Origin of the sequence: Vagococcus acidifermentans, from assembly GCF_003987655.1 — a bacterium.
In the GTDB taxonomy this organism is placed as follows: Bacteria; Bacillota; Bacilli; order Lactobacillales; family Vagococcaceae; genus Vagococcus_B; species Vagococcus_B acidifermentans.
Genome location: NZ_NGKC01000016.1, coordinates 1 through 57,671, shown reverse-complemented (window position 1 = coordinate 57,671; position 57,671 = coordinate 1). Strand labels below are relative to the sequence as shown.

The following is a 57,671-nucleotide window of genomic DNA, read 5'->3' as shown; positions in this document are numbered from 1 at the left end:
CAAGAAGTTGTGGAGAAACAGAACAAAACTGAACAAGCAGAGATAGCTAAAGAAGCTTCAGGATGGGTAGAAGATCATGGAACCGGATCGGTTAGTTTTTTCTTAGAAGATAATGATAATTTTGGCTGGCAGCTTGAAGTAGTAAATGCAGCTTTAGGGACGAGATATTATCAATTAAATAGTACCAATGACGGGGGAGCCACTTGGGCACTGAAAAATGAAGATCCTTTTTCTGGTGAGGGAGGAGTTGCTCATGGTGTTGAATTTTTCGATGAGACCTATGGTTATATCGGTATTTCTGGTGCTTCTGGAAGCCGCTCTAAAATATTTGTGACAAAAGATGGAGGAGCTACTTTTTCAGAAGTCTTACTGCCCATGGAGACAGTCGAGACTCTGCCCAAAGAGGCTGAAGAATACGGGCTCTCGCTAGAGGACTATCAATATCTTTCCATGCCTTATTATCAAGATCAGATTCTAACTATAAAAGTTACACCTAGTTCAGAGGATGATAAAGGTATTTTATTTGAAACTCATGACAAAGGAGAAAGTTGGCAGTTAAAAAAATAAGGGGATGATTTTAATCAGTAAAAATGGCAAACGAATCAGACCAAGTGACAAACACCTTATCTATCAATCAGCCTTTGTATCACTGAGCATTTTATTTTTAATCACTTTTTCTCTCTTACATTCTCCCGCTATCGTTTCTACTGATTGGCAGCAACTTAATTTATCAAATTTAACCGAATATTTTAAAACAAACTATTTTAAGAGCAGTGTTATCATTGCTCTTTTTGTGTGTCTTTTTTTGGTATTGATTTATCTTCGCTACGGGAAGAGTCATTTTAGATCACTTAATCATCGACAAAAATTAGCCAGGATGATGCTGGAAAACCGTTGGTATGAGGCAGAGAATATCCAGTCAGACAGTTTTTTTAAAGATTGGTCATCTGGAAAATCAAAAGAAAAAATTACTTATTTTCCTAGAATATATTATCAACGCAAGCAAGGGTTGATTGTTATTACAGTAGAAATCACTTTAGGAAAATATCAGGAGTCGCTGCTCCATCTGGAAAAAAAGCTGGAATCTGGTTTGTTTTGCGAATTGGTTGATAAGGAGTTGAGAGATTCCTATGTGGTATATACGTTATTGTATGACACAATTGGCAACCGCATTTCAGTTGATGAGGTGAAAGCTGAAAACGGCAAGTTAAAATTAATGAAAAATGTCTATTGGGAGTATGACAAACTTCCTCATATGTTGTTGGTAGGTGGGACTGGCGGAGGCAAAAGCTACTTTTTATTAACACTAATCGAAGCATTGTTAAAGACCAATGCAGAGTTGTCTATCCTTGATCCTAAAAATTCTGACTTGGCTGACTTAGGAATAGTTTTACCAAGAGTTTACTACAAAAAGGAAGAAATGCTGGCATGTCTGAACGATTTTTATGATCAGATGATAAGGCGGACAGAGGAAATGAAATTAATGCCAGATTATCAAACAGGAGAAAACTATGCTTATCTAGGATTAACAGCCCATTTTTTAATTTTTGATGAGTATGTTGCCTTTATGGACATGATTGGTCGAGAGTCTGCTGAGGTGATGAGTAAGCTGAAACAAATCGTCATGTTGGGAAGACAAATGGGCTTTTTCTTAATCTTGGCGTGTCAAAGGCCTGATGCGAAGTATTTAGGTGATGACATTCGTGATCAATTCAACTTCCGAGTCGCTCTTGGCAGAATGAGTGAGCTAGGCTATGGTATGATGTTTGGTGAGACGAATAAAGATTTTTTCTTGAAGCCAATCAAAGGACGGGGTTATGTAGATGTCGGCACAAGCGTGATTAGTGAGTTTTATACGCCACTTGTGCCAAAGGAATATGATTTTCTAGATCGAATAAGTCAATTAATAAAGAGTGAATAGCTCTCTATTACAAAATTTCCAATATTATTATCACGTGAATTTAGAAAAATGGTATGATAAAAATATCATGATACAAAAATTATTTTAAAGTATTAATGGAAGGAGATATTTGTGAAGACAAAGATTGTTACAATTTGTGGGAGTATGAAGTTTGCTAAAGAGATGATAAAAATATCTTTTGATTTAGAATTAAAAAAAAGATATGCAGTCCTTCAATGCGTTTATAGTATAGATAGGGATGATACTGAATTCGAACAAATTGACTTGGATATTCTAGATAAAATTCATAAAAAGAAAATCGACATAAGTGATGCTATTTATGTTGTCAATATTGATGGTTATATTGGAAATAGCACAAGAAGTGAAATTGAATATGCATTGAAAGCAGGGAAAGAAGTAATTTATCACGAGCCAGTAAATGAATGATTTAATAACATTATAAGGGAGATAGATATGCTAACATTTACAATTCGTCAATTGCAATCTTATACAAGAACGAAATACAATAAAAAAGAATTTACTAATTCATTATTCATGAAATTGGTTGAAGAAGTTGGTGAAGTTGCAGAAGCAATCAATAAAAATGATGGAAGAAAAAAAGATGATGGCTTAAGTTCTTTAGCTGATGAACTTGCAGATGTTATTCATTATGCTGTAGCAATAGCCACTATAAATGATATTGACCTGGAACAAATAATATTAGCAAAAGATCAAGTCGCAAGTAAAAAATATAATCAATCTCCTAATTTATTTGAATACTTAGCCAATAGCAATGATTAACATTACTCATCGTGTCATTTAATCGATACAACCAACTATTTTTAGAGATTAATCTTTAAGTCATTTTTAGTCTGAAATAGAGAAATTCTGGACAGGCTACACTGGACTAGACAATAAAAATAAGGTGTGTAAATTATAATAAAACACACTGGAGGAATCATCATGTCAGAACGTAGACCTAGACGGACATTTACCAAGGAATTTAAACAGCAAATGGTGGACCTGTATCGGTCAGGAAAGCCACGATCGGAAATCATTCGAGAGTATGATTTGACCGGCTCTTCGTTTGATCGTTGGGTCAGACAAGCCGATACTAGCGGGTCATTCAGCGAAAAAGACAACCGCTCACCCAAAGAGGAAGAACTAATCAAACTAAGAAAAGAAAATCTGAAACTGCAAATGGAAAATGATATTTTAAAGCAAGCGGCGCTGATATTCGGACGAAAAGACAAGTAATCTCTCAAAACAAGCACAAGTACGCCATATCAGCCATGTGTCGAGCGCTGGGCATTTCCCGGCAAACCTATTACTACAAAGCTAAGCCAGTGCATCCTGAAAGTGACTTGGAGGAAGCCGTTGAAACAAGTTTTCAGCAAAGTCGTTATAATTACGGTGCACGAAAAATCAAAGCAGACCTGGCCCAACAAGGCATCTGCGTGAGTCGCCGGAAAGTCCGCCGTATCATGAGTCAACGACAACTAGTTTCCAATTATACGAAAGCACAGTTTAAGCCGCATAAATCGCCTGTCAATGACACAACTTTGCCAAATCTGTTGAAACGAGAGTTTAAATCCGATCTTCCTTTGGAAAAAATCGTGACGGATCTGACGTATGTCCGAGTGGGACAAGCATGGTATTATGTCTGTTTTGTGACGGATTTGTTCAACCGTGAAATCATTGGCAGCAGCTATGGTCCGCGTAAAGATGCCGAACTTGTCAAATGTGCACTGCAGTCTATTCAAGGCTCTTTGGCAAGGGTGTCCATCTTTCATACAGACCGTGGCAAGGAATTCGATAACGCACTAATCTCGGAGGTGCTGGAAACGTTTGGTATTGCCCACTCTCTTAGTCAAAAAGGCTGTCCGTATGATAATGCGGTAGCAGAATCAACATACAAATCATTCAAGATGGCATTTGTGTATCCCAATCAGTTTGAAACGCCTGAAAGTTTAAAGTTAGGGTTATTTGATTATGTCAATTGGTGGAATCACTGGCGGCTGCATGGGGCACTTGGCTATCAAACACCTGTCAGTATACGAACGCAGAGATTGGCGAAGCTGTCCCTTGATAGTGAGCCCGTCTGTGATACCGTTACGGAAACGATCCTGACTTTTTAAAGCTGGGAAGCTGATCGTGAAAGCTCACAGACGGGGAGGCTCGCTGTCAAGGGCAATCGGATAACATGATAAAAGGAATGACACCTTATAAATTTTGTCAAAAAAGGGGTTGCCATACCAAGTAAGCAAACAAAAAAGACAGTGAGAACACTACCTAAAAAGTATGGTGTATGAAATTGTGAGAGAATTTCCTCAACTGTAATGGTCTTCCAATCTGTCCTCATAAGGAAGTGAAGGTGGAAGAGAGCCATCACCAGAAGTACAGCAACCCCAAAAACTCCTAAACTAATGTGGTAGAGCAGGTTGGTGTCACTTGGCTTGATTCGTTTTCCTTTGTGTTTGAAAATAGCAATTTCTCCTTTCTTGGTAAAAAAACTAAGCAGTAGCTTGTTTGCTTGCTTAGTTTTGGAAAGTACATTGATTAGACATAAATTATTCTCATCTTTCATTTAACACTTTATAATGAAGACGGATATAGGAGTTTTCTAATTCACTTACTGAATTAAGAGCTAATGGCTTTATATCATTGAGTTGTTGCTGGGATGTAATTGATTCTCCATCAATTAATGAAGAAGTGTCTTTTCCACCAACAAGAATAGGTGCAACTACAATATCAACGTAGTCAATTAAATCTTCACGTAATAGTAGTGCATTTAAAGTTCCTCCAGTTTGAATTGTTAGTCTTTCACATTTGAATTCTTCTTTTAATATGGAAAGTGCCTCAGTAAGATTTAATTTTTCTTGTAAAATAATGTTTAGATTATTTTCTTCCACAGTAAAAGCAGGGTGGTTTTTATTTTTTGTGATTAAAACAAAATTTTTAGATAGCTTTGAAAAGTATTGAATACCATGTTTTGTTAAATGATAATTGTCAATCAAAACAAAACTAACAACTCCTTTCTCAGGAAATGGTGCCGAATTAACTCCAAGCTTTGCTTGAACTCTCCCCGAACATAACGACCATAAATCTGTCGTTTTTTCTATGTCATAATACTGCTGTAATCCTTCTTTTACTCCCTCAATAGTAGGGAAGTCTTTATCGAAATCAAGTTCATCACTTGACCCCGAAGTGATTTTTCCATCAACAGAAGTCAATAGAAAAAGAGTAGTAATCGGTTTAGACATGCTAGAGTGCCTCCTGTTCAATCTATCTATGAACTTCATTTTACTTGTATAATTTCAAATTACAATAAAAAATCAAATTAATTTTTTGACTGAAACTTATCCATGTTCTGTAACTTCTTCAAAACAATATCATCTGCCTTGATATACCAATCCACATCAGCACCTCGGAAAGTTGCTGTTGCGACTGTATCAGCTACTGGATTTACCAGCTCCACTTCTGCATTGTAGTCAAACTGCTTGTCTCCAGCTTTTGCAGGAATACTGACCTGAATCATCCGTCCCTGTCCTTTGGATTTAAGTTCAAAGGGAGTGAAGGTGGAAGAGAGCTATCACCAGAAGTCCAGTGAAACCAAAGATTGCAAAAACAGAATGGTAGAGTAGGTTAGCTTCCCATGGCTTGATTTGTATTCTTTTGCGTTTAGCAATAGCATTTTTTCTTTCCTTGACAAATAAAAACAAGCAGTTTTAGGCTACTTGTTTTGGTAAATGTAAAGTTTTATTTTCTGTTTGGTTTTCTTTTAATTTCCAATAGTTTCATAAAATCATCGAACATGGAAGAGTCCCTAGGTTCAAACATCAGCCATTTTCCATCATGATAAGTTTTGGTTTCATCATATATTTTTTGTATAATTTGAGAATAGCTATCTTTATCAGACTCAAACTTCGTTCGTTCATTTTTACCTAAAATGACCATAAAGCCGATGCAGTTTTCTTTTGCGTATAATGCACAAAGCGTTTTACCACCTCTACGATATTTATACTCATAAGTCCATGCCTTACCTCCGCTATTCCAAGTGCAGTTCATGTCATACTTTTGACTAATTCTAGCATTTAATTCTTGCCATACATCATAGAGTGACTGTCCAATCAAATCCGTCATGTCTTTTGAATCAGGATTTTTTTCCAACATAGCTAGACCTCCTTTATCGGATAGTTTACTATATTATAGCATGATGGTCATATATCACAAATTGTGACATTATTTCTTATCTTGATTTATTTTTTGGTTTTGCTGGGTGTTTCCTTGCAATCTCTTCAAAACAATATCATCTGCCTTAATATACCAGTCTACATCTGCACCACGGAAAGTTGCTGTTGCAACTGTATCGGCTACTGGATTGACCAGCTCAACTTCTGTATTGTAGTCAAACTGCTTGTCGCCAGCTTTTGCAGGAATACTAACTTGAATCATCCGACCTTGTCCTTTGGATTTAAGATCATAGGTACGCTCCTTAATTTCTTCGGTCACGACACCTTCTTCATTAACGACTTTTACCTCACGTCGCAAGGCGGAAAATTTTAATACACCAAATGTTTTTTCGTTCTCTAGAACGATGCCTTCTGCTAATCTCATGTGTTCACCTTATCCTTTCTATGCCCTCACCATGTCATCTGCGTGCATGATGTAATTTGTAAATCCTCGATTGCCTATTTTATAGCCTTCTGCTGTGATATGTGGATTGATAAGTTTGATTTTATCTTCCACCTCAAAGTGTTTTTCTCCAGCTTCTGCAGGTAAAATGACGACAATATCATCTGCTCGTTGAATGGTTGAGTAGAGATTGTAACTACGAGAAGTAATCGTCATCGTTCCGTTGATACGTCGCTGTTCGATAGTTCCTTCTCCAGCAAACTCTAGTTGTCCAAAAGTTTGTTTCATGTTTGGAATTACGTGTTTTAGTTCCATAAATTTTCCTCTTTTCTTTCTATTTTCGATAAAATATTTAGTTATTCATATCAGGAAGTAGGGGAGCGGATGGGAAACATTTTTCTTACCTCACTTTTTTATTCTTGGTCTAATTTTTTGCTGTTTTGCGTCGCTTTAATACTGATAGAATTGCGCCAAGTGAGACGATTGTTCCAGCGACATATAAATGTAAATAATTTTTCTCACCAGTCTGTGGCAACTTGCCATCAGTTGTGACTTTGCGATTGGTCATGTCTACTTTCACCGCTTCTCCATCCTCCTTGATTTCAAATTTTAAAGGTGTTTCATCAATCTGATAGTTTGCAGGGGCTTCAAACTCTTGGAAGTAGTAGACGCCTTTTGGTAATTGACGGAATTTAAACACGCCTTTTTCGTCAGTTTTTCCTTCGATAATGACGTTTTGTTCCTCATCAAGAATACGTACACCAGTATTCGGCAATGGCTCACCAGTGATGATATCCGTCTTGGTCAGCTCCACATTTCCTTTAATCAGATCATTTCTCAGTTCAAATAGAATGGTGTTTTCATCTGGCTGTTGTTCACCAAGCAAGGTATCATTTTGGTCAAATACTTGAACGCCATCTTTGGTTGATGCCACTCGGAACGTTTCATCTATCAGTACAAAATCCTCAGACGAAGTTTTCTTTTCTTTCAAGTAAAATGTGCCGACAGGGATAGAGTGGAAGACCGCCAGCGAGTTGTCATTGACAGTTACGGTCTGAATCACAGTGCCATCACTATCTTCTAAGGTAAAAATAGCGCCTTTGGATTCTATGTACTTGAAGGTATAGCCTTGTTTTTTATCCAAATGAGCTTGTTCATTAAGTTTTTTCAGTGACAATTGATTGAAATGGAGTTTGTTTAGTAGAGGAGTTTCTTCATTTTCAGAAATAATAATTTCTTTAGTCTTTAGATTGTCCTCAGCAGTGAATTCAAATTCATAATGCTTTTCAAGTAATTGGTGATCTGTGCCAGCATCCAATTCCTTGAAATAATAATGTCCTTCGGGATATTGCAATTGTTCTAGTAAAAGTGCGCCATCATTGACTGTGCCGATGTGCAATAACGAATCCTCTGGAAGCACGACATCATCTTCAAGTTGAAACTCTTCATTCGTAAATAGCCCAAACACTTTGTCATTAGCTGGTATTGTGTCGATAATGGGTTTGTCGCCACTCCATTCCTTGATAGTTTCTTCATCTTTCAAGAGAGATAATTTTAGTGACTGAAATTCATTGGTTGCTTGAATTGTTTCAGTGACAAGTTCGATTTCTTGTCCTGCATACGTAAATTCAAATGGAAGGGGCGTAGGGTCAATCAAAAAACCGTTGGGAGCAGAGGTTTCAATAGCTTGATATTTGCCTAAATAGAGATAGGGCATGTTGGTTAATTCACCAGCTTCATTGGTTGTGACAGTTGCAACGACGTCACCAGCTTTCGCATGGGTGGTTCCACCAACGACAATGTCTTCCACAGCTTCAATCTCATAAGTCACGTCAGCCAGTGGTCGATAGTCAAAAATGAAAGAGTGGAGGGCACCATACTCTGATTCCGCTTGTTCCACACCGACGACTTTGTTGCCAGTCTTCGTTAATTTCAACAAGCCTTGCTGGGCTTTATTGTCTAAACGGACGTCAATCGTATTATTTGGTTCAATTGTGACTGTTTTGATTTCTCCTTTATTGACAAAACCATTGGGAGCCGTCACTTCGGTAATCGTCACTTTTGTTCCTTGTGGAATATCCTTGATTTCCGCAATACCGTTTTTGTCAGTCGTGATATCTTTAGTCATTCCTGAATATTCAAAACGCAATGTCGTATCGGGCAATGGTTGACCAGTATCTTCATCGATCTTTTGGACTTTGACGCTTCCTAGTTTGATGATGTTGACTTTTAGGTTGGTTTGTTTAGAATTCTCTAAATGAAATTCCACCATGGCTTGTTCTTTTGGTTTCTTGTAGACAATGGATGTGCCGACTTCATTTTGAGGGACTTTCCGATAAGTGATACTGCCGTTTTTGGAATCAGCACTTGGCGTGATAATCAGTGTGTTGCCATCTTGTTTGATCGCACTGTTTGTAGAGTTGGATTCCAGTGTCATGTCGCTTAGTATGTTGTTAGTATCTTTTAACGTTAAAGAGTCCCCGACGTTGATAGTGACTACTTGATTGTGCCAAGAGGGGAGGGTGTCATGTTTTTTGACTAATGCCATGATTTCAGCTTTACGTTGTTGATAGTTTGGAATCGTGGAAGAACGATAGATGTCGCCGAGTTCTTCCCAGATCATGAGTTGAGTTACGGCATAGTCATAGTGGGTTTGTTTTGTCTTGGTATAGCCGTAGTAAGCAATTTTCGAGAGCAAGTCTTTTTTAGCATGGATAAAAGCTTCTGGTACATAGCCTTCACCATCATAGGCGGGAACACCAGATTCAACACAAAATACTTTCTTTCCATCTATTTTCAATACGTAAATATTCTGAGTTATTTCATAACCAAGGTGGACAGGGACGCCAGTGTAGTAATAACTCGTCGGTTCGTCCAAAACGAGCGTGCTGGCTTGCACAGGTGTGGTGGATGTAAAAAGGGTACTGATGAGTGTTGTCAAGACCATCAGTACCCCAAGAAATTTGTTGAAATATTTAGTTTTTGGTTTCATAATAGTTTCCTTTCGATTGTTTTTGGGTATAAAAAAAGACGCTTCTTTTCATAGAAACGTCTGGGGATAGAAGATATTTAATCGTTTGTCTTTTGTAAAAAATATAGAGTAGCCTTTAAAGAGAGAACTAGTATTCTTAGGCTATTTCTCCCAGTCACTTAGTTGTTCATTCCAACAAAAAATTTCGTAAGTCACATCCATCTTTTTCGAATATTCGACAACTTTTTTCTCTTCATTTTCTTGTGCTTTTTCAATAATGTCAATAGTGAGCCAAGTAGTACCATCTCTTTTTAATATTCGTTCATAGATGACAGTTGGCGGTGCTTTTAACATGATGAAATGTTCTATATTAAGACTTTTAAAAACAGAGGGATCAATGGTTTCAATTGATCTGTTTTTGTTGAACAAAGTGATATGTCCATCATACAACACATGTTTTTCTTTAACGAAATATTGAACTGCTTTTAAAAGTATATTTTGATTTCCATCAACATTTGTTGTTTTTTTATCTTTGAACTCTAAACCACTATAGTTTTTAATTAGTTGGCTGCAAGAATATTTAGCGTAAGAATTGAACTGTGCGTTATTTTTTATAAAGCTGGATTTTCCAACTCCGTGTATCCCGCAAATTAGTATGGCTTTCATTTAAGCATTCCCCTTTACATTTAAATATAGACAAAAGATTGTGGTGCGGACTTTATTCCTAAGCTCTGTAAGTCAATTGGCTCAGGATATTCAATGACATTCTTAAGTTTATATGCAACAGCGATATCTTTATTGTTAAAATATTCTATATATAAATCTTTATTGATTCCAGAAAACTTCTTGGTCTCACTCCAAATATTTTCTGGTTTATCTACTAATATATCTTCTACCTCAGCTTCTCCGATGACTTTGCATACAGGAGAAGTTGAATAAATAATAATTTTATCAGGTTTTCTTTTTGTTTTAACTTTTCTAAATTCGAATTTCTTTTCTCCATTCATTATTTTATCCACAAATTCTGGATGAATGGATAGTAAAATAGTACACATTTTTAACACACTCCTTTGCAAGTATGTTCTATTTTATAACAATTCCTTCTGAATATCTAGATTCTTTTAATATTGAATAGCCGATTTGATTTGGTATGATGGCCAAGCCTCTAGGAGCTTCAATATCGTGTTCTCTCAAGTAAGCCAGATTAATTGCTCTATAGTCTAATTTTCCGAAATAAGTAAATTCTAGGAATCTATATTTATTATTTGGATTTTTAATCTGAGAAATTTCGCTAGTTTCAAGCACACATTTTGTGAGTAACTTGTCAAGATCAGATAAAGATAATCCGCTCGCCATGCCGTAATTGGAAACTACACCTATTGAAGTGAGCACGGACTGATAATGTGCTGGGCTTGCATTGGAATGATCTTTTGTTCTATAGAAAAAAACGATGTCTCCATTGTTGGGTTTATGTTTCCATAGATTTTTGCCAAAATATACTTTTTTTAGAGTATTACCAGCTTTATTATTATCAATATAGTTTTTATTATCTTCTGTTTTTAAAATGGCATCAGGTAATAGTTTAGTGTGATATTCTGGTCTAATCGGTAACAAGAAAAAATTTTTTTCAATAGTATTAAGAATAGGATAGCCTTGATAAAAGTTATCTTCGAAATTTTGCAAATTTCTTACAAATACCAACTCTCCAGTACTTAAAAGTTTAGTAGTTTGTTTGAAGCCAAATCGTTCAAGATAAAGAATTAATTGATCATGATGAGAGAAAATAGTAACATATATTTCATTAAAATTATTTCTTATAGCATTCTCAAATATAACTTTAAAAAATCTTTCTCCCATATAATAACCATTTTCACTAATTTTGAATGTGCCTATTTTCAATCGTCTCATAGGTGGGAGGGGATGTTCCATATCATTGTAACACTCTGTTTCGTCCTCCTCCTTTAAGTACAAAAATCCTTGGATGTTTCCTTCGCTGTCATAATGAGTATATACTTCATTTTCCGCTTTTTTAAGAAACCACTGTTTAAATTTTGGATAATCATCTTTCAAACTATTAAAAAACTCATTTTCAATATTACAATCTTTAAATTTTTTCTTTCTAATCGATAGAATTTCATAATTTATAAGCTTCATAATCCCGCCTCCCTTTTATATAAGAGTATAACATTGTTTTAAGCCTTTTAAAGGATAACTTCTATTTATTATGGACAACCAAAAAAGCATTCATTACTGAATGCTTAGTACGAGTATTCTATCTCCCGATAACAAGCCCCATTTTAATAAAACTCACTTGCGTAGTATTAATTTTGTTTGCTAATCGAGTTAACAATTCCGCTTCCTATAGAGTGTATTTGATGGTATTCGTTATTTTTGAAACTCTATCCAAATGTTAGTAAAGTGTCGTTAGATACAAATTAAGAGCACCGGGGACTACCAGAAAGAATCAACGACCATTTAATGGGAAGAATCGAGAGAGGGAAGCACTTCCCCACATTTATCTCTATACTCTTATCTTTGTACTAAAAAAGACTTTATATTTTTTGTTTTGGCGACATTATTTATTCTGACATAAAAAATGGAATCAAAAAAGAGCCTTGCTTTCTTGCTACAAGGCTCTTTGAGCAATTCGAAATAGGAAAATCCAATAACCATTTTGGCGGAGAACCTATTCAAATTGACTTGTTTCCATCCATTTCATATGTGCCTAAATGCTGTTAAATCAACGTTTACCCACCAAGTTATCATGCTCTTTTATTCCCACTCCACAGTCGCAGGCGGCTTGCTCGTCACATCATACACGATACGATTGACATGTTCGACTTCGTTGACAATCCGTACACTGATTTTTTGTAGGATGTCCCAGTCGATTCGTGCAAAGTCAGCGGTCATGCCGTCAACGGACGTGATAGCTCGGATGCCGATAGTATAATCATATGTTCGGCCGTCGCCCATGACACCGACGCTGCGGATGCCTGGCAGTACAGTAAAGTATTGCCAGATATCTCTATCCAGTCCGGCTTTGGCGATTTCTTCCCGCAGGATAGCGTCGCTTTCTCGGACAATATGGAGTTTTTCCTCAGTGACTTCGCCCAAGACACGGATGCCAAGTCCCGGTCCCGGGAATGGCTGACGCCAGACGATTGAGTCTGGCATGCCCAGCTCAGTACCTAGCGCACGTACTTCATCTTTAAACAATGTATTCAGCGGTTCAATCAATTTGAATGTCATGTCCTCAGGCAGTCCGCCGACATTGTGATGGGACTTGATGACTTCTGCTGTGTCTGTTCCGCTTTCGATGACGTCGGTGTACAGTGTACCTTGTGCCAGAAATTCGATGCCGTCCAGTTTGGCAGCTTCGTCGTCAAATAGATAAATGAACTCATTGCCGATGATTTTGCGTTTTTGTTCCGGGTCAGAGATGCCTTTTAGTTTTTCCAAGAAGCGTTTCTGGGCGTCGACTTTGATGATGTTCAGTCCGAATTTGCCGCCTAGGCTTTCCATGACTTGTTCGGCTTCCCCTTTTCTGAGCAGCCCGTGGTCGACAAAAATACAAGTCAGCTGGTCACCGATGGCTTTTTGCAGCAGTACGCCGACGACACTGGAATCGACACCGCCGGAAAGAGCGAGCAGGACTTTTTTATCGCCGACTGTCTCGCGGATTTTTTGGATTTCAATGTCAATAAAGTTTTCCATCGACCAGTCGCCTTTGCATTGGCAAATGTCAAAGGTGAATTTCTTCAGCATGTCGGTGCCGTATTCAGAGTGCTGTACTTCCGGATGAAACTGTACAGCATAGAAGTTTTTGTTTATGTTTTGCATAATGGAGATAGGGCAAGCCTTGCTTGTTGCAACAATGTCAAAACCTTCCGGCACTTTTGTGACCAAGTCGCCGTGGCTCATCCAGACTTGCTGGTGTTTCGGCAAATCTTGAATCAGCAGGGAGTCCGGCTTGGTAATGTCGATAATTGCTTTGCCGTATTCGCTGTTGTCGGCTTTTTCAACTTTTCCACCTAATGAATGCGCCATCAGCTGCATGCCGTAACAAATACCCAGTATCGGGATACCCAATTCAAAAATTTCCGGATCAATTGAGAAGGCTCCTTCACCGTACACACTTAAAGGACCTCCGGAAAAGATGATGCCCTTCGGTGCGATTTTTTTGATTTCTTCGATAGAAATTTTATGGCTGTATAATTCTGAAAAGACGCCCAGCTCTCTAATGCGGCGCGTAATCAGCTGATTATACTGGCTGCCAAAATCTAACACAATGATTTTTTCCATGTCTTTTAATTCGGTCGTATTGAACAACTGTTTTCACCCTTATCTCTCTTTTTTTAAAATTTTCTTAGCAAAACCTCGTCGATTTTATGATTTTCCTTTTTATGCAGCACGATGTCAGCACGGCTGCGGGTAGGCAGGATAAATTCGTTGAGGTTTTTTAAATTGACTTTCTCCCAAACGTTTTCCGCCATGGCCATGGCTTCTTCTTTTGGTCCGTTCGCATATCCATAATAGTAGTTGTTTTTATCATTTTTTGCAAGCTTCAGCAATGCCTCAAAGCGTTCTAAATACCATTTTCTGACCAGTTCAGAATCAGCATCGACATAGATGGAAAAATCAAAAAAGTCGCTGACGTAAATTTGCTGGTTTTGAGGCAGCTGCAGGACATTGATTCCTTCGACGATTAAAATGTCCGGCTGTGTGATTGTTTCATACATATCCGGAATGATGTCATAACTCTCGTGGGAGTACATCGGAATATGGATAAACTCCTCGCCGTTTTTGACGGCATTTAAAAATGCCAGCAGTTTTTCCATGTCGTAACTTTCAGGGAATCCTTTACGGTCTAGGATGCCCTTTTCTTTCAGAACTCGTGTTGGATAAAGAAATCCGTCAGTTGTGATCAGCTGAACGTGTTTTTTCTTTAATAATCGCGACAAAATCATCTGCAGCAGTCGCGCAGTGGTACTTTTTCCGACCGCCACACTGCCGGCAACACCGATGATGAACGGTGTGGAACCGACGAACTGCTGCATGAACAGCCCTTTGGCAAGCTGGAGGGATTCATATTCTTTCATATAAATATTAACAAGATGGGTTAAAGGAATATAAATATCCTGCACGTCTTGCAAGGAAATCCGGTCATTAAAACTTTTGATTTGCATTAATTCGCTCTCTGTGAGAGGCGGGACACCATTTGGGTAAAAGCTTTGCCACTCCTCTCGTGTAAAACGATGAAAATTCATTTTTTCTTCCAATTTATTACTCCTATTTTTCACGCGTTGTTTTCTTTATGCTACCATATTTTAACGGAAAAATTAAGTGAAATTAGTCATCAATCCAAGGGATAGCTAAGGATATATGCTCTGCGAATGCCTCATTGTCCGAAAGTTGTTCCAGTCTGCGCTGGCGGCGCTTCTGATAGTTAGCGCAAATCTGTTTTTCTTCTTCTGTTTCAGGTGTAATCTCAGGTACTTTCGTGAAGGAGTCAGGCGTGTTGACAGCAACAAATGTCATAAAGCTGGTAGCTGCCAAATAGCGTTCGCCGGTTGTTAGCACTTCGCCGATGACTTTGATAAAGACTTCCATTGATTTTCTGCCCGTCCCGGTGACGTATGATTCTACACAAACAGAGTGGTGATCCATGATGGGATGCAGGAAATTCAATTCATCTGTGGAAGCAGTCATGACATCCGAACGGGAATGGCGGGCTGCCGAAATGGATGCTGTGTCGTCAATGAATGCCATCAGCTTTCCGCCAAAGAGTGCGCCGAAGGAGTTCAGGTCGCCGGGGAAAATCCGGTGTGTCTGAATCACGCGTGTTTCCCGACATTTTTTCACTGTACATTCAGGTGTTTTCATGTAAAAAGGCCTTCTTTCATGCTATGATATGCTAAGACGTGGTTGATTATAACATATTTTATAGAGACAAAACATACTGAGGTGTTGAGGATGACGAAAATTATTCTGTTTGGCGACAGTATCACGGCGGGTTATTCGAAGGGGAAGGTGACTGATCAGCTGACGCGCCGCATTAAAGTGTCGTTTCCGGCAGCTGATGTGGTGAATGCCGGAATACCAGGTGAAACAACTAGGGAGGCACTTTTGCGTGTGTCCCGTGATGTTTTGGAGTACACCCCTGATGTCGTCACCCTCTTTTTTGGTGCTAACGATGTGGCAGAAAACAGGCACTTGAGCTTGGCTGACTATGAAGCGAATTTGAAACAATTGATTTCACTCATTGGTCCTAAGCGGACGGTGCTGGTAACAGGACCTTATACTAATCAGCAAGAACAAGGCAAACAGCGTCCTCTGTCGCGGATTGAAGCTTACGTTGAAAGTGCACTCAGGATAGGCAAGGACAGTTTGTGTACGACAGTGCCATTATACGAGATGATGCAAAGAAGCGGTCGTCCGGACGAGTGGCTTCAGTCGGATGGGCTTCATTTTTTTGAGGCTGGTTATACACAGCTGGCGGCGCTGATGACAGAGGCGATTCGCAAAACGATGAAAGGCAGGGAGCGTTAAATGACAGATCACTACTTTACCAATCAGCCGGATGCGCCGCATGCCCGGAAGGAGTGGCAGTTTGAACTGCTCGGCAAGCAGTTTCGTTTTACGACTGACCGCAACGTTTTTTCAAAACAAACAGTGGACTTCGGTTCGCGAGTGCTGATTGATACCTTTGATGATACGGCTCTGCCGGCAGGTGCAATCTTAGATGTGGGATGCGGGTATGGTCCAATCGGGTTAGCTTTGGCATATTCTACAAAGCGGCAGGTAGAGATGGTAGACATCAATCAGCGGGCAGTTGCGCTGGCTCAGGAAAATGCAGAAAAAAATGGTATCAGCCATGTATTGATACATACATCTGATATTTACAAAGAGGTCCACGGCACGGCGTTTGCGGCAATTGTCAGCAATCCGCCGATCCGGGCAGGCAAGCAAGTGGTCCACGACATCATCGCGGGAGCCTATCCTTTGCTGCAGACCGCCGGCACGTTGACTTTGGTTGTACAAAAAAAGCAAGGCGCACCCAGTGCCAAAAAGAAAATGGCTGAAGTGTTCGGCAACGCCGAAGTGGTTAGAAAAGAAAAAGGGTATTATATTCTGGTCAGCAGAAAAGATTGAAACCCTGCTGATAAAAACACTTGACAATGTCATTGCGATAAGATAAAATGATTAGTTGCAAAAAGCTTTATTTTACAGTGGGAAAGGCTATGAAATATTGTCCATATCCTTTTCATTGATAAGAAAAACAAAAATAGAGAGCTCTTTTTTAAGTCCTTGTCTATTTTTGGTTTTTTTTTTCAAAAAAACCGGTATCGTTACAATAATTTAAGGTTATTGTAACATCTGTAAAATAATTGATATTTTGATAAAACACAGAGGGGTGACGACTTTGGTTGGACACGTAGTCAAATACGGAAAACACCGAGAAAGAAGAAGCTTTTCCAGAATCAGCGAAGTGCTGGAACTGCCAAACCTAATTGAAATTCAGACAGATTCTTACCAGTGGTTTTTGGATGAAGGTATCAGGGAAATGTTTGAGGACATCATGCCGATTACCGACTTTAGCGAAAAGTTATCATTGGAATTTGTCAACTATGAGATGAAAGAACCTAAGTATACTGTTGAGGAAGCACGTGCGCACGATGCCAACTACTCTGCTCCGATTCATGTCACATTGCGTCTGGATAATCAGGTGACAGGCGAAATCAAGTCTCAGGAAGTCTTTTTCGGCGATTTCCCGCTGATGACCGAGATGGGCACGTTTATCATCAACGGTGCAGAACGCGTCATCGTTTCGCAGCTGGTTCGTTCGCCGGGTGTTTATTTCAATCCTAAAATTGAAAAGAACGGTCAGGAAGGTTTTGGAGCGACAGTTATCCCGAACCGCGGTGCTTGGCTGGAGCTGGAAACAGATGCTAAAAACTTGTCTTATGCACGTATTGACCGGACACGTAAAATCCCGCTGACGGTGTTAGTCAGAGCGTTGGGCTTTGGTTCGGACAGCACGATTGCTGAAATCTTCGGTGAAAGCGAAAGTCTGCAGCTGACGCTTGAGAAGGATATCCATAAAAATGCTAATGATTCACGAACAGAAGAAGGCTTGAAAGATATTTACGAGCGCCTTCGTCCTGGTGAGCCGAAAACGGCTGAAAGTTCCCGTAACTTGTTGAATGCCCGTTTCTTTGATCCGAAGCGCTATGATTTGGCGGCTGTCGGTCGTTACAAAGTCAACAAAAAATTAAATTTGAAAACCCGTCTGCTGAATCAGACGTTAGCAGAAACACTGGTTGATGCTGACACAGGCGAAATTTTGTTTGAAAAAGGCACAGTCATCTCGCGTTCAGTCATGGATGATTTGCAGCACCATTTGGACAATGGTCTCAACAGTGTCACTTACTATCCGTCAGAAGACGGTGTTGTGACTGAGCCGATGACCGTTCAAGTGATTAAAGTCTTGTCGCCTAAAGACCCTGAACGTGTGGTTCATGTTATCGGCAACGGCAACATTGATGCCAAAACCAAGACAATCCGTCCGGCGGATATCGTGGCTTCTATCAGCTATTTTCTGAACTTGATGGAAGGTATCGGCGTTGTGGATGATATCGACCACCTTGGCAACCGCCGCATCCGTTCCGTCGGCGAACTGCTGCAAAACCAATTCCGTATCGGTTTGTCCCGGATGGAGCGTGTGGTGCGCGAGCGGATGTCGATTCAAGATTCTGAAACGTTGACACCGCAGCAGCTGATTAACATTCGTCCAGTCGTGGCAGCTATTAAGGAATTCTTTGGTTCTTCCCAGCTGTCCCAGTTCATGGATCAGACCAATCCGTTGGGCGAATTGACGCACAAACGCCGGCTGTCTGCGCTTGGACCTGGCGGATTAACGCGTGATCGTGCCGGCTACGAAGTGCGGGACGTGCATTACTCCCACTATGGGCGGATGTGTCCGATTGAAACGCCTGAGGGACCAAACATTGGCTTGATTAACAGTCTATCCACTTACGCAAAAGTCAACCGTTTCGGTTTTATCGAAACGCCGTACCGCCGTGTGGATCGTAAGACAGGCCGGGTAACCGACCAGATTGATTACCTGACAGCTGATGAAGAAGACCACTACATGGTGGCGCAGGCCAACTCGCCGCTGAATGAGGACGGCTCATTTAAGGAAGATTTGGTCATGGCGCGTATTCAGAGTGAAAACTTGGAAGTTTCCATTGATAAAGTCGACTACATGGACGTATCACCTAAGCAGGTGGTGGCAGTTGCGACAGCCTGTATCCCGTTCTTGGAAAACGACGACTCCAACCGTGCTCTGATGGGTGCGAACATGCAGCGTCAGGCAGTTCCGCTGATTCAGCCGCGTTCTCCGATTGTCGGGACCGGGATGGAATACAAGGCTGCCCATGACTCGGGGGCTGCACTGTTATGTAAACATGACGGGGAAGTCGAATACGTGGATGCCCGTGAAGTGCGTATCCGCAGAAAAGACGGTGCGCTTGACAAATACAATATCATTAAGTTCCATCGTTCCAACGCAGGAACCAGCTACAATCAGCGCCCGATTGTTCGTGTAGGTGAAAAAGTCGAGGCCGGCGATGTGCTGGCTGACGGCCCGTCTATGGAAGAAGGCGAATTGGCACTTGGTCAAAACGTGCTGGTCGCATTCATGACATGGGAAGGCTATAACTATGAAGATGCGATTATCATGAGCCGCCGTCTGGTCAAAGATGACGTGTACACCTCAATTCATATCGAAGAATATGAGTCTGAAGCACGCGACACTAAATTAGGACCTGAAGAAATCACTCGTGAACTGCCGAACGTCGGTGAAGATGCGCTGAAAGATCTGGATGAAATGGGTATCGTCCGCATTGGGGCAGAAGTCAAAGACGGCGATTTGCTGGTTGGTAAAGTCACGCCAAAAGGGGTTACTGAATTATCAGCTGAAGAACGTCTGCTGCATGCCATTTTTGGTGAAAAAGCCAGAGAAGTGCGTGATACATCGCTGCGTGTGCCTCATGGCGGCGGCGGTATTGTCCACGATGTGAAAATCTTTACCCGGGAAGCCGGCGATGAGCTGTCTCCTGGTGTGAACATGCTTGTGCGTGTTTATATCGTTCAAAAACGGAAAATCCATGAGGGCGATAAGATGGCCGGACGTCACGGGAACAAAGGTGTCGTTTCTCGCATCATGCCGGAAGAGGACATGCCGTTCTTGCCGGACGGCACACCAGTCGACATCATGTTGAATCCGCTGGGCGTACCGTCACGGATGAATATCGGTCAGGTGCTGGAGCTGCATTTGGGAATGGCAGCCCGCCAATTGAATATTCATGTGGCAACACCAGTCTTTGACGGAGCCGATGATGAAGATGTCTGGGGTACAGTCAGCGAGGCCGGTTTGGCAAAAGATGCTAAGACTATCCTGTATGACGGCCGGACAGGCGAACCGTTTGACAATCGCGTGTCAGTCGGTGTGATGTACATGTTGAAACTGGCGCACATGGTTGATGATAAACTGCATGCCCGTTCGATTGGACCATACTCGCTTGTCACACAGCAGCCGCTCGGCGGTAAAGCCCAGTTTGGCGGACAGCGTTTTGGTGAGATGGAAGTGTGGGCGCTGGAAGCTTACGGTGCTGCTTATACATTGCAGGAAATTTTAACTTACAAATCAGACGATGTTGTCGGCCGTGTGAAAACGTACGAGGCAATCGTCAAAGGTGATCCAATACCAAAACCGGGTGTACCGGAGTCCTTCCGCGTACTGGTGAAGGAACTTCAGGCGCTGGGTCTGGATATGCGCGTACTGGATGCAGACGACCAGGAGATTGAACTTCGTGATATGGATGATGACGATGATGATCTGATTACCGTTGATGCCTTGGCTAAATATGCTGCGCAAGAGCAGGCTGAGAAAAACAAGGCTGAACAGTCGTTGAAAGATGCACATGATAGCAAGGAATAGGGCATCGCGCTTATTCCGACTGATAAAGAAACGGAGGGACATCTTTTGATCGATGTAAATAAATTTGAAAGCATGCAAATCGGCCTGGCTTCTTCCGAAAAAATAAGAAGCTGGTCATATGGTGAAGTAAAAAAACCTGAAACGATCAACTACCGGACGTTGAAACCTGAACGTGACGGTCTGTTCTGCGAGCGTATTTTCGGCCCGACCAAGGACTGGGAGTGCGCATGCGGGAAATACAAACGTATCCGTTATAAAGGGATCGTCTGCGACCGCTGCGGGGTTGAAGTGACGCGCTCCAAAGTACGCCGCGAGCGGATGGGGCATATCGAGCTGGCAGCGCCGGTCACACACATTTGGTACTTTAAAGGGATTCCTAGCCGAATGGGTCTTGTGTTGGACATGAGCCCGCGGGCACTGGAAGAAATCATTTATTTTGCTTCTTACGTGGTCACTGACCCGGGCGACAGCTCGCTGGAAAGAAAACAACTGCTGACTGAACGGGAATACCGCGACAAGCGCGAACAGTTCGGCAAGTCGTTTCAGGCAAGCATGGGGGCGGAAGCAATCAAGCGTCTATTGGAAGATGTGGACGTGGAAAAAGAAGTCGCCGAACTGAAAGAAGAATTGAAGACAGCTCAAGGACAAAAACGGACGCGTGCGATCCGCCGTCTGGATATCCTGGAAGCTTTCAGAACTTCCGGCAATCAGCCAAGCTGGATGGTCATGGATGTGATTCCTGTCATCCCGCCGGAAATTCGTCCGATGGTTCAGCTGGAAGGCGGACGTTTTGCAACGAGTGACTTAAACGACTTGTACCGCCGTGTCATCAACCGGAACAACCGGTTGAAACGGCTGTTGGATTTGAATGCACCGGGGATCATTGTTCAAAATGAAAAACGGATGCTGCAGGAAGCGGTGGATGCCCTGATTGACAACGGTCGCCGCGGCCGTCCGGTTACTGGACCGGGCAATCGTCCGCTGAAATCTCTGTCGCACATGCTGAAAGGGAAGCAGGGACGTTTCCGTCAGAACCTGCTCGGAAAACGTGTCGACTATTCCGGCCGGTCAGTTATCGTCGTGGGACCGAACTTACAGATGTATCAGTGCGGCTTGCCAAAAGAAATGGCAATCGAGCTGTTCAAACCGTTTGTCATGCATGAATTGGTCGAGCGCGAACTGGCCAGCAACATTAAAAATGCCAAACGTCAAATCGAACGTCAGGAAGATGCTGTTTGGGATGTACTGGAAGATGTCATCAAAGAACATCCGGTTCTGCTGAATAGAGCACCGACACTGCACCGTCTGGGGATTCAGGCGTTTGAACCGGTGCTGGTGGAAGGCCGTGCGATTCGCCTGCACCCATTGGTGTGTGAGGCGTACAATGCCGACTTTGACGGCGACCAGATGGCTGTCCACGTACCGCTGAACGAAGAGGCACAATCGGAAGCACGCCTGCTGATGCTGGCTGCCCAAAACATTTTGAATCCGAAAGACGGCAAACCGGTCGTTACACCATCTCAGGACATGGTTCTGGGTAACTATTACTTGACGATGGAAGAAGAAGGCCAAATCGGTGAAGGTATGATTTTCCGTGATCTTGACGAAGTTTATCTGGCATGGAAAAACGGTTATGTCCATCTGCACACACGGATCGGACTGCAGACAGCGTCGATGCCTGAAAAACCATTTACCGACTGGCAGCGTGAACGGATCTTGATTACGACAGCCGGCAAGGCGATTTTCAATGAAATCATGCCGCCGGAATTCCCTTACCTGAACGAGCCGACTGATTATAACTTGACGGTTCAAACACCTGACAGATATTTCGTCGAAGCAGGTACGGACATCCCGGCTTACATCAAGGAACAACCGTTGCTGAAGCCGTTTAAGAAGAAAAACCTTGGTAATATCATTGCTGAAGTCTTTAAACGCTTCAAGATTACTGAAACATCCAAGATGCTTGACCGCATGAAAGACTTGGGTTACCGCCACTCGACGTTGGCCGGTATCACAGTCGGGATTGCCGATATCGTGGTTCTTCATGAAAAAGAAGAAATCATTGAAGCATCGCACGCTAAAGTTGATACGGTGACGAAACAGTTCCGCCGCGGACTGATTACAGATGACGAGCGGTATGAGCGGGTCATCGATATCTGGAACGAAGCGAAAGACCAAATTCAAGTGAAACTGATGGAAAGTCTGGATGACCGCAACCCAATCTTCATGATGAGTGACTCCGGAGCCCGTGGTAATATCTCCAACTTTACACAGCTGGCAGGGATGCGCGGTTTGATGGCGGCGCCGAACGGACGTATTATGGAGTTGCCGATTATTTCGAACTTCCGCGAAGGTCTGTCGGTATTGGAAATGTTTATCTCCACGCACGGTGCCCGTAAAGGGATGACCGATACTGCGCTGAAGACAGCCGATTCCGGTTACTTGACGCGTCGTCTGGTTGACGTGGCGCAAGATGTCATCATCCGTGAAAATGACTGCGGTACTGACCGCGGCTTGAACATCACCGCTATCACAGAAGGCAATGAAGTCATCGAGTCGCTGGAAGAACGTCTTATCGGACGCTACACACGCAAAACAGTCCGCCATCCTGAAACAGGTGCGGTAATCATCGGCAGCAATGAATTGATTTCTGAAGACATAGCCAAGGAAATCGTTGATGCCGGAATTGAAGAAGTAGCTATCCGTTCTGTCTTTACATGTAACACTAAGCACGGCGTCTGCAAATACTGTTACGGCCGCAACTTGGCAACTGGTTCCGAAGTTGAAGTCGGTGAAGCAGTGGGAACTATCGCTGCTCAGTCTATCGGTGAACCGGGGACACAGCTGACTATGCGGACATTCCATACCGGCGGGGTAGCCGGCGATGATATCACGCAAGGTTTGCCGCGTGTACAGGAAATTTTTGAAGCCCGTAATCCGAAAGGTCAGGCGGTCATTTCCGAAGTGGCCGGCGAGGTCATCGAAATCAGCGAAGATCCGGCTGACCGGACCCGTGAGATTATCGTAAAAGGCCAAACCGACACACGGACATATGCAGTGCCTTACACGGCTCGTCTGAAAGTAGCTGAGGGAGATATCATCGACCGCGGCGCACCGCTGACGGAAGGTTCGATTGATCCGAAGCAGCTGCTTCAGGTCAAGGATGTCATGGCTGTTGAGAATTACCTGCTGCGCGAAGTGCAAAAAGTTTACCGCATGCAAGGTGTGGAAATCGGCGACAAGCACATCGAAGTAATGGTTCGCCAGATGCTGAGAAAAGTGCGTGTCATGGATCCGGGCGATTCAGATATTCTTCCGGGAACATTGCTGGATATCGGCGAATTTACAGAGCGCAACTACAAAACGCTTGTCTCAGGCGGTTCACCGGCTACTGGACGTCCAGTACTGCTGGGAATCACGAAAGCTTCTCTGGAAACAAACAGTTTCTTGTCGGCAGCTTCCTTCCAGGAGACAACACGCGTGTTGACTGACGCAGCAATTCGCGGCAAGAAAGACCACTTGCTTGGTTTGAAAGAGAACGTCATTATCGGTAAAATCATTCCTGCTGGTACCGGAATGGCAAAATACCGCAACATGGAGCCGAAAGAAGTCGGCGTTGCCAGCGAAAATGTGTACAGTATCAGTGATATTGAAGCACAAATGGCAGCAGCTGAAGACTTGGAAGCTTTTGAATAAACAATCTGAAAAGAGAAACCTGCACGAATAGGTTTCTCTTTTTTGTCAGGATAAATAATAGCGGACTATTGTCAGAATCAAACCGATACAAAGAAAAGGGACGAAGGGCAAGTACCGTAAATCAGAATTTTTATGCCGGCGGGTAATCACACAAAAAAGAAGGGCAATCAGGCTGGCGAAAAAAATCAGTATGGCAGTCTCGAAGATTCCTAAAAAGAAAGCCCAGATAGTCAAGAGTCTTACATCGCCGCCGCCAAGTCCATCGGGTATCAGCTGCTGTATAAACACTAAGAGCACAACAACCAGCAGTGCGGCAAGCGGGTGATACGTCAGCAGCCGACCGGACAATTCATTACTGACGACAATCAGGAAGGTGAAGCCGTACATCAGTTTGGGTTCTACGATAAGATACAAATAATCAGTATAAGCAAGCGTCAGCCCCATATAAAGCAGAAAAAGCAGGGGCAAACCGAACGGCAGCGTTCCGAATACGCGGCTGTACAGCAGCAGTATGATGCCGGATAAACTTTCCATAACGGCCAGAGAAATCCCGATTGGCTGGCGGCAATAGCGGCAGCGGTTGCCTAGAAGCAGCTGGGAAAAGAGGGGCATCAATTCGTAGAAGGCGAGTGTGTGACCGCAATGTGTACAGTGGGAACGAGGAAGCAGCAGTGATTGTCCTTGCGGCAGGCGTGAAGCTGCCACTGCAAGAAATGAGCCGATGATGCAGCCGCTGTAAAAGATGAAGCACAATATCATAAAAAATCCTCCATTATTACGACATGTCACTAATAACATATGCAATCAGTTTGTTTTTTATCGCTGCTGTTATTTCATTTGTCGCATCTGATGAATGTTGCTTTATCTTTAAATTTAAAAGTGATACACTGGATATATCAAATGAATGAAGGAGAGTTGATTTAATGAGTAATGAGAAAACTAAAGCGGTGTTAAATCAGGCTGTAGCAGATTTGAGTCAGTTTGCGGTAGTTATTCATCAGGCGCACTGGTATATGCGCGGTAAAGGCTTCTTGACGATGCATCCGCGTATGGACGACTACATGGATGAAATCAATGACCATCTGGATGTCATTGCTGAACGACTGATTATTATTGGCGGCAGTCCATACTCTACATTGAAAGAATTTGCGGACAATACAAAAATTGCGGATGAAATAGGCACGTACAGCAAGACGATGGAGGAAAGAATCGCTGTTTTGCTGAAAGGCTACCGCTATTTGAAAGATTTGTGCGCGGAAGCAATTGCTGTGACGGATGAAGAAAACGACCATGTCACACAAGACATCTTTATCGGCTTCAAAGCAGATGTTGAAAAAACCATTTGGATGCTTGAAGCAGAACTCGGAAATGAACCAGGTCTGTAATTGACACGTCTGATTGACCCAAAAAATCGTGTCCGCTATCCCTTGCATGGGGTGGCGGACACGATTTTTTTTTATAAAAACAAAAGATAGTTGCGGGCGCGTGTCATCAGTGAACTATTGCAAAATAGATGACATAAACCCAGCTGAGCAGTCCGTGAAATATTGCCCACGGAATGCTTTGCCATGTTGTGTAAGATATGACCATCGCCAGTGCGCAGCCGAAGCTGATACCGGACTGGGCAACGGCTGACTTCCGTGATTGTGCCATACAACCATCTCCTTGTTATTGTCTGACAACCGGTATGTTATTAATCGGCTGTGATGGTAAAGGTTGTGCGTGATTCATAGACTTCTTCGGGGCGCAAGATGCAGTTGCCGAAATTGTCGTGATTGATGGCATCCGGTATGATTTGTGTTTCCAGTGTCACTCCGGCGTGATCGACTGCAGGTGCACCGTTCAGCATGAATTTATCTGCCATGCCGTTGCACGTATAGATGACCACAGCGGGTTCAGTCGTGCTCATTGTCAATGTATAACCACTTTCTGCTTCACTTAGTGTGGCCTGATTGTCGGTCTGCGAAAAGACGAACGGATGGTCAAAGCCGCCGACCAGCTCCGTTTGCGGATGGTCAAGGGCGAATGCTTTTGCCAGTGTATCGGCTTTTCTGAAATCAAATGGTGTGCCGTCGACAGGCAGCAGTTCACCGGTCGGCAGACACAGGTCATCAATGGCTGCAATCGAGTCGCAAGCTAGCTGCAGGACATGATCCGCTACAGAAGTCTGCATGTCTCCATGCAAGTTGAAGTAGGTATGATTAGTCGGCAGAAAAATGGTTGCCTTGTCAGTCGTCGCATGGTAGTCAATGTGCAGGCTGTTGCCGTTGGTCAGTGTGTAGGTCACGGATACGCTCAGCGTACCGGGGAACCCGTTCTCACCGTCAGGGAAAACGGCCGAAAAAATCACACTGACGGCATCTTCGGTTTCGGCTGTTTCGGCTTGCCAGAGCGTGCTGTTGAAGGCATTTTCCCCGCCGTGGAGCGTGTTGCCGTTATTGTTCTTAGTCGTCTGGTAGACGATACCGTCCAGCTCAAACTGCCCGCGGGCGATACGTCCTGCGTTGCGGCCGATGGTTGCACCGAAATAGGCGTCGTTGGCCGGCTGGATGTATTCGTCAAATGTCTCAAAGCCCAAGACGATGTTTTTGCGGCGGTTGTGTTTATCAGGGGCGATGAATTTGACCAGCGTTGCACCGTAATCCATCAGTCTGGCTTCAACGCCGTGGTCGTTGCTTAGTGTGAACAGCGTGACCGGCTGTTTTTGAAAGTGACCGAAAATCTCTTGCTTAATTTCCATGATTTACCCTCGCTTTGGTATGATTAGTTTAAAGTATAGATAATCTTTCTTGAAAAAGAAAGAGGTTTATTAAATTATTGAAAACTGCCATCAGTCGTGCTGCAATTAAGTAGTGACTGATGGCAGTGTTTTAATCCAGTTGGCGTTTTTTCCGGCAGTAGAGTGCAAACAGGACAAATCCGCCGGTGCCGGCAACGAAACATACAATGCCGGCAATCAATCCTGACGGCAGGAAGACCAGTTTCAATTCATGTGTCCCTTTTGGAAGGTCAAGCATCAACAGCCCGTCTTTAAACGCGGTGGTGGTGATTTGTTTGCCGTCGAGATAAGCGCGCCATCCTTTATCATACGGAATGGTCGTCAGCAAAGTCTGCGGCTGGTCGATATCGACCGCGGCTGTCGCGGTGCGTCCGTCAACGGAGAAAGCCAGTCCGTTTGCTTGAATGGCATCCACGCTGCGCTGAAATGCATTGACGTCCAGCAGCAGAACGGGCGGGTCGACAAGATTGATTTCTTTCGTGCCGTAGAATGAAACAGTGAATACGACTGTCGTCTCCGTTTCAGTGTAGCCCAAATTGTAGTATTGACCGGTGATACCGATTTGTGTTTTGTACGCCGTGCCGTTGACCATGACTTCTGCTGTGGAGCTTTCCAGCTGGCCGAAGTTTGTCGGGAACAAGCTGAGATAAGCCTGTTTTCCCGCCGGAACGGTGACTTCCCACGTCACTTCTTTGGCAAGGTTCGGTTTCTTTTCGACCAGTTTGATTTCATTTTCTGCCACGTGCGTCATAGTCGTGTTGCTGGTTTTAATGACGGTCGGGGATGCAAATGTAAAATACGTTTCGTTAGAACCTGCCAGCTGGTTAAACAGGGCAGTTTGTGCGCCAAGGTTGTCGTTTTCAGGAAAGTTCAGCCCGGCGATGCTGCTGTCTGTCAGCATCCCCAGCGGCAGAGCATTGCTGTTTTGGAATAATTTGTACTTGCCTTGACTGCCGATTTGTTCAAACCCGTATTTTAAAATCTCCTGGTCAGAAATATTGTGCCGGATACCGGTGAAGGCATCCATCAGCAGCGTGTTGTTCTGATAGCGGATATTCAGGTTGGTTCCCCGCGAACGGAAGCCCAGATCATTCATCACGCTGGAAGAATGCCGGTTGCGGATGGAAGAAAACATGCTGATACCGCTGAACCCGTAATTGAATGCGTCATTGGATGAAATCGGCGCCAGTGATTCCAAGCGGAAAAAATCCGTGCCGTTTGCTTTGTCGGCTTGTGTGACTAACTGCTTGTAATCTTTGTAAGGTGCAGAAAACAAGCTGCGGGAAGCGTAGTTCCAATCATCAAGGATGCCGTTGAGCATTTTGTTGGTGTTGAGCATTGCTTCACCGCTCATCAGTATCAATAGCAGAACTGCCAGCCGTTTTCGGGGCAGCTTTTGAAGCTGGTAAAACATGATGACCAGCAAATAAACGAGTAAAAAGACGATGGTAGCCACATATAAATCAATCGTGACAAATGTGTAGCTTTTTTTATCAGGAATAAATTTGGCCAAGGTCATCAGCACTGTCAGGACAGCAAAGACGCCTGCCAAATATCCGCCGTCGGCCGGTTCCAGTTTTTCCCAGCCGTAGCCTGCCAGCATGATGACCAGAAAGGAAAATAAAAAGCTGTAGCGGAACAGAAACATATTTGGTGCATGCATGCCGTGCCAGAACAAATTGAGCGGCTCAAGGTAAAAGCTTGCGATCAGGATGACAAAGAGTGAGCCGAATGCCAATTTCTGCTTGACAGGGATTTTTTTCGTGACAAAGAAAAACAGACAGAACGTCAGCGGCAGCAAGCCGACATAGATAAACGGAATCGAGCCGTATTTGGTGGTATCAAAGACGCCGATCATATTCTTGATCAAGATGTCCCAGAACGCTGTTGCCTCAGTTTTTAACTGTGTGATTTCCGTCAGTGTTTCTCCGTTGGCGCGCAAGTCCATGACAGCCGGCAAAATCATAATCATGGAGGCGCAGCCTGCCAGTAAAGATGTGGTAAAGTAGGGCAAAATCGTCCGTTTGTACCGGCTGAACTGTGTCGTCAAACGAGCCAGAAAATACAGAACAGAAAAAACGCCGATCATGAAGCCAAAGTAAAAATTGGACACAAATAAGAGCAGATAGGAGACGAACAAGGTGACCGGCTTGCGGTCGTCCATCAGCCGGTTAATCCCTAAAATAATCAGCGGCAAATAGAGAAAAATGTCCAGCCACATAATCAGTTCGGAGTGGGCGGTGATGAACGACATCAGCGAATAGGCGACGCTCAATGACACAAATGTCCACCGCGGCAATTTAAACGTGTTTTTGGCATAGACCCAGAACGCGACACTGGCACAGCCGATTTTCAGCAGAGTCAGCAGATAAAGGGCATCGGGCATGGCGCTGTTGTCAAAAAAGAAGACGAGCGGTGTAAAAATGCCTCCGAGATAATAGGAGACCAGCGCCAAATAATTCAGGCCGAGTGATGCGTTCCAATTATAAAACAAACTTTGCTCGCCGTGCAGCACGTTTCTGAAACTGGCGTGGAAATTGGCAAATTGGGAGAAGGCATCGCTGGCGAGGACGCTGCGCTCGCTGCCCCAATAAATATTTAAGCTCAAGTACATGAAAAACATGATGGCTACAGGTATGAAAAAAGCGGCAGCCAAGTACCTGCCCTCATGTTTCAAATAGTGTTTAATGGATGTTATCATAGCTGAAAACCTCACAAATCATTGGTTGATAAAATTCATTGTAACACAGTTTAGAAACAAGAAAAATGGAAAATGAGAGAATCATCAGAAGACGGTTCTCTCATTTTTTAAGATTATGGAAGTAAAGCGGAAACAATGTCGTACCCTCTGCCGACATCAGCTAAATCATGGGCGTCGGAACCGTAAATCAGCGGGATTCCCGCCTGCCGGGCTTGTCTGATGAGCGGCTCGGGCGGATAGATGTCGCGGCAGTCGGGTTTGAACAGACCGGCGGCGTTGACATCCAACGTATATCTTTTTGCTTTTATTTGCGTCAAGAGCGTATCAATGAGTGCCAAGCTGTCTGCTGACAGGGAAGTGTCCTCGTCAGGAAAAGCCAGCTGAAATTTCTGACATAGCGAGATGTGTCCCAACCGGGTCGGTTTGTACGGTCCTAAATCTGCCATTAGAGAGTCTTGGATCATGCGGTAATAGGCCAGCTGTGCCGACTGGAACGAACCGTAGCGGGCGATGATGCCCTCAGCGTAGTCTTGCGGCTGATAGTCGATACACCGCAGTCCGTCTACACCGTCAAGAAAATGCACAGACAGGATGCCGTCATCCATTTGTGGTCCGTATTCATTCAGGAAGTCGGTCGTCCAGTGCCGGTGTCCGGCGAGGTAATCGACCTCGAAACCGACCAGCAGTTCTATGTCGGCAGCGTATTTCTTTTTCAGGCGTTCCATGTGTATGAAATAATGGCGCACATCATTGAGCGGCATGGTGCTGCTCGTCCAAATTTCCGGTTCGCCGCCGCTATCCGCCAGACCGTCGGGCGGCAGCGGTGCATGTTCAGTGATGCTGTACCGTTTGAATCCTAACGCGATTGCCCGCTGGACCAGCTCTTCGACATCTGCGACAGTGCCGTGCGGGCAGTACTCTGTATGCGTGTGTCCGTCATGCTTCATCTGTTTTTCTCCTTTCCGCTGTTATTGCCGTATTTGTCCTTCACCGTAAATAATATATTTAGTCGTCGTCAACTCGTGCAGGCCCATTGGTCCGCGGGCATGAAGTTTTTGTGAGCTGATGCCGATTTCCCCGCCAAAACCGAAAACACCGCCGTCGGTGAAACGGGAAGAGGCGTTGACATAAACAGCTGCGGCATCAACTTCCCGGAGAAAGCGTTGTGTTCGGTGATAGTCATTGCTGATGATGACTTCAGAGTGCCCGGTTCCATAAGTACTGATATGAACCAAGGCATCATCGATGGAGCTGACCACTTTGACAGCCAGTATGAGGTCCAGAAATTCGGTGGCGAAATCCGTGTCGGTCGCCGGGACAGCTTTGGCAAGATAGGCCATTGCGCGCTGGTCGGCACGCAGTTCGACCGCTTGCTCAGAGAGTTTTTGTTCAATGACCGGCAAGAAGCGCTCGGCGACAGCTTCATGAATCAGGAGAGTTTCAGCCGCATTGCAGGCAGACGGGCGCTGACACTTGGCATTGACGACAATGTCGGCTGACATGTCAAGTGCCGCCCCTTCATCAATGTAGATGTGGCAGTTGCCGGTGCCAGTTTCGATAACGGGTACCGTCGCAGTCTGCACAACGGTCTGAATGAGGCCTGCGCCGCCGCGGGGAATCAGCACATCGAGGTAGTCATTGAGCTGCATAAACGCGCGGGCTGTCTCCCGCGAAGTGTCTTCAATCAGTTGCACGGCATATTTAGGAAATCCCTCCCGTACCAAGGCTGCCTGCATGATCTGCACCAATGTCTGATTGGCAGCTAACGCTTCTTTGCCGCCCCGCAAGATAACAGCATTGCCTGCTTTGAAACAGAGTGCGGCTGCATCAGTCGTGACATTTGGGCGTGCTTCATAAATCATACCGATGACGCCGAGCGGGACGCGCTGTTTGCCAATCAGCAGCTGGTCGTGGTTGCGCCACATTTTTTCCACTTCGCCTACCGGGTCAGCCAGTTCGGCGATCATGCGGATGCTGGCGGTCATATCAGCCAGCCGCTGAGGTGTCAGAAGAAGGCGGTCGAGCATGGCTTTCGGGTAGTTTTGTTGTGCCGCTTGTGCCATGTCGGTTTGGTTGGCGGCAAGTATGCGTTTTGAGTCTGTTTCGATTGCTTCTGCCATCGCGTTTAGTGCGCGGTTTTTGTCGGCGGTCGCAACGTTATTCATAAACACTGCGCTTTCACGGGCATTTTTCCCAATCTGGTTTAAATCTATCATAGAAGAGCTCCTTTCCTTTAAGCGTCCTTTGCAAAATAAGTGCCGATTTCTTTGCCTTCCAGCAAGTCAAAAATAACGGTCGGGTCTTTGCCGCTTGCCAAGAGCATGCGGCTGTTGTTTTGCATGACCAGATTGGCGGCAACGAGTTTGCTCAGCATGCCGCCGGTACCGAAGCGGCTGTTGCTGCTGTCGGCCATCCGATAATGCTTATCGGTAATCTCCCGCACATGGGGATGCAACTTGGCATTCGGATTGGTATAAGGATTATCTGAAAAGAAGCCTTCAATGTCTGACAACATAATCAGCAAGTCTGCTTCCATGAGGTTGGCCACAATCGCCGACAGTTTATCGTTGTCGCCGAACTTGGTCAGGTGGTCGAGCTCTTCCACCGCCACGCTGTCATTTTCATTCACAACGGCGACGGTTTTCATCAGCAGGAGCTGATTGAAGGTGTTGATGACGTTTTTCCGGCTTTCCGGAAATTCGACGATATCCCGGGTCAGCAGCACTTGTGCAGACTGCTGATTGTAATATTGAAATCGCTGGCTGTACAGCTTCATCAATTCCAACTGGCCGATGGCCGCGATTGCCTGCTGTTCCGGAATCGTGGCAGGGCGCTTGCTCATCCCGAGCTTTTGCAGACCAACGCCGATGGCCCCTGATGAAACGAGAATGATTTCGTATCCCCGATTGGTCAAATCGGCGAGGGTAAATGAGAGCTGGTCGATAAATTTTAAATTGATTTCCCCATTTTGATAGACTAGCGAGCTGGTGCCGACTTTAACGACAATCCGGCTAGCCTCTTTGATTCCAGTACGTGTGTTGTTCATCCCTGTCGTTCATTCCTTTAGCGAGAGTTTGTTTCTAAATCATATAAAAAGAGTCCGCTTAACAGTTTTGGTTCAAACCATGTGGATTTCGGCGGCATGATTTCCCCTGCATCCGCAACAGCCAGCAAGTCTGTCATACTGGTTGGATACAAGGCGAAGGCAATGTTGAAGTCGCTGCTGTCAACCAGCTTTTCCAATTCCTGAATTCCCCGGATTCCGCCCACAAAGTCGATGCGGTTGTCCGACCGGCTGTCGTGGATGTGGAAAATCGTTGAGAAAACCTGTTCTTGCAGGATGGCAGCATCCAAACTGTCAACGAGCCCTACAGGTATTTTATCCTGTTTTAAATTCAATTGATACCATTTTTTTTCAAGGTACATGGTGAATGCGTGTTTTTTTTCTGGCTTGTTGTGCGCCGCTGATATTTCTGCGATATCAAATGATACTGACAGCTGTTCCAGCAAGTTTTCAGGAATCGGGACATTGAGGACCCGGTTGTAATCATAAATGGCCAGTTCATCTGCCGGGAACAGCACCGACAGGAAATAATTGGCGCGGCTCTCTGCAGGTTCAGCAGCCTGCGCCAGCCGTTTCTGCCCGACCTTGACAGCCGACTCGGTACGGTGATGACCGTCGGCAATGTACAGCGCCGGCACGTCATCGTGAAAGTAACTGCTGATGGCGCGGATTGTGTCCTGATCGTCGATGAGCCAGACACGGTGGATGACACCGTGGAAACTGTCGAAATCGTAAATTGGCGCATGGTCCGTTTGCCACCGGTCAATCAGGCTGCTGATGTCCGGCTGATTGCGGTACGTGAGAAATATCGGACTGGTATTGGCATCACAAGCGTCCACATGATTGATGCGGTCCAGTTCTTTTTCGTGGCGTGTCAGTTCATGTTTTTTTATATGCCCTGAAAGATAATCATGAATTGACGTGCAAGCGACCAGTCCCGTTTGCGAGCGTCCCGCCATGGTCAATTCATATAGATAGAACAGAGGTGCGTCTTCTTTTACCAACCATCCTTTTTCCAAAAAAGTCTTGAGGGCCAGAGCCGCCTGCTGATAAACTTTCGGGTCGTAGGGTGACAAAGTTTTTGGCAAATCGATTTCCGCCTTATCAATATGCAAATAGGAGTACGGGTTGTCCTTTGCCAAGTCATAAGCTTCCTGGGAGTTCAGCACGTCATATGGCAATGTGGCGATGTCTTTCGCCAGTTCAGGACGGGGCCGGATAGCGTGAAACGGATTGACGGTTACCATATTATGCCTCCTCCAAAGTCGGGTGTTTGATGGCGCGGACCCGGACGACATTGTCAAGCTGGCGAATGTCGTCGACCAGTGACTGGGCCTGCTCCGCGGTAAGGTCATTGATATCCAGCAAAGTATAGGCAAAGTCGCCGCGGCTGCGGTTGCTGAGGTTGTCGATATTGTATCCTTTTTCAGCTACAGTGGAAGTCACTGCCCCGATGAGATTCGGCACGTTGCGGTTAATAATCGCAATCCGGTAAGGCACTCGGAAAACCATTTCGACCGCAGGGAAATTGACAGAGCATTTGATGTTGCCTGTTTCCAGATATGTTTTTAATGTGCTGGCTGCCATCTTGGCACAGTTCGTTTCCGCTTCGGAGGTGGAAGCCCCCAAGTGCGGCAGCACGATGATCTTGTCATGACGCAGCAGGTCCGGTTCTGCAAAATCGGTGATGTAGCTTTTCAGTTGTCCGTTGTCAATGGCGCGGATGACGGCTTGGCTGTCGACCAGTTCGCCCCGGGCAAAGTTCAGCAGTACGGCACTGTTTTTCATTTTCGCCAGTTCGTCGGCACCGATTAGATGGTGGTTTTTTTCTGTCAGCGGTACATGGATAGTAATGAAATCCGAATCCGCCAGCAACTCATCCAAATCCAGCACGCGTTTCACCCGGCGGGAAATATTCCATGCGGTATCGACAGAAACGAACGGGTCGTAGCCGGAAACATCCATGCCTAAACGGTATGCGTCGTTGGCAATCATTGAACCGATGGCGCCGAGTCCGATGACACCCAGCTTTTTGCCTTCCAGCTCATTGCCGGCAAATGTTTTTTTGTTTGCTTCAACTTGTTCTTCAATGTTGTCGCCGGTCAGGCTGTTTACCCAGTTGGCGCCGGCAAGAATCGGGCGGACGGACAGCAGCAAATTGGCAAGGACCAGCTCTTTGACTGCATTGGCATTAGCCCCCGGTGTGTTGAAGACGACAATGCCCTGCTCTGTGCAGCGCTCCACCGGAATGTTGTTCGTACCGGCCCCGGCTCTGGCAACTGCGAGGACACTTTCAGGGAACGTGTAGTCATGCAGTTTTTGGCTCCTCAGCAAGATAGCGTCTGGCGTCTTGCCGGCATTGAATGTGTAGTGGGCCTGATCAAAGCGTTGAAGGCCTTCTGCTGCGATTTCATTGAAAATTTTTATGTCATAAGTCATGCTTGATTTCCTCCATGTGTGTGTTCAAAGTCAGTCATGAAAGCGACCAGTGCTTCCACTCCTGCTAGCGGCATCGCATTGTATAAGCTGGCGCGCATCCCGCCGACAGAGCGGTGGCCTTTCAGATTCACAAGGCCATGCTGCGCCGCTTCCTTGACAAATAGCTGATCCAGTTCAGCCGTCGGCGCGATAAACGGGATGTTGGTCAGCGACCGGTCGGCTTTGTTCACCGGCGACGTGAAGAAGTCGGACTGGTCGATATAATCATACAGCAGACCCGCTTTGCGGCGGTTTGCTTCTGTGATTGCCTGGACGCCGCCTTTTTCTTTCAGCCATTCAAAGACCAGTTTGGCGATATAAATGCTGTATGTAGGCGGTGTGTTGTAGAGCGACCGGTTTTCTGCCTGAACGGTGTAGTTCAGCATTGCCGGCAGTGTGTCATTTTTTTGCAGCAAATCTTCGCGGACGATGACGACTGTCAGTCCGGCAGGTCCGATATTTTTTTGCGCGCCGGCGTAAATCAGACCGAAATCGCGGACATCATAATCATTGGACAGAATGTTGGATGACATATCCGCTACTAATGGTATGCCGCCTGTTTCCGGTAAAGTCTGAAACGCGGTTCCTTCTATTGTATTGTTGGTTGTGATGTGCAGGTAAGCGGCATCTTGCGCCAGTGTATCTGCCGGGCAGGAAGGGATAGTTGTGAACCGCTGTTCTTCACTGCTGGCGGCTACCACAGGTGTAACACTGCTGATTTTGTGCGCTTCTGCGATGGCTTTTTTGGCCCATGACCCGCTGTTGATATAGTAGGCAGTGCGTCCCGCTGCCAAGTTAAGCGGAACCATGGTGAATTGCAGGCTGGCTCCTCCTTGCAGAAACAGGACCCGGTAATTGTCCGGAATCGCCATCAGTTCCCGCAGCAGTTTTTCTGCATCCGTAATGATGTCGTCAAAAAGGGAGGAGCGATGACTGAGTTCCATTACGGACATGCCGCTGTTCTGGTAATTGAGCAATTCATTTTGAGCAGTGAGCAGGACCTCATGCGGGAGCATAGCGGGCCCGGCTGAAAAATTGTAAATAGTTGTCATAGACTGACCTCTCCTTTAAGAATAATGTGATTGTCTTTTTTGTAATGTGTACCATTATATCAGACACTAAAGATGAAAGGAAGATTAAAAAATAAAAAACTTTTGGTGAGAAAACGTTTTTATCAAGCCATTCGACCGCTTCGCACTGACGGCAAGTCAAAAAAACGTGCTGGCAGACATGAAGTGCTGCTGTGTGATTTTTTTAATTATTATCGGCGAAAAAAAAGACATCTTTCCGGGAAAAATGTGTGAAAAAGTTGATTGACATTTCAATAAAAGGGTCTATAATCAAGGTATTGTAATACTTTTCAATAAGGAAAAACGGACGTTTTCAGATGCTTCTGATGTGATGTCTGAATAATCAGGAACCGACTCTTGCGAGCTGGTTTCATTTTTGATTGGAAGGAAAGAAAAAATGAGCAAACAAACCAAACAGCAGATGGACACCTTTAAATTGGGTGGTGCCTTGATTGCGATGGGTGTGGTTTACGGCGACATCGGTACAAGTCCGCTGTATGTAATGAAAGCAATCATTGAAGGCAACGGCGGGCTGGCAACAATCTCCGAAGATTTTATTCTTGGGGCAGTGTCGCTGATTTTCTGGACATTGACACTGCTGACTAGTATCAAGTATGTCATGATTGCGTTAAATGCAGATAACCATGGCGAAGGCGGAATTTTTTCGCTGTACACACTGGTCAGAAAGTCAGGCAAATATCTCCTGTTCCCGGCGATGATCGGCGGGGCGGCTTTGCTGGCGGACGGTGCCTTGACACCTGCCGTCACAGTGACGACAGCGATTGAAGGGCTGCGCGGCATCCCGCAGTTCTATGCCGCTTTTGGCGACAATCAGCAAGTGATTATCGTGATTACAGTGTGCATTATTTTCCTGCTGTTCATGATTCAGCGCTTCGGTACACAAGCTGTCGGACGCACATTCGGTCCGGTCATGTTCTGCTGGTTTACTTTTTTGGGTTTGATGGGACTAATCAACTTTACGGACAATCTTTCCGTGCTGCGCGCGTTGAATCCGTATTACGCGATTAAAGTACTAGTATCGCCGGAAAACAAAGCTGGTATTTTTATTCTGGGCAGTGTCTTCCTGGCTACGACCGGTGCAGAAGCATTGTACTCCGACTTGGGCCATGCTGGCCGGAAAAACATCCGTGTCAGCTGGCCGTATATTAAAGTGATGCTGACATTGAACTATTTCGGACAGGCGGCTTGGCTGCTGCGAATCAAAAATGATGCGTACTATCAAAGTATCGACATGTTGAATCCGTTCTTCCGCATGATGCCGGAAGAGTTCACGGTCATCGGTGTCGTGTTCGCCACAGTGGCCGCCATCATTGCCTCGCAGTCGCTGATATCCGGTTCTTACACGCTGGTGTCCGAAGCGATTAAACTGCGTCTGCTGCCGCGGCTGAAGATTATTTACCCGACCGAGCAGAAAGGCCAGCTGTACATTCCGTCAGTCAATACGATTTTGCTGCTTGTCTGTATCAGCATTGTGCTCTACTTCAGGACATCCGCTCACATGGAGTCGGCATACGGACTGGCTATCACGATTACCATGCTGATGACGACGATTTTAATTTTGTTTTATCTGCTGCAAAGTCATGTGCCAAAACTGCTGGCGTTCAGTATTTTCGGATTCTTTGCGTTTATTGAAGGTATCTTTTTCATTTCCAGTGCCACAAAATTCCTGCACGGCGGATATGTGGCAGTGCTGATTGCGCTGATTATTCTCGGCATCATGCTGATTTGGCACCGCGGCAATGTGATTGAGGAGAATTCGTCGCAACGGGTCTCCATCTATGACTATGTCGATCAGATTGACCGCCTGCGCAATGACACCCGCGTTCCGCAGACACAGACGAACATTGTTTTTCTGACAACAAAAATCAAAGGGCACAAGGTCAACAAGGAAATTTTATATTCCCTGCTGGACAAACGGCCGAAACGAGCTAAAGTCTATTGGTTTGTCAACGTCTTTGTTACTGACCAGCCGTACACGAAAGAATACTATGTGGACATGATGGATACGGACTTCATCGTCAATGTCCAGCTTCGTCTTGGTTTCCGCGTGAGTCAGGAGGTCAACATCTATCTGCGGCAAATCGTCAATGATTTGATGGCTGACGGCCGGCTGCCGCGCCAGCCTCAGGAGTATTCTATTATCAAAGGACGGGATGTCGGCGACTTTGCCTTCGTGATGATTCGTGAAGAGCTGACACGCGTGACGTCACTGAGTACACTGGATACACTGGTCATGCAGGCAAAGCTGGCAATAAAGAAAATTGCGTTCGACCCGGTCCGTTGGTTCGGTCTGGAATATAGCGACGTGATTGTCGAACACGTGCCGCTGGTCTTGGGTGAACGGAAGATGGTTTCGCGTCTGACGCAAATCAACACAAGCGATTTTGATGATGAATATGAAGAAGAGTAAGGTGTTTTATCACTTACTCTTTTTATTTTTCCCGCAATCATGTAGGATAAGAGAGAAAGAAAAAAGTAAGGTGGGTAACCTATGGAGAAAAAAAGAGGATTTGAACGTGTCAGCACGTTTACAGATATTCGGCTGCCGGCTAGAGCAACAGCGGCGGCTGCCGGGTATGATTTTGAAGCAGCGGCAGACTGCCTTGTGCCAAGCATTTGGAAATCAGGTGCTGCCAAGGCGCTGCAAGCAGTACTCAAGGGAGAGCAGATTTTTCTGGAGGACGAACTGCTGAAACAATTGAAACCGACATTGGTTCCGACAGGCGTCAAAGCTTATATGGGCGAGGATGAATTTCTGCAGCTCTGCAACCGTTCGAGCAATCCGCTCAAACAGTTTCTGCTGCTGGCCAATGGTGTCGGCATCATCGACAGCGACTATTACAACAATGCGGACAATGAAGGCCATATCATGTTCCAGTTTCTGAATTTCGGCTTGACGGACACCTTGATCCGCAAGGGCGAACGCATCGGTCAGGGGATTTTTCTGCCGTTTTTGAAAGCCGATCAGGACGACGCGTCTGCGGTCCGTTCGGGGGGATTCGGCTCTTCCGGAAAATAATTAAGACTGCCAATGGATATTGTGTATGGAAAAAGAATATTTATGATAAAATAGTGTTGGTCGGAAGTTTGGCTGTTAAAGGAGGATCTGTTTGGCTAAAAAAGCAAAAACACAGTTTGTATGTCACACATGCGGCTATATCTCCCCTAAATATCTGGGACGCTGTCCAAACTGCGGTCAGTGGAACACGCTGGTAGAAGAAAAAATCGAGGACAAACCGACACGGCACAGCCGCGTCAGTTTATCCGGCCAAAAAAGCCGGCCTGAGAAATTGTCGGCTGTTCAATCCCGCAAAGAACCACGGCTGGCGACTGAGATGGACGAATTGAACCGGGTTCTGGGGGGCGGTGTTGTACCGGGTTCGCTGGTGTTGATCGGCGGTGACCCGGGTATCGGCAAATCGACCCTGCTGCTGCAAGTATCCCAGCAGTTAAGCAAACTTCAAGGCGACGTCCTTTACGTGTCCGGCGAAGAGAGCGCTGAACAGATCAAAATGCGTGCGGAGCGTTTAGAAAACGGGGGCAGTGATTTTTATATTTATGCGGAAACAGACATGGGCGCTGTCCGCGACGCCATCGAAAGCATCAAACCGGACTACGTCATCATTGACTCGATTCAGACGATGATTCAGCCGGAGCTGACCAGTGTGGCAGGCAGTGTCAGCCAAGTTCGCGAAACGACTGCCGAATTGATGCAGATCGCCAAGACGAATCAAATCGCGATTTTTATCGTCGGTCACGTCACGAAAGAAGGCTCGCTGGCAGGACCGAGAATGCTGGAGCACATGGTGGATACGGTGCTTTATTTTGAAGGCGACCGCCACCACACCTTCCGTATTCTGCGGGCCGTCAAGAACCGCTTCGGCTCGACGAACGAAATCGGTATTTTTGACATGAGTGAAAAAGGGCTGGTCGAGGTCACCAATCCTTCCCAGGCCTTTTTGGAAGAGCGGCTGGAAGGCGCCACAGGGTCGGCTATTGTCGTTTCCATGGAAGGAACGAGACCGATTTTAGCGGAAGTCCAGGCATTGATTTCACCGTCCGTTTTCGGCAATGCCAAGCGTACTGCCACCGGTCTGGATTACAACCGGGTATCGCTGATTATGGCCGTACTCGAAAAGCGGGCCGGACTGCTGCTGCAAAATCAGGATGCCTATCTCAAAGCGGCCGGCGGTGTCAAGCTGGATGAACCGGCAATCGATTTGGCGATTGCGGTCAGCATTGCATCCAGTTACAAAGACAAAGGGACGTCGCCGGAAGAGTGTTTCATCGGCGAGATTGGCCTGACAGGCGAAATCAGACGGGTGAACCGGATTGAACAGCGCGTCAATGAAGCACGCAAGCTCGGGTTTAAAAAAATATACATTCCCGTGAACAATTTGCAAGGGTGGCAGCCGCCGACAGATGTCGCCGTCGTCGGTGTCACCACTATATCAGAGGCACTGCGGCTGATTTTTCAGCAGTAGTGCCCGCGTTTAAACATTTAACAAGAAAGGAGGCTGGCAGATGCAAAAGAAAATCTATCTCTTGTTTATGACTCTCGTGGGTGTTAGTCTGGGTATTTCCTTTCTGCCGCCGGTTTGGGAGCTGCTGGGAATCTCCCACATCAGTTTATTAAATAATAAAATCATTGACGGAACGATCGGAGCACTTATTTTTCTGATACTTGCATTCATCACCTATTCATATCTGTCACAGCTCATCAAGAGTATTGAAAAAATTCTCAGCGAGAAAAGTTTGTACGACATCATCTTCGGCAGTGCCGGCATGATTGTCGGGCTGGTTGTCGGCGCACTGGTGTCGATTCCTTTATATGCAATCAGCCTGATGCTGCCGATTGCCATGATGCTGCTGTTCGGCTATTTGGGACTGTACGTCGGGACTTCGCGCAAAGACGACTTGCGCAAACTGATGACACCCCGGGCCAAAAAAGGTGCGGAAGACGTACTCGAACGCAAAGTCACGGATAATTTTCATAAATATAAAATCCTTGATACAAGTGTTATCATTGACGGCCGGATTTATGATATCGCCAAGACCGGGTTTCTTGAAGGGGTTCTTTTGATTCCTAATTTCGTCTTATACGAGCTGCAGTATATCGCCGATTCCGGCGACAGTCTAAAGCGTGTCCGCGGAAGAAGAGGACTGGACATTTTGAATTCATTGCAAAAAGAAGAAAATATTTTTGTGGAGATGTATGACGGCGATTTTGAAGATATCTCGGAAGTCGACAGCAAGCTTATCAAGCTGGCCAAGCTGCTTGACGGCGTTATCGTGACAAATGATTACAACTTGAACAAGGTCAGCGAGTTTCAAAATGTCCCTGTTTTGAACATCAATGCGCTGGCAAATTCAGTTAAGCCGGTCGTGATCCCCGGAGAAACCATGACAGTCATGGTCGTTAAGGGCGGGACTGAACGGCAGCAGGGTGTCGCCTATTTGGATGACGGCACGATGGTTGTCGTTGAAGACGGTAAGCATTACATGAATCAGACGATTAAAGTTGTCGTCACCAGCGCGCTGCAGACGGCTGCCGGCAGAATGATTTTTGCCAAACCGTCGCACTCGCAAAAAGGTCTCACTGAAAATACAGAAAAATAGACAGGATTTCCCTCCTTTACTAATTGGGGATTTGCCTGTACAATTCTATGTAATACAATCTATAGTAAAATGACGATAAGGAAGGTAATGACATGACGAAGAAAGTTCGCGTCCGTTATGCACCGAGCCCGACCGGCCATCTGCATATCGGCAATGCCAGAACAGCATTGTTTAATTATTTATTTGCTAAACATCATGATGGAGAATTCATTATCCGTATTGAGGATACAGATGCTAAGCGGAATATCGAAGGCGGCGAAAAAAGTCAGCTGGACAACCTGAAATGGTTGAATATTGATTGGTCCGAGTCTCCAGATAAGCCGGGAAAGTATGGGCCTTACCGTCAATCTGAACGCTCTGATATTTATCTTCCGCTGGTGGACCAGCTCTTGGCAAGCAACCTCGCCTACAAGTGCTACTGCACGGAAGAAGAGCTTGAAGCAGACCGCGAAGCGCAGCGTGCGCGCGGTGAAATCCCGCGTTACTCCGGGAAATGTGCCCACTTGACCCCTGAAGAGCAGGCGGAAAAAGAAGCACAGGGCATCACACCGGTAGTCCGCTTCAGAGTACCGAGAAACAAAGACTATACATTCAACGACATCGTAAAAGGCGACATTACTTTTGAATCAGACAGTGTCGGCGGCGACTTTGTCATTTTGAAGCGCGACGGCATGCCGACGTATAATTTTGCGGTGGCGGTGGATGACCACTTGATGGAAATCACACACGTCCTGCGCGGCGATGACCATATCGCCAACACACCGAAGCAGCTGATGGTTTATGAGGCGTTCGGCTGGGAACCGCCGGCTTTCGGCCATATGACGCTGATCATCAACAGCGAAACAGGCAAAAAGCTCAGCAAACGTGATGAGACGATTTTGCAGTTTATCGAACAGTACCGTGATTTAGGCTATCTGCCGGAAGCGATGTTCAACTTTATCGCTCTGCTTGGCTGGTCACCGGGCGGAGAAGAGGAAATTTTCAGCCAGGAAGAACTGATCAAGCTCTTCGATGCCAATCGTTTAAGCAAGTCGCCGGCAGCTTTCGACAACAAAAAGCTGGAGTGGATCAACAATCAGTATGTTAAACAGCTTGAGCTGCCAAAGGTGACAGAGATGGCACTGCCTTTCCTGCAAAAAGCCGGACTGGTTGAAGAAGCGCCGGCACCGGAAAAATTGGCCTGGGTGCAGGAGTTGGTCGGTTTGTATCAGCCTCAGATGAGCTACATTGGCGAAATCGTGGCACTGTCCGACTTGTTTTTCAATGACACATTGACGCTGGACGATGATGCGAAAGCAATCATGGCCGGCGAAACAGTACCGACAGTGTTGGCCGCATTTGAGGAAAAAATTTCCGGACTGGCCGAGTTTACCGAACCTGACATCAAGGCACTCATCAAGTCGATTCAAAAGGAAACAGGCATCAAAGGCAAAAACTTGTTTATGCCGATTCGTGTCGCAGTCAGCGGCCAAATGCACGGTCCGGAGCTGGCTGAAACAATCAAACTGCTGGGACAAGAAAAAGTGCTGAATCACATTCAGCAAGTCAAAGAACAAACACAGTGAGAAGAGAAGTAGAAATCTGTTCGTTTTAAGAGAGTCTGTGGGTGGTGGAAACAGGCAGCGGCTATTTCGAAATGCCCTTCAGAGTGGCTTCGGGGAAATGAGTATCCGGAGACGGTTGATAAACGTTACATTATCCAAGAGGCAAAAGGACAACTCCTTTTGCAAAGAAAAGTGGAACCACGTAATACGACGTCTTTTTAGCCGGCAACCGGCTGATAGGCGTCTTTTTTTTTACTGGAAGGTGGTGGGAGTTTGCACATTAGGGAAGATATTGAAACAGTGAAAAAGAACGACCCGGCAGCGCGGACAACACTGGAAATATGTTTTACATATCCCGGTCTGCATGCACTGTGGGCACACCGGCTATCCCATTTCTTGTACCGGCATGGCTGGTTTTTCTTAGCGCGCTGCCATTCGAATCTGGCACGCTTTGTGACGGGGATTGAGATTCATCCCGGCGCGCAAATCGGCAGACGCGTCTTCATTGACCACGGGATGGGACTGGTAATCGGCGAAACAGCTGTGGTGGAAGATGACGTCGTTTTGTTTCACGGGGTGACATTAGGCGGTACGGGCAATCATACAGGTAAGCGGCATCCGACCGTCAAAAAAGGCGCGATGATTTCAGCGCATGCACAAATACTGGGGCCGGTCACGATTGGCGAAAACGCCAAAATCGGCGCGGCAGCAGTCGTCTTAACTGATATACCAGAAGGCGCGACAGCGGTCGGACTCCCGGCACGCGTTGTCCGGATTTACGGGAAAAAAATTGAAGAGGTGAGAAAGAGTGAAAATTTATAATACGTTGACACGGCAGAAAGAAACATTTCAGCCGATCGAACCGGGAAAGGTCAAAATGTACGTCTGCGGACCAACGGTGTATAATTACATTCACATCGGCAATGCCCGAAGCACGGTGTCATTTGACACGATTCGGAAGTATTTGGAGTACCGGGGCTATGAGGTCCATTATGTTTCCAACTTCACGGATGTCGATGATAAAATCATTCGAGCGGCGCAGGAAGCTGAGGTGACGCCTGAGCAGCTGGCAGATAAATACATTGCGGCATTTAAGGAAGATACCGGCAAGTTGAATGTGCGGCCGGCTTGCGAACATCCGCGGGTTGTGGACCATATACCTGATATTATTGCCTTTATCCAAGTTCTGCTGGACAAAGGTTTTGCTTATGAGGCAGAGGGGGATGTTTATTACCGGACGCGGCGTTTTGATTCTTACGGCAAGTTAAGCAATCAGACGATTGACGAACTGGAAGTAGGCGCCAGCCAGCGGACTGGGGCCGAGCAGGAGAAGAAAGAAGACCCGCTGGACTTTGCCTTGTGGAAGGCGGCCAAACCGGGCGAAATTTTCTGGGAATCGCCGTGGGGGAAAGGCCGGCCGGGCTGGCATATCGAGTGCTCTGTCATGGCGACAAAACATCTGGGGGATACGATTGATATCCACGGCGGCGGCCAGGATCTGGAATTCCCGCACCATGAAAATGAAATTGCCCAGAGTGAAGCCAAAACAGGCAAGCCTTTTGCCAATTACTGGATGCACAATGCTTATTTGACGGTTGGCGAGAACGGGGAAAAGATGAGCAAGTCTTTGGGCAACTTCGTGACAGCCCACGAGCTGATGGAATCGGTAGCACCGGAAATCGTCCGGTTTGCGCTGTCGACGACGCACTACCGCCGTCCGATGCCCTTTAACGACACAGTCTTGAAGGAAGCGGAAGCGAACCTGAAACGGGTGACCGGCAGTTTTAAAAACAGCGGCTTCAGATTGACCGACAGCGCGGATGAGCTGCCGGATGACGTGGAACATCTGGCAGAGCTGACCGTCATCAACGAACGCTTCATCAAAGAAATGGACGATGACTTTAATGCCGCTAACGGCATCACGGTCGTTTACGAATTGGTGAAGTGGCTGAATCAATACAGCGGCCGCGATGAAGTCTCGCGCAAGGTATTGTCAGAGGGCCGGCGGCTGTTGAGCGAGTTGATGGCTGTTTTCGGCATCACACTGGCTGATGAGGCACCGGAGTTATTGGCTGCTGATGTGGAACAGCTGATTGCAGAACGTCAGAAAGCGCGTCAAGACAAAGATTTTGCCCGCAGCGATGACATCCGCGACCTGCTGAAAGCCCAAGGCATCATACTGGAAGACACGCCTCAAGGAACCCGCTGGAGCCGGATAAAATGACGGCAGGTAAGGATTTTAGACAGCTGAACGGACTGACGTTGGCGTATATCGGGGATGCGGTGTATGAAGTATTTGTCCGCGACTATCTGATAAGAAGCGGTCAGACACGACCGAACGTGCTGCATAAAAAAGCGACCAGCTATGTGTCGGCCAAGGCGCAGCATTATTTGATGCAGGAGCTTTTGGCAAATGACTGGCTGACAGAAGAAGAAGCGGCGATGTACCGGCGCGGACGAAATGCCAAAAGTCATACGATTGCCAAAAATGCCGACGTGGCGACTTATCGTTCGTCAACCGGTTTTGAAGCATTAGTCGGTTATCTGCACTTGACCGATCAAGAGGAACGTCTGTCGGAGCTGATGCAGTGGTGTATCACACAAATAGGAGAAAAACAACATGACGAAAGAATCACATAAAAAATCTAGAGCGTCTGCCGGAAGGAAAAAGCGGCCGGCAGATGCTCCGCAGCAAGGCGAGTTCGTTTTTGGCAGACATGCGGTGGCAGAAGCGCTTGATGCCAGACGCGGCAACAAATTATTCATTCAGGAGGATGCCAGGGGAACAAAAATTGAGGCACTGAAAGCAGCCGCCGTGTCGGCTGCTGTGCCTGTTCAGTGGGTCCCTAAAAACAAGCTCGATTTGCTGAGCGACGGTCAGGTGCATCAGGGAGTCGTGCTCGGTGTCACGCCGTATGAATACTATGATTTGGATGGCTTGCTTGATAAGGTACTGTCAGCTAAACAGGCGCCTTTTCTGCTGATTTTAGACAGTCTGGAGGACCCGCACAATTTCGGTTCGATTTTGCGGACGGCAGATGCCACCGGTGTTGACGGCATCATTATTCCTAAACACCGCGCCGTGGGCATCACCTCGGTTGTATCCAAGACATCAACAGGTGCGGTCGAACATGTTCCCGTTGCCCGTGTCACTAATCTGGCTCGTGCGATTCAGAAATTAAAAAGCGAGCAGTTCTGGGTTTACGGGACGGACATGTCAGGTACGGATTATCGCCAATGGCAGGTGGATGGTCCGATTGCACTGATTATCGGCAACGAAGGCAAGGGCATGAGCAAGCTGTTGAAACAAGAGGCAGACGAAATGCTGACCATTCCGATCACCGGCCATGTGCAAAGTTTGAATGCCGGTGTGGCAGCCGGTCTGCTGATGTACGAAGTGTACCGCAAAAGACACCCAATTTAGATATAGGAGAGGCAAATAAAGTGAAACGGCAAGTATTATTTGTGGACGGCTATAATATGATCGGTCAATGGCCTGAACTGCAGAAACTGAAAAAACAAAATCGTCTGGAAGATGCGCGGGATTTGCTGTTATTTGAACTGTCCAACTATGCTAAGTTTGTCGGACTGACGATTATTGTGGTGTTTGATGCGCAGCTGGTGCCGGGCATCCAGCAGACTTATGATAAATACGGACTGACGGTCGTGTTTACTAAAGAAGAGGAAACCGCAGACACGTACATTGAACGGGAAGCGGGCTTGTGCATCAACCCCTTGACACATGTCCGGGTGGCAACCAGTGATTTGGCGGAGCAGTGGGTGATTTTTTCCAAAGGGGCGCTGCGAATGTCGGCCCGGGAACTGTATAAAAGCGTGAAAGAGACAGAAGAAAAAATTTTAAAAAGTGCCAGAAATCATCACAATAAAAAAATCCGGCGCAATTCCCCTTGGTCTGTCAGTCAACTTGAACAACTGCAGCGCATTTTTGATGAACTGGAATCATAAAAAACAAAAACGGAACGAAAGTTCTCTTTTTGTTTTTTTTATTTAGTGTTATTCTTACAGGGACGAAGAGAAAAGCGCTTTCTTTTGTGGGGGTAACCTATGGACTCAGCAGAACAGGACTACATCAAAAAAGCCAAAGACGGCGATCGGGATGCGTTTGTCTGGCTTTGCGAAAAATATCAGCCGATTGTCTATAGTTTACAAAGAAAATACTACCTGAAAGATTTTGAACAGGATGACTGGCTTCAGGAAAGCCGGATAGTCTGTTATCAGACAGTGAACACCTATCGATTTGATCAAGGACTGACATTTGGATTTTTTTATAAAATGAATTTGCAGCGGCATGTTTTCAGTTTGCTTCGCAGGCAGGAGGCATTGAAACGCAGAATCGACAGAACAGTGACCTCCCTTGATGAAAAGCTGGAGTATCAGGGCGAATTCTTCTACACGCGTGAAGACCCCCAGGCACTGACCAGTTTTCAGCATGTCACCGTCAGAGAACACTTGGCAACATTTCACACACAACTGTCTTTTTTTGAAAGGGAAGTCTTTGCAAACTATCTCATCGGGAAAGAATTGAATGAAATCAGCAGTGAGTTAAGATGTCCGGAAACGAAAGTGAAAAGCGGCCTTGATCGCGCCAAACGAAAATTTAAAAACTATATGACATAAGAAAGCCACGTTCTCTTCGTGACATTTGCAAACTAATGAAAATGAGATTTTTTTTAATAATGAAAAAATAAGTTGCTTATAAAAGGTAACTGTGGTAAAATTTGTTATTTTTGGCAAAATGTGTTATAATTCACATTGAGGTGATTGCATGGTAGCAAGTTTATCGACGATAAAGAAAGATTTAGAGTGCAAAGTGGGCAGCAAGATTAAATTAGTGGCACAGACTGGGCGTAAAAAACAAACTGAGCGTAAAGGGGTTCTTTCTGAAACTTATCATTCTGTATTTGTTGTTGATCTGGATCAGGATGAAAATGCCTTTGAAAGAGTCTCTTACAGCTATACAGATATATTGACAAATGCAGTCGAGGTTCAGTTTACTGACGATTGCGCTGAAGGGGAAATCAATTAAGGAAATTCGGCTAGCCGGGTTTCTTTTTTTTTGTCAAAAAAAGATAAGCGGCTGTTGTTGAGCAGGCCGCTTATCAGTGGTTATTTCGATTCTTTTGTGGAAGACTCTTTTGTGTTCTCTTTTTCAGACGATTTGTCTGTTGAGGAGTCTTCTGTTTTTTCCGGCAGATAGTCAGCTAAGATATCTTTGAACTGTTCATCTTTAATCTTAGGACTTGCTTTTTCCAGTTCTGTTTGCAGGACTTCGCGCTGGAATGTGGCATCAGCCAATTTTTGTTCTTCGATGATTTTCTTCAGCTGTTTCTTGAATGGCTTGTAATCATTGCCTTTTTTCTGATTTTTAACCATCTTGACAATATAGTAAGATTTTGAGCTGGAGCCGTCAGCTGCTGCGGTTTCGACTTCAATCACATCGGAGACGCTGCCGTCTTCCAGTTTATAAGCAGCTGTTTTCACTGCATCCGGAATAGCGACATTCGCCGGTGTGGTCGTAGCAGTAGAGTCAAACTTCACTTTGCCGCCATCTTCCTTGGTTACAGCTTCGATGGAGTTTTCTTTGGCGATTTTGCTGAAGTCGCCGTCTTTTTTAATGTCTTCCAGCAGTTTTTTCGCTGTATCTTCTTTTTCCACTTGGATGATTTGTGTTTCCACTTCCGGATGGAATGTTTTCCATGCTTCTTTGTAATCATCTGTTGTGATGTCGATATGTGCTTTCAGCATTTCCTGTTGAGCCAGCGATTTTTTGATTTGCTCTTTATAGGTAGCGGCTGTCAGCCCGTTTTGTTTCAAAATCGACTCGAAGGCATCTTTGCCGCCGTATTGTTCCTGCATTTTGTCGAATTCTTTGTCAACGGTTTTATCCGTTACTTTGTCGCCGTAATTGTCTTCGGCAATTTTGCTGATAATCATTGACTGCAGTACTTGCGAAGAGGTTGAAAGGTTTTTCAGTTCTTCATAAAAATCCTGCTCGGAAATTGCTCCGCCTTTCATTGAAACTACATCTTTACTACTAGAACAACCAGCGAGTGCAACAGTGCTTAGCAGCACCAATGCAGCAACTTTAAATTTCTTTCCAATCATTTAGGCACTTCCATTTCGTTTTAAAAATTTAATATCAAATAATCTGTGTCGTCATGTGTTTAACTATAGCATATTCTCAAAAATAAAAAAACGGTTAAAAATGAATTTCAAAAAAATTTCAATTCTTTGATACATTTCTTCAACACTCTTTCAAAAAAGCTAAAAAACCTTATAGATTTTTTATCGTCTGTTGATAAGCGTCGGTTTCTTTTTTTATTTTTTCGATTTGTTCGGCTATTATGTTGAAACGCGGCTCGGTTTTAAAACGAAAGTCAGCTGCCAGCTGTTTGGTTTCTTTAGCAAGCGGCGGTATCAGCTCACGGCTCATCTCGGCCAGTTCGGCTGCCTGCTCGGTGACGTGTTGGTAACTTTCTTGAATCGTCGTCCCAAGTTCGATGGTATCTGTCAATTCTTTCTTCAGCTGTTCACGGGTTTCCCGACCTTTGCGAGGCGCCAGCAGGAGACCTGCCGCACCGCCGACAAAAGCGCCGAATACTAATCCTGTCATGAATCGTCCGGCACTCATCTAGTTCACCTGTTCGTTGATGGCATCAGCGATTTTCGTCATTTCTTCCGGCGGGTACATGGCGGAATTATCAGCAAACGTCATTTTGAAATCATCCTGTTTGCTGTAACGCGGCAGCAAGTGTACATGGGAATGGAAGACCGACTGATAGGCAACTTCGCGGTTGTTGTTAACGACATTCAGTCCTGCCATTTCCGGGAATGCTTTTTCCATGGCCTTCGCGATTTTGGGCACGCGGGAGAACACTGTTTCAGCTAATTGGGCGTCGTACTCAAAGATATCCGTGACGTGTTTTTTAGGCACAAGCAGTGTGTGGCCTTTCGTGGTTTGGGTCATGTCCAAAAAGGCGTAGACCTCCTCATCCTCGTAAACAGGATAGCTTGGAATTTCTTTGTTTATGATTTTGCAAAAAATACAATCTGTCATGACTATTCCTCCTTTCCTTAACATTACCAAAAAAACATCAGAATGAAAAGAATTAGCCGTATTATTATTCTATTGTGAAATCAATCTATGCTATAATCTTTCTAGAACGAGCTGGAGGGAATGTGTGCATGAGTTTAAAAGTGGAACATTTGACAGGCGGTTACGGCCATGTACCTGTTTTGAAAGATATTAGCTTTGAAGTAAAGCCTGGCGAGCTGGTGGGACTTATCGGACTGAACGGTGCCGGGAAGAGCACGACCATCAAACATATCATCGGGTTGTTAAGCGCTCAGAAAGGACATATCAGCCTTGACGGCGAAACACTGAAAAGCCATCCGGAAAGTTACCGGAAAAAAATCGGGTATATTCCCGAAACACCGGCTCTTTATGAGGAGCTGACGTTGCAGGAGCACATCGATGTGACGGCGATGGCATACGGCATCCCGGCGGCTACGGCTCAAAAACGGGCGGAAAGGCTGCTCAAGACATTCCGTCTGGACAACAAGCTGGAATGGTTTCCGGCTAATTTTTCCAAAGGGATGAAACAGAAAGTCATGGTACTGTGCGCATTTTTAGTGGAGCCGTCGCTTTACATCATTGACGAGCCGTTTCTCGGACTGGACCCGCTGGCGATTAATGCCCTGCTGGAACTAATCGGCCAGACACGGCAGGCCGGTGCTGCGACGCTGATGTCAACGCACATCTTGTCGACAGCTGAAAAATACTGCGACCGGTTCATTGTGCTGCATGAGGGACGAGTCCGTGCGGCCGGCACGATTGCCGAATTGCGGGAAGAGTTTCATTTGCCGGACTCCTCACTAGACGATATTTATGTTGCTTTGACGGCAGAAGAGGGGGCTGGCAACTGATGACTGTTTTTTTTCAGCAGCGGTGCCGCCGTCATCAATTCAAGATGATGCGGTTCATGAAATATATTTTCAATGACCATTTCATGATCGTTTGCGGCATTGCTTTAGGCGGACTGGCGCTTTTTTACGCTGATTTGGTAAAGGAGCTGACACCGCAGTTTATTTGGGGGCGCCCGCTGATCGGCGTACTGTGGTTCGCGGTACTGTTCAGCGGCAGACTGGCGACGCTGACCAAAGAGGCGGATGCTGTTTTTCTGCTGCCGAAGGAACGGGACATGGCCGGTTACTTAAAACGGGCTTATCTCTATTCGCTGATTGTTCCGTTTGTCCTGCTTTTGCTTGTCTGCAGTGCGGCGATGCCGTTGTACGTCGCAGTGACAGGACGCACATTCACTGACTTTTTCTTTTTTATCATCGTATTGTGGGCGTTAAAAGCAGCCGGTCTACTGGTCCAGTTACAGGGGATATATTTAGACAATCAGTCTGTTTACCGTCTGTCGCGTCTTGTTTGGCTGGCCGGCAGTCTGGTCTCCATCGCTCTCAGCCTGTATGTCATCCCAGTGTTGGGAGTCGTGATTGCAGCGGCAGTCTGCTTGTTGATGTTTGTCAGAAGTGCGGCTACAATGAAAGAAAAACCGCTGGACTGGGAAACGATGATTGATCTTGAAAATCAGCGCCTGAAGCGGCTGTATGCGTTCATCAATTTGTTTACCGATGTTCCCGGCATTGTGGGCAAGGTCAAACGCCGGCGTTACTTCGATGCGGTCCTCGGGAAAATCAAACACGATTCAGCCAATGTGTATGTGTACCTGTATGCCCGGGTATTCCTTCGGAGCAATGACTTTCTCGGACTGGCCGTGCGTCTGACCGTTCTGGCGGTGCTACTGCTGTTGATGACCGCCGATTTTTGGCCGGCGCTGTTATCAGCACTAATGGCGATTTATCTCATTGCCTTTCAGCTGCTGCCGATTTACAATCAGTTTGATTACATGGTTCTGACAAAGCTCTACCCGGTCGACCCGCATCAGAAAAAACATGCGGTCGTCAAGTTGTTGAGTGTGGTCTTAACGAGTGTCGGCGTAGTGCTGGCGGCTGTCAGCTTGTTGTCGCTGGGCGTGACACGTGACGGCTTGATTATTACAGTGCTGATTTTTGCGGAAGTTTGGCTGTTTGTCACGTTTTATTTGCCGGTCAGGTTAAAAAAAATAGCAGGAAAATAAGACAATTAAGGAAATCGGCCATAATTTATGGTATACTGTTTTGAGTATTCCTCTGTTTTTCGAGATGGGTTTTTTATTTTGCAGAAGAAAAAGTTTGGAAGATTTGAGCGGAGAAGAAAATCATGGATTTTAAATTTGATAAAAATTGGCGGTTACAGCCGATTAAAGGAGACACCGGCAAAGCGTATAAAGGCACTAAAGAAAGTGACCGGGCATTCATCAAGCGCAACTCAACTCCTTTTTTAGCGGCTCTTTCGCGGGAAGGACTGACGCCTAAACTGCTTTGGACAAAACGGACGGGCAACGGCGATGTCCTGACAGCACAGGAATGGCTTGACGGCCGGCAGCTGACACCGAATGAGCTGAGGACCAGCGAAGCAGCAGCGCGCATATTGCATCACCTGCACCATTCAGATTCATTGCGGACCATGCTTCGAAAAATGGGCGGCGAGGAAAAAAGCGCGTTTGACTTTTTGACCGATTATTCCCAGCAATTGCCGGCTGATATAAAAGGCAACCATTACTTGACACGGGTCTTCCGCTTTCTTGAAGACCACTTGCCGTCGTTTCACCCTATCTATTACAGTGCCTGCCATGGCGATGCCATTCATCAAAACTGGCTGATGTCGGAAGAAGGCAGACTATATCTGGTGGATTGGGACTATTCCGTATTGGCCGATCCGGCACTTGATTTGGGAACGATTCTCGGCCAGTATGTGCCGATGGCGCAATGGGAAAGCTGGCTGGAGCTGTACGGTCTCAAACCAAATACCGACATCATGGACCGGGTGTACTGGTACAGCGGCATGAATCTGCTGATGCAGATAAAACGCAGTCACAGAAAATATGAACTGGGCGACATGAACCGCTACATCGCCCTGCTAAAAAAAATTTACACTTATTAACGCAAGACTCTTTGGTCACAAATCAAAGAGTCTTTTTCTAGGAAGGACGAACCCATGAGATTACGACATAAACCCGGGGCAGAAGCGACGATTGCAGCGCACCCCGAATATATTTTAACGCATCCGGAAGAATGGCGCGGAAGATGGCACGAACGCTTCGACAGCCAGCAGCCGCTTTACGTCGAAGTCGGCAGCGGGAAGGGGCGCTTTATTGTTGAAATGGCCAAGGCGCATCCGACTATCAATTTTATCGGCGTAGAGATGCAGATGAACGCCATCATTTCAGCCCTTGAAAAACAGCTTGACGAGCGTTTGCCGAATTTGCAGCTGCTGCTGGTTGACGGGGCTGATTTAAAAGATTACTTTGCGGCGGGGGAAATCGACAGAATTTACCTGAATTTTTGTGACCCGTGGCCGAAAAAGCGGCATGAAAAACGCCGGCTCACGTATCACACATTTCTTCAAACGTATGAGTATCTGCTGCGGCAAAAAGGTGAGATTCATTTCAAAACGGATAATCAGGGGTTGTTTGAATACTCGCTGGCCAGTTTGTCCCAATACGGGATGACGCTGAAACAAGTCTGGCTTGACTTGCACAACAGCGATTTTTCCGGCAATATTATGACGGAGTACGAAGAAAAATTTTCTGCAAAAGGACATCCGATTTACCGTTTGGAAGCGACCTTTAACTAAAAAAAACAGTCCTGACCGTGACGGCAGGGCTGTTTTTTTAAAAGGATATGAGGCAAGCACAAACACAGGGAGCAGGCGGGCATGCTACAGGCGGTAAATGTCCAAGACAGTACCGGTATACGCATCAGCGACAAATTCATATTGCACCAGCTGCCCGTCTTCCATCCGGGAAATGCCGCCGGTATAAGTTTGAGTCTTGATTGCGAACCGTTGGAGAGGATCTTTGGTCAAGTGAATCCATGACCCTTCGATGGGGCCTTCGCTGAGAAATGCTTTTTTGACCGTTTCCAAAATAGTGTCTGCGTGAATGGTTTTCTTATTGAAATAAAGAGAGGTTAAAAGAACGCCGCTGGCTAGCCCGAGTACTGTACCAGTCACAGCACCGGCAAGTAGACCGTGCTTGAAGCACATTCTGTTTGGTTGGTTTTTCATAGTTCTTCTCCTTTTTTTATGGTTCTAATGGCTTTATTGTAGCATAAAAAAGAAACGAGACAAAGACAAGCGGCGGGAATTCGCTGAAAAACTTTGCGGCTGGTGCCCTTCTCTGTCACAGCTGTTTTCACGGGGAGAAATGCGGTAATTGTATCGGAACGAACAGATATACAAAATAGCGTTTGTTGTCCACTGGACCGAACCAGCATGAAACTGAAAAGATACTGCTGGTATCCGCTTGAAGTGCTCTTTCTGTCCATAGGTGCATTTAAGAAAAACCTCATTTACTGGACAAATGTCTGTTATTCAAAAGTTTTTTGGCGTAGAATAGAGAGCAGAGTGATGTTGTGAGGATGGGGTGGCATATGCAAAAAAAATGGAAATGGGTCATTAGTTTTATTGTACTGATGATGATAGGAATAGGTAGCTGGGTTGTTTTTCAGCAGAAGAAAACCCAGCAATTAGAAGCACAGCTGGCTGAACTGACGGCGTCATCAAAGCGGCTTCAGAAGAAAATCACAGCGTTTCAAGATGCAGAAAATCCGGCGTTTGTGTCTGAGACAATGACACGTGAGGCAGCTGATAGTGTCCTTCAGGCAAGCCGGGACGCACTTGCCCGAACTGACCAATTGAAGATCGCTGAACACAGCCGGTTTGCCAAGCAGAAACAATCGCTTGTCAAGGCATTTCAGGATTGTCAGCATCAGCTGGCAACGCTAAAAGAAAAACAACTCGCGGCGACTCGTGTGCAGGAACTGTTCAATGGTCAGCCGCTGGCGGACAAACACTTTGTCCCGGAAGCAGCCGTGCGGGAGCAGGTGACGCTGGCTGATGTTAAAAACTTGCGGACAGAGGCCGAGACCCTGCCGGATGATGCCTTCCGCGCAGTCATCGACCAGGCACTGTCGAGTGCTGAGCTGCAAGTCGGAACATCTGAAGAAATCCAGCAGATTTTATCCCAAACAATTTCCGACGATAGTGTCGTTCAATCTTTGCCGCGGGTGGAGCGCGACCATCTCAGGGAGTTGATCGGATACATCAGGAACGAGTCGCTGCAGGAACAGTTTCTGGTTCAACTGTCAATGATTAACCAGCAGTCGGAACCGGCCGAACAGCAAGTTGTGGCATTAACGTTTGATGATGGACCGAACGACAGCAGTACAGTGAAAATATTGGATATTTTAAAAAAATACAAGGTCAAGGCCACTTTCTTCGTGCTTGGTTCGATGGCAGAAAAGTATCCGGCTGTATTGAAGCGTATCAATGATGACGGGCACGAAATAGGCAATCACAGCTATGCCCACAGCAACTTGTCGGTCATGACCGATAAAGAGATACAAAAAGATATCACCCAAACTAATGAGTTGATTGCTAAACATTCAGGTCAACAGCCCGGCTTGCTGAGACCGCCTTACGGTGCCTTCAACCAGAAAGTGGTGCAGGCGGTCCCCGGTATGCGGCTGGCATTATGGGATATCGACACGCTGGACTGGCAAGTGCGCAACGGCAAAAAAATAGTTGAAAAAGTGGAGCAGCATGTCAAAAACGGTGACATCATCTTAATGCACGACATCCACAAAACAACGGCCAATGGCGTGGAGCCCTTAATCAAAATGCTGATAAAGAAAGGGTACACCTTTAGAACTGTCTCTCAATTATAAAACGTTAAGCGGGTAGTATCGTCAAATGGTGCTGCCTGCTTTTTGAGGCTCTATAATAAATAGGACTGATAGATCAAAAAATGATTTATTTGTCCTGTTTTTTTTGGCACAATAAAAAACATATCATCTTTCTGATATGCTTAAGTCACGACAACCCGACACAGCAAAGATGATATGCTTTGTCCCATTAACACCATTTAACAAATAACCAAAATAAAATGGTTTCTAAAAATAGTTTCCTCTTCATGTCTAAATTTTTTGAATATCAGAAACAATTACCAGCCAGTGGTGCCACCACCAAAAAATGATATTAAATCACCTCAGTTTATTATATTTATAATTTTATCAATGCTTACTACTGCTAACAATGACTTATATAGCAGCTTCTTTACTTTGATGCAAGTACTAATGATAGTACTCTAAAAATTGTTTTCTGTTAATCCGAGAAAAAAATTAGTCAAGTCCATAATATTGTGTAAAATACTATACAATCTCTCACTAGTCTTTTAGTGTTCAAACTTAATATACTTTCTCGTAGAACTAAGCCATTCATCGTTATTAAGAAAGTCTATGTCGGTAATATCTTGTTCGACCATTTTTCCATCAAGATAGTTGGTAATCATAAATTTATGATTTTCAGTTTGAGTAATCAATGCTTCAGAATAGCTAATCAATTCGTAGTTGTCATCAAATAATAATGTTACATTACTAATAAAGCTGAATCTTTGTCCAATAAGCGGAATCACTATGGAATAGTATCTCTGATTATTTTCTCCTGTTTCAACAACACTGGCATTATGTATTTAAGTCAATATCTTGTATTGCATTTAAATATCACTACAATATTATGGCAGTATTGTTATATTTTATATGTTTAAACTGAGTAATCTGAGTGTCAATAAAACAAAGGGGTGCGGCTATTTTTCTTTGTAAACCACAATCTGTCATCCTATAGACTATATTTTTCTACTATCAACTGATATAATTTACCTTGTAAATATATTTATATTCAAAGGAGATATTCTAATGATTATTAATTCTTTAACAAAAAAAGAAAAAGAAATACTGGAAATTTTTTTAAATAGCGAAAATGCTCTGTCAGTAAAAAATATTTTGGATAATAATAGTTCGCTAAATAAAAATACTGTTCCGGTGATTGTTAGGCAGTTATTGAACAAAGAGTTGATTAAGGTAGATCATATAGGTAGAAGCGGCACAACATTTTCTCGTTTTTATACACCTACTGTGACTTTATCGGAGTATTTAAAATGGACTATTCAGGATATTTCTAACGTTAAATATGATCAATTAATGAAAAGTTTTGTTTCTGGCA

General features: G+C 45.2%; 54 protein-coding genes, 1 pseudogene and 1 other annotated feature (1 of these 56 running past the window's edge). Of the genes and pseudogenes, 28 read left to right on the top strand and 27 right to left on the bottom strand.

The genetic code is table 11. The features are described from left to right. The 5 genes from CBF27_RS12065 to CBF27_RS12045 all read left to right on the top strand — a co-directional run. Positions 1 to 567, top strand: partial view of a WD40/YVTN/BNR-like repeat-containing protein gene (locus CBF27_RS12065; protein ID WP_126814658.1) — the final stretch only. Its footprint begins 948 nt before the window's first position; only the last 567 of its 1,515 coding nucleotides appear in the window; its start codon lies off the left edge, out of view; it ends in the stop codon at positions 565 to 567. A gap of 13 nt (positions 568 to 580) precedes the next feature. Then, a complete protein-coding gene (locus tag CBF27_RS12060; RefSeq protein WP_211334664.1) occupies positions 581 to 1,921 on the top strand; it encodes an FtsK/SpoIIIE domain-containing protein in 1,341 nt (446 codons plus the stop codon). A gap of 111 nt (positions 1,922 to 2,032) precedes the next feature. Next, positions 2,033 to 2,347 (top strand): hypothetical protein, encoded by a 315-nt coding sequence (locus CBF27_RS12055; protein WP_126814655.1) that lies wholly within the window; start codon positions 2,033 to 2,035, stop codon positions 2,345 to 2,347. Positions 2,348 to 2,374: 27 nt separating this feature from the next. Beyond that, positions 2,375 to 2,701, top strand: a complete 327-nt coding sequence (locus CBF27_RS12050; RefSeq protein ID WP_126814653.1) for a MazG nucleotide pyrophosphohydrolase domain-containing protein — start codon at positions 2,375 to 2,377, stop codon at positions 2,699 to 2,701. A 162-nt stretch (positions 2,702 to 2,863) separates the two neighbouring features. Further along, positions 2,864 to 4,038, top strand: a protein-coding gene (locus CBF27_RS12045; RefSeq protein WP_126814651.1) for an IS3 family transposase whose coding sequence is annotated in 2 segments (ribosomal slippage) — positions 2,864 to 3,143 and positions 3,143 to 4,038 — 1,176 coding nt in all. Because the reading frame shifts where the segments join, the coding sequence is not laid out codon by codon here. On the opposite strand, the gene CBF27_RS14050 is transcribed toward CBF27_RS12045, so the two are convergent. From CBF27_RS14050 to CBF27_RS11985, 13 genes and pseudogenes are all read right to left on the bottom strand, one after another. Then, positions 4,035 to 4,487, bottom strand: coding sequence for a hypothetical protein (locus tag CBF27_RS14050; RefSeq protein ID WP_148112303.1), 453 nt, complete (start codon positions 4,485 to 4,487; stop codon positions 4,035 to 4,037). The genes CBF27_RS12045 and CBF27_RS14050 overlap by 4 nt on opposite strands. Next, positions 4,477 to 5,163, bottom strand: coding sequence for a dihydrofolate reductase family protein (locus tag CBF27_RS12040; protein ID WP_126814649.1), 687 nt, complete (start codon positions 5,161 to 5,163; stop codon positions 4,477 to 4,479). The genes CBF27_RS14050 and CBF27_RS12040 overlap by 11 nt, the downstream gene beginning before the upstream one ends. 77 nt (positions 5,164 to 5,240) lie before the next feature. Continuing rightward, positions 5,241 to 5,468, bottom strand: a pseudogene (locus tag CBF27_RS12035) (YdcP family protein); the annotation flags it as partial. Positions 5,469 to 5,659: 191 nt separating this feature from the next. After that, a complete protein-coding gene (locus CBF27_RS12030; RefSeq protein WP_126814645.1) occupies positions 5,660 to 6,073 on the bottom strand; it encodes a DUF3788 domain-containing protein in 414 nt (137 codons plus the stop codon). Positions 6,074 to 6,142: 69 nt separating this feature from the next. Further along, the gene (locus tag CBF27_RS12025) at positions 6,143 to 6,517 is read right to left on the bottom strand and encodes a YdcP family protein (RefSeq protein WP_126814643.1); all 375 of its coding nucleotides are present in this window, start codon (positions 6,515 to 6,517) and stop codon (positions 6,143 to 6,145) included. A gap of 18 nt (positions 6,518 to 6,535) precedes the next feature. Further along, positions 6,536 to 6,850 carry a YdcP family protein gene (locus CBF27_RS12020; RefSeq protein WP_126814642.1) on the bottom strand — a complete coding sequence of 105 codons (315 nt, stop codon included), beginning with the start codon at positions 6,848 to 6,850 and terminating at the stop codon, positions 6,536 to 6,538. Between the two features lie 109 nt (positions 6,851 to 6,959). Further along, positions 6,960 to 9,527, bottom strand: coding sequence for a SpaA isopeptide-forming pilin-related protein (locus tag CBF27_RS12015; RefSeq protein ID WP_126814640.1), 2,568 nt, complete (start codon positions 9,525 to 9,527; stop codon positions 6,960 to 6,962). Positions 9,528 to 9,668: 141 nt separating this feature from the next. Continuing rightward, positions 9,669 to 10,172, bottom strand: coding sequence for an AAA family ATPase (locus tag CBF27_RS12010; RefSeq protein WP_126814639.1), 504 nt, complete (start codon positions 10,170 to 10,172; stop codon positions 9,669 to 9,671). Between the two features lie 20 nt (positions 10,173 to 10,192). Further along, on the bottom strand, positions 10,193 to 10,561 hold the full coding sequence (locus tag CBF27_RS12005; protein ID WP_126814637.1) for an ASCH domain-containing protein: 369 nt from the start codon (positions 10,559 to 10,561) through the stop codon (positions 10,193 to 10,195). Between the two features lie 28 nt (positions 10,562 to 10,589). Next, a complete protein-coding gene (locus CBF27_RS12000) occupies positions 10,590 to 11,660 on the bottom strand; it encodes a hypothetical protein (RefSeq protein ID WP_126814635.1) in 1,071 nt (356 codons plus the stop codon). A 618-nt stretch (positions 11,661 to 12,278) separates the two neighbouring features. Next, positions 12,279 to 13,808 (bottom strand): glutamine-hydrolyzing GMP synthase, encoded by a 1,530-nt coding sequence (guaA, locus tag CBF27_RS11995; protein WP_126814671.1) that lies wholly within the window; start codon positions 13,806 to 13,808, stop codon positions 12,279 to 12,281. Positions 13,809 to 13,861: 53 nt separating this feature from the next. Next, entirely contained in the window at positions 13,862 to 14,785 is a 924-nt protein-coding gene (gene coaA, locus CBF27_RS11990) for a type I pantothenate kinase (protein ID WP_126814634.1), read from the bottom strand. Positions 14,786 to 14,855: 70 nt separating this feature from the next. Next, positions 14,856 to 15,389, bottom strand: coding sequence for an acyl-CoA thioesterase (locus CBF27_RS11985; RefSeq protein ID WP_126814632.1), 534 nt, complete (start codon positions 15,387 to 15,389; stop codon positions 14,856 to 14,858). A gap of 90 nt (positions 15,390 to 15,479) precedes the next feature. On the opposite strand from CBF27_RS11985, the gene CBF27_RS11980 reads away from it, so the two are divergent. The 4 genes from CBF27_RS11980 to rpoC all read left to right on the top strand — a co-directional run bounded on the left by CBF27_RS11980 (position 15,480) and on the right by rpoC (position 24,204). Then, positions 15,480 to 16,055, top strand: a complete 576-nt coding sequence (locus CBF27_RS11980) for an SGNH/GDSL hydrolase family protein (RefSeq protein ID WP_126814629.1) — start codon at positions 15,480 to 15,482, stop codon at positions 16,053 to 16,055. Further along, positions 16,056 to 16,658, top strand: a complete 603-nt coding sequence (locus CBF27_RS11975; protein WP_126814627.1) for a class I SAM-dependent methyltransferase — start codon at positions 16,056 to 16,058, stop codon at positions 16,656 to 16,658. Between the two features lie 271 nt (positions 16,659 to 16,929). Next, positions 16,930 to 20,508 carry a DNA-directed RNA polymerase subunit beta gene (gene rpoB / locus CBF27_RS11970; RefSeq protein ID WP_170175109.1) on the top strand — a complete coding sequence of 1,193 codons (3,579 nt, stop codon included), beginning with the start codon at positions 16,930 to 16,932 and terminating at the stop codon, positions 20,506 to 20,508. A gap of 45 nt (positions 20,509 to 20,553) precedes the next feature. Next, the gene (rpoC, locus tag CBF27_RS11965) at positions 20,554 to 24,204 is read left to right on the top strand and encodes a DNA-directed RNA polymerase subunit beta' (protein WP_126814623.1); all 3,651 of its coding nucleotides are present in this window, start codon (positions 20,554 to 20,556) and stop codon (positions 24,202 to 24,204) included. A 45-nt stretch (positions 24,205 to 24,249) separates the two neighbouring features. Here the strand turns inward: rpoC and CBF27_RS11960 are convergent, their stop codons facing one another. Continuing rightward, a complete protein-coding gene (locus CBF27_RS11960) occupies positions 24,250 to 24,963 on the bottom strand; it encodes a prepilin peptidase (RefSeq protein ID WP_170175108.1) in 714 nt (237 codons plus the stop codon). Positions 24,964 to 25,127: 164 nt separating this feature from the next. On the opposite strand from CBF27_RS11960, the gene CBF27_RS11955 reads away from it, so the two are divergent. Next, positions 25,128 to 25,589, top strand: a complete 462-nt coding sequence (locus CBF27_RS11955; protein WP_126814619.1) for a Dps family protein — start codon at positions 25,128 to 25,130, stop codon at positions 25,587 to 25,589. A 106-nt stretch (positions 25,590 to 25,695) separates the two neighbouring features. Here the strand turns inward: CBF27_RS11955 and CBF27_RS14200 are convergent, their stop codons facing one another. The 9 genes from CBF27_RS14200 to serC all read right to left on the bottom strand — a co-directional run bounded on the left by CBF27_RS14200 (position 25,696) and on the right by serC (position 36,278). Continuing rightward, entirely contained in the window at positions 25,696 to 25,857 is a 162-nt protein-coding gene (locus CBF27_RS14200; protein ID WP_170175107.1) for a hypothetical protein, read from the bottom strand. A gap of 40 nt (positions 25,858 to 25,897) precedes the next feature. Then, a complete protein-coding gene (locus CBF27_RS11950) occupies positions 25,898 to 26,944 on the bottom strand; it encodes an aldose epimerase family protein (protein WP_126814617.1) in 1,047 nt (348 codons plus the stop codon). 130 nt (positions 26,945 to 27,074) lie between these two features. Beyond that, positions 27,075 to 29,684, bottom strand: coding sequence for a YfhO family protein (locus CBF27_RS11945; RefSeq protein ID WP_126814615.1), 2,610 nt, complete (start codon positions 29,682 to 29,684; stop codon positions 27,075 to 27,077). Between the two features lie 113 nt (positions 29,685 to 29,797). Then, positions 29,798 to 30,631, bottom strand: coding sequence for a histidinol-phosphatase HisJ (gene hisJ / locus CBF27_RS11940; RefSeq protein WP_126814613.1), 834 nt, complete (start codon positions 30,629 to 30,631; stop codon positions 29,798 to 29,800). 21 nt (positions 30,632 to 30,652) lie between these two features. Further along, the gene (locus CBF27_RS11935; RefSeq protein ID WP_126814611.1) at positions 30,653 to 31,900 is read right to left on the bottom strand and encodes a glutamate-5-semialdehyde dehydrogenase; all 1,248 of its coding nucleotides are present in this window, start codon (positions 31,898 to 31,900) and stop codon (positions 30,653 to 30,655) included. A gap of 17 nt (positions 31,901 to 31,917) precedes the next feature. After that, a complete protein-coding gene (gene proB / locus CBF27_RS11930) occupies positions 31,918 to 32,730 on the bottom strand; it encodes a glutamate 5-kinase (RefSeq protein WP_126814609.1) in 813 nt (270 codons plus the stop codon). Positions 32,731 to 32,747: 17 nt separating this feature from the next. After that, positions 32,748 to 33,995 (bottom strand): DUF1015 domain-containing protein, encoded by a 1,248-nt coding sequence (locus tag CBF27_RS11925; RefSeq protein WP_126814607.1) that lies wholly within the window; start codon positions 33,993 to 33,995, stop codon positions 32,748 to 32,750. Position 33,996: 1 nt separating this feature from the next. Then, positions 33,997 to 35,187 (bottom strand): 3-phosphoglycerate dehydrogenase family protein, encoded by a 1,191-nt coding sequence (locus tag CBF27_RS11920; RefSeq protein ID WP_126814605.1) that lies wholly within the window; start codon positions 35,185 to 35,187, stop codon positions 33,997 to 33,999. Continuing rightward, entirely contained in the window at positions 35,184 to 36,278 is a 1,095-nt protein-coding gene (serC, locus tag CBF27_RS11915) for a 3-phosphoserine/phosphohydroxythreonine transaminase (RefSeq protein ID WP_126814603.1), read from the bottom strand. The genes CBF27_RS11920 and serC overlap by 4 nt, the downstream gene beginning before the upstream one ends. Positions 36,279 to 36,693: 415 nt before the next feature. Between serC and CBF27_RS11910 the strand changes: the two genes are divergently transcribed. The 12 genes from CBF27_RS11910 (at position 36,694) to CBF27_RS11855 (ending at position 48,527) form a co-directional block, all read left to right on the top strand. Next, positions 36,694 to 38,727 carry a KUP/HAK/KT family potassium transporter gene (locus CBF27_RS11910; RefSeq protein WP_126814601.1) on the top strand — a complete coding sequence of 678 codons (2,034 nt, stop codon included), beginning with the start codon at positions 36,694 to 36,696 and terminating at the stop codon, positions 38,725 to 38,727. Positions 38,728 to 38,808: 81 nt separating this feature from the next. After that, a complete protein-coding gene (locus tag CBF27_RS11905; RefSeq protein ID WP_126814599.1) occupies positions 38,809 to 39,336 on the top strand; it encodes a dCTP deaminase/dUTPase family protein in 528 nt (175 codons plus the stop codon). A 91-nt stretch (positions 39,337 to 39,427) separates the two neighbouring features. Then, a complete protein-coding gene (radA, locus tag CBF27_RS11900; protein ID WP_126814597.1) occupies positions 39,428 to 40,801 on the top strand; it encodes a DNA repair protein RadA in 1,374 nt (457 codons plus the stop codon). 40 nt (positions 40,802 to 40,841) lie between these two features. After that, on the top strand, positions 40,842 to 41,936 hold the full coding sequence (locus tag CBF27_RS11895; RefSeq protein ID WP_126814595.1) for a PIN/TRAM domain-containing protein: 1,095 nt from the start codon (positions 40,842 to 40,844) through the stop codon (positions 41,934 to 41,936). Between the two features lie 92 nt (positions 41,937 to 42,028). After that, positions 42,029 to 43,501 carry a glutamate--tRNA ligase gene (gene gltX / locus CBF27_RS11890; protein WP_126814593.1) on the top strand — a complete coding sequence of 491 codons (1,473 nt, stop codon included), beginning with the start codon at positions 42,029 to 42,031 and terminating at the stop codon, positions 43,499 to 43,501. Beyond that, positions 43,489 to 43,701 (top strand) — a binding site (T-box leader). (Overlaps the previous gene by 13 nt.) 52 nt (positions 43,702 to 43,753) lie before the next feature. Beyond that, the gene (gene epsC, locus CBF27_RS11885; protein ID WP_126814591.1) at positions 43,754 to 44,302 is read left to right on the top strand and encodes a serine O-acetyltransferase EpsC; all 549 of its coding nucleotides are present in this window, start codon (positions 43,754 to 43,756) and stop codon (positions 44,300 to 44,302) included. Continuing rightward, positions 44,289 to 45,704: a cysteine--tRNA ligase gene (gene cysS / locus CBF27_RS11880; protein WP_126814590.1), complete on the top strand. Its 1,416-nt coding sequence runs from the start codon at positions 44,289 to 44,291 to the stop codon at positions 45,702 to 45,704. The genes epsC and cysS overlap by 14 nt, the downstream gene beginning before the upstream one ends. Beyond that, positions 45,701 to 46,120: a Mini-ribonuclease 3 gene (locus tag CBF27_RS11875; protein ID WP_126814589.1), complete on the top strand. Its 420-nt coding sequence runs from the start codon at positions 45,701 to 45,703 to the stop codon at positions 46,118 to 46,120. Before cysS ends, CBF27_RS11875 begins: the two co-directional genes overlap by 4 nt. Next, positions 46,101 to 46,904, top strand: coding sequence for a 23S rRNA (guanosine(2251)-2'-O)-methyltransferase RlmB (rlmB, locus tag CBF27_RS11870; protein WP_126814587.1), 804 nt, complete (start codon positions 46,101 to 46,103; stop codon positions 46,902 to 46,904). Before CBF27_RS11875 ends, rlmB begins: the two co-directional genes overlap by 20 nt. 20 nt (positions 46,905 to 46,924) lie before the next feature. Next, positions 46,925 to 47,446: an NYN domain-containing protein gene (locus CBF27_RS11865; RefSeq protein WP_126814585.1), complete on the top strand. Its 522-nt coding sequence runs from the start codon at positions 46,925 to 46,927 to the stop codon at positions 47,444 to 47,446. A 99-nt stretch (positions 47,447 to 47,545) separates the two neighbouring features. Beyond that, a complete protein-coding gene (locus tag CBF27_RS11860) occupies positions 47,546 to 48,118 on the top strand; it encodes a sigma-70 family RNA polymerase sigma factor (RefSeq protein ID WP_126814583.1) in 573 nt (190 codons plus the stop codon). A gap of 148 nt (positions 48,119 to 48,266) precedes the next feature. Then, positions 48,267 to 48,527: a Veg family protein gene (locus CBF27_RS11855; RefSeq protein WP_126814581.1), complete on the top strand. Its 261-nt coding sequence runs from the start codon at positions 48,267 to 48,269 to the stop codon at positions 48,525 to 48,527. 80 nt (positions 48,528 to 48,607) lie between these two features. Here CBF27_RS11855 and CBF27_RS11850 read toward each other — a convergent pair whose 3' ends face one another. The 3 genes from CBF27_RS11850 to CBF27_RS11840 form a co-directional block, all read right to left on the bottom strand. Then, positions 48,608 to 49,606: a peptidylprolyl isomerase gene (locus CBF27_RS11850; RefSeq protein WP_126814579.1), complete on the bottom strand. Its 999-nt coding sequence runs from the start codon at positions 49,604 to 49,606 to the stop codon at positions 48,608 to 48,610. 169 nt (positions 49,607 to 49,775) lie between these two features. Further along, positions 49,776 to 50,132, bottom strand: a complete 357-nt coding sequence (locus tag CBF27_RS11845) for a YtxH domain-containing protein (RefSeq protein ID WP_126814577.1) — start codon at positions 50,130 to 50,132, stop codon at positions 49,776 to 49,778. Then, complete coding sequence (locus CBF27_RS11840) at positions 50,133 to 50,558, bottom strand: HIT family protein (protein ID WP_126814575.1); 426 nt, start codon at positions 50,556 to 50,558, stop codon at positions 50,133 to 50,135. A gap of 128 nt (positions 50,559 to 50,686) precedes the next feature. Here CBF27_RS11840 and CBF27_RS11835 point away from each other — a divergent pair, with 128 nt between their 5' ends. From CBF27_RS11835 to trmB, 4 genes are all read left to right on the top strand, one after another. After that, complete coding sequence (locus tag CBF27_RS11835; protein ID WP_126814573.1) at positions 50,687 to 51,427, top strand: ABC transporter ATP-binding protein; 741 nt, start codon at positions 50,687 to 50,689, stop codon at positions 51,425 to 51,427. Beyond that, positions 51,427 to 52,647 (top strand): ABC transporter permease, encoded by a 1,221-nt coding sequence (locus CBF27_RS11830; protein ID WP_126814571.1) that lies wholly within the window; start codon positions 51,427 to 51,429, stop codon positions 52,645 to 52,647. The genes CBF27_RS11835 and CBF27_RS11830 overlap by 1 nt, the downstream gene beginning before the upstream one ends. A gap of 119 nt (positions 52,648 to 52,766) precedes the next feature. Continuing rightward, positions 52,767 to 53,552 (top strand): phosphotransferase family protein, encoded by a 786-nt coding sequence (locus tag CBF27_RS11825; RefSeq protein WP_211334662.1) that lies wholly within the window; start codon positions 52,767 to 52,769, stop codon positions 53,550 to 53,552. Positions 53,553 to 53,606: 54 nt separating this feature from the next. Beyond that, entirely contained in the window at positions 53,607 to 54,245 is a 639-nt protein-coding gene (gene trmB, locus CBF27_RS11820; protein WP_126814567.1) for a tRNA (guanosine(46)-N7)-methyltransferase TrmB, read from the top strand. 84 nt (positions 54,246 to 54,329) lie between these two features. Here the strand turns inward: trmB and CBF27_RS11815 are convergent, their stop codons facing one another. Then, positions 54,330 to 54,677, bottom strand: coding sequence for a PepSY domain-containing protein (locus CBF27_RS11815; RefSeq protein ID WP_425469927.1), 348 nt, complete (start codon positions 54,675 to 54,677; stop codon positions 54,330 to 54,332). Between the two features lie 365 nt (positions 54,678 to 55,042). On the opposite strand from CBF27_RS11815, the gene CBF27_RS11810 reads away from it, so the two are divergent. Further along, a complete protein-coding gene (locus tag CBF27_RS11810) occupies positions 55,043 to 56,338 on the top strand; it encodes a polysaccharide deacetylase family protein (RefSeq protein ID WP_170175106.1) in 1,296 nt (431 codons plus the stop codon). Positions 56,339 to 57,364: 1,026 nt separating this feature from the next. Further along, a partial coding sequence (locus tag CBF27_RS11805; protein WP_126814563.1) for a BlaI/MecI/CopY family transcriptional regulator occupies positions 57,365 to 57,671 on the top strand: 307 nt, incomplete at its 3' end.

Bases quoted from the DNA above. Each gene is read 5' to 3' on its own strand.
- CBF27_RS12050 (WP_126814653.1), top strand. From the start codon at position 2,375: ATGCTAACATTTACAATTCGTCAATTGCAATCTTATACAAGAACGAAA.
- CBF27_RS14050 (WP_148112303.1), bottom strand. From the start codon at position 4,487: ATGAAAGATGAGAATAATTTATGTCTAATCAATGTACTTTCCAAAACT.
- CBF27_RS12040 (WP_126814649.1), bottom strand. From the start codon at position 5,163: ATGTCTAAACCGATTACTACTCTTTTTCTATTGACTTCTGTTGATGGA.
- CBF27_RS12030 (WP_126814645.1), bottom strand. From the start codon at position 6,073: ATGTTGGAAAAAAATCCTGATTCAAAAGACATGACGGATTTGATTGGA.
- CBF27_RS12025 (WP_126814643.1), bottom strand. From the start codon at position 6,517: ATGAGATTAGCAGAAGGCATCGTTCTAGAGAACGAAAAAACATTTGGT.
- CBF27_RS12020 (WP_126814642.1), bottom strand. From the start codon at position 6,850: ATGGAACTAAAACACGTAATTCCAAACATGAAACAAACTTTTGGACAA.
- CBF27_RS12015 (WP_126814640.1), bottom strand. From the start codon at position 9,527: ATGAAACCAAAAACTAAATATTTCAACAAATTTCTTGGGGTACTGATG.
- CBF27_RS12010 (WP_126814639.1), bottom strand. From the start codon at position 10,172: ATGAAAGCCATACTAATTTGCGGGATACACGGAGTTGGAAAATCCAGC.
- CBF27_RS12005 (WP_126814637.1), bottom strand. From the start codon at position 10,561: ATGTGTACTATTTTACTATCCATTCATCCAGAATTTGTGGATAAAATA.
- CBF27_RS12000 (WP_126814635.1), bottom strand. From the start codon at position 11,660: ATGAAGCTTATAAATTATGAAATTCTATCGATTAGAAAGAAAAAATTT.
- guaA (WP_126814671.1), bottom strand. From the start codon at position 13,808: ATGGAAAAAATCATTGTGTTAGATTTTGGCAGCCAGTATAATCAGCTG.
- CBF27_RS11985 (WP_126814632.1), bottom strand. From the start codon at position 15,389: ATGAAAACACCTGAATGTACAGTGAAAAAATGTCGGGAAACACGCGTG.
- CBF27_RS11980 (WP_126814629.1), top strand. From the start codon at position 15,480: ATGACGAAAATTATTCTGTTTGGCGACAGTATCACGGCGGGTTATTCG.
- CBF27_RS11975 (WP_126814627.1), top strand. From the start codon at position 16,056: ATGACAGATCACTACTTTACCAATCAGCCGGATGCGCCGCATGCCCGG.
- CBF27_RS11960 (WP_170175108.1), bottom strand. From the start codon at position 24,963: ATGATATTGTGCTTCATCTTTTACAGCGGCTGCATCATCGGCTCATTT.
- CBF27_RS11955 (WP_126814619.1), top strand. From the start codon at position 25,128: ATGAGTAATGAGAAAACTAAAGCGGTGTTAAATCAGGCTGTAGCAGAT.
- CBF27_RS14200 (WP_170175107.1), bottom strand. From the start codon at position 25,857: ATGGCACAATCACGGAAGTCAGCCGTTGCCCAGTCCGGTATCAGCTTC.
- CBF27_RS11950 (WP_126814617.1), bottom strand. From the start codon at position 26,944: ATGGAAATTAAGCAAGAGATTTTCGGTCACTTTCAAAAACAGCCGGTC.
- CBF27_RS11945 (WP_126814615.1), bottom strand. From the start codon at position 29,684: ATGATAACATCCATTAAACACTATTTGAAACATGAGGGCAGGTACTTG.
- hisJ (WP_126814613.1), bottom strand. From the start codon at position 30,631: ATGAAGCATGACGGACACACGCATACAGAGTACTGCCCGCACGGCACT.
- CBF27_RS11935 (WP_126814611.1), bottom strand. From the start codon at position 31,900: ATGATAGATTTAAACCAGATTGGGAAAAATGCCCGTGAAAGCGCAGTG.
- proB (WP_126814609.1), bottom strand. From the start codon at position 32,730: ATGAACAACACACGTACTGGAATCAAAGAGGCTAGCCGGATTGTCGTT.
- CBF27_RS11925 (WP_126814607.1), bottom strand. From the start codon at position 33,995: ATGGTAACCGTCAATCCGTTTCACGCTATCCGGCCCCGTCCTGAACTG.
- CBF27_RS11920 (WP_126814605.1), bottom strand. From the start codon at position 35,187: ATGACTTATGACATAAAAATTTTCAATGAAATCGCAGCAGAAGGCCTT.
- serC (WP_126814603.1), bottom strand. From the start codon at position 36,278: ATGACAACTATTTACAATTTTTCAGCCGGGCCCGCTATGCTCCCGCAT.
- CBF27_RS11910 (WP_126814601.1), top strand. From the start codon at position 36,694: ATGAGCAAACAAACCAAACAGCAGATGGACACCTTTAAATTGGGTGGT.
- CBF27_RS11905 (WP_126814599.1), top strand. From the start codon at position 38,809: ATGGAGAAAAAAAGAGGATTTGAACGTGTCAGCACGTTTACAGATATT.
- CBF27_RS11895 (WP_126814595.1), top strand. From the start codon at position 40,842: ATGCAAAAGAAAATCTATCTCTTGTTTATGACTCTCGTGGGTGTTAGT.
- gltX (WP_126814593.1), top strand. From the start codon at position 42,029: ATGACGAAGAAAGTTCGCGTCCGTTATGCACCGAGCCCGACCGGCCAT.
- CBF27_RS11875 (WP_126814589.1), top strand. From the start codon at position 45,701: ATGACGGCAGGTAAGGATTTTAGACAGCTGAACGGACTGACGTTGGCG.
- rlmB (WP_126814587.1), top strand. From the start codon at position 46,101: ATGACGAAAGAATCACATAAAAAATCTAGAGCGTCTGCCGGAAGGAAA.
- CBF27_RS11860 (WP_126814583.1), top strand. From the start codon at position 47,546: ATGGACTCAGCAGAACAGGACTACATCAAAAAAGCCAAAGACGGCGAT.
- CBF27_RS11855 (WP_126814581.1), top strand. From the start codon at position 48,267: ATGGTAGCAAGTTTATCGACGATAAAGAAAGATTTAGAGTGCAAAGTG.
- CBF27_RS11850 (WP_126814579.1), bottom strand. From the start codon at position 49,606: ATGATTGGAAAGAAATTTAAAGTTGCTGCATTGGTGCTGCTAAGCACT.
- CBF27_RS11845 (WP_126814577.1), bottom strand. From the start codon at position 50,132: ATGAGTGCCGGACGATTCATGACAGGATTAGTATTCGGCGCTTTTGTC.
- CBF27_RS11840 (WP_126814575.1), bottom strand. From the start codon at position 50,558: ATGACAGATTGTATTTTTTGCAAAATCATAAACAAAGAAATTCCAAGC.
- CBF27_RS11835 (WP_126814573.1), top strand. From the start codon at position 50,687: ATGAGTTTAAAAGTGGAACATTTGACAGGCGGTTACGGCCATGTACCT.
- CBF27_RS11830 (WP_126814571.1), top strand. From the start codon at position 51,427: ATGACTGTTTTTTTTCAGCAGCGGTGCCGCCGTCATCAATTCAAGATG.
- trmB (WP_126814567.1), top strand. From the start codon at position 53,607: ATGAGATTACGACATAAACCCGGGGCAGAAGCGACGATTGCAGCGCAC.
- CBF27_RS11815 (WP_425469927.1), bottom strand. From the start codon at position 54,677: ATGAAAAACCAACCAAACAGAATGTGCTTCAAGCACGGTCTACTTGCC.
- CBF27_RS11810 (WP_170175106.1), top strand. From the start codon at position 55,043: ATGCAAAAAAAATGGAAATGGGTCATTAGTTTTATTGTACTGATGATG.